This is a genomic window from Paenibacillus mendelii, assembly GCF_024498075.1.
In the GTDB taxonomy this organism is placed as follows: Bacteria; Bacillota; Bacilli; order Paenibacillales; family Paenibacillaceae; genus Paenibacillus_Z; species Paenibacillus_Z mendelii.
This window is the reverse complement of the sequence record NZ_JANHOF010000006.1, coordinates 1-57,671: the sequence shown is the minus strand read 5'-3', so window position 1 is coordinate 57,671 and position 57,671 is coordinate 1. Positions and strand designations below refer to the sequence as shown.

Genomic DNA, 57,671 nt, shown 5'->3' with positions numbered 1-57,671 from the left:
GGATGCTCGGCTTGCATCTGTTTCAGAACATTATAGAATTCATCGGGTGTATTAAACGCCGGGGATCCCATGGCTGTCCACCAGTCATACCGGATATGGCCCGATGCACCCGGGATTGGCAGAATGCCCCAATAGCTTGGGAGCGTATACAGCTTGCCGTCTTTATCGAGGAATGACTTATACAAATCGCCCAGCTGGCTTTTGACATTCGGTGCATATTCATCGATATACTGGCCGAGCTCGACGGCCTTCCCCTGTGCAATCCATTTGGCTGCTTGTTCGTCGCTAAGCATCGTAATGACTTCCGGATAATCGCCAGATGCCAGCATAAGGTTCAATTTTTCATTCATATCCACGTCGTACACGATTTTGTTCAGCTTTACATTGAACTTCTCTTGCAAAAATTGCTGCATTAAGGTGCTGTTCTCTTTTACCGTATCTGGATTGTCCTGACCTGCATAAAAATTAATTTCAAGCGTGTTCTTCGGAACGTTCCAGCCAAATTCATTGGTCACTTCTTCAACACCGGTATCCGCCGGAGTATTGCCGTTGTCCGTATTGCTGTTCTGCTTAACAGGAGCCGGTTCATTGTTATTACTTGAGCATCCGGCCAGCATCGATATAACCATTGTGCACATGAGTGTAAAAGTGAGTAGCTTCTTCAAACTGCACCTCCATGAAGTTTTGTAATTTCCGTTCATACATTCAAGCACGTGTTCTCTACGATGTCCGGTCCGCAAATCACCACCTTGCGATTGATTGGCGCGAAATCTCTCTGCTCTTGTCTACTCTTGTCAAAATGATTGCGTTTTCAAGTAAAATAATTGTACAACGCCGAATTTCACAGCGTATATGGCATTTCTTATCCGGATGTATCATTTCTTGCACAAAAAAAGAACGGATCCCCGTTCCCTATAACACCCGCTCCTCATGCATTTGTCTATACTCGGTTGGCGTAATGCCGGTGAATTTTTTGAATGCCTTGGCAAAATGGTGATAATTCGTATAGCCGACCATCAAGGCCACATCACCTACTTTATGTTCCTGAATAGCCAGCAGTTCTTTCGCCTTGCCGATTCGGAGATTGGTCAGGTATTTCATAAAGCTCGTTCCCGTTTCCTCTTTAAAAAACCGGCTGAAATACGATATCGACATGCTCGCATACTCTGCCATGTGGAGCAGCGATATCTCACTATTCGAGAAGTTTGCTTGAATGTAGTCGATGGTTTTCTTCATATGCTGCGACTGGCCCCAATTGCGAAGATGGACGATCTCTTTGAACAAGCTCATACTCGCCCCTTGGAATTGGTCATGCAGTTCTTTCATTGATGGGGTTGGTCCCGGCTCAGACGCCATCGTATGTGGATAGGACCTTCCGCTTCTTTCCCCCAGCCTATTGGTGGTGTAGATAAGCAAATCCCTATAAATATCTCGGACCAAATCCGTCTCGATACACAGCAGCTCGAGCTCGGTGCGAATTGCCTCCAATTTGCTGCGGAGATGGTTTTCCTGAAGGGTCCAAATCCAATTCACGATTTGTTCTCCGTTATCGACGATTTTCCACATCTGCTCTCTACGGTCGATTGACCGCTGCTCGTTACTTATATGCTGCTCATAAATCTTCTTAAGTACCTGCTTGAATTCCTCCGGATCGATGGGTTTCAGTAAATAATCCGTCACATTGTACCGGAGTGCCTGCTGGGCATAATTGAATTCACTGTAACCGGAAATGACGATAATCTGCGTATGGCTGTAATTTCGCTTAACTTCGGCGATCAACTCCAAACCATCCATAATCGGCATGCAGATATCCGTAATGAGCAGATGGGGCGGATCTCCATGAATGATGTCCATAGCCTCTTGGCCGTTCTTCGCCTCGCCCACGATTCGGAAATCGGGATTCGCGCCTTCAATCATAACTCTCAGACTTCGTTTAATCATTTTTTCATCGTCGACTGTGATGATCTTAAACATAGCCTCACTCCGATTCTCTGCTGTCACAATAAGGGAGCGCTATCCGAATGACCGTCCCTGTGTTGTCCGACCGAACGAACCTAAGTCCGAAGCGGTCTCTGAAGAAAAGCTGAATTCTGTTGTGGACATTCAATAAGCCCAAGCATCCGCTTTCAATTCCCGCATGGGCCTTGCCTTGAAACAGGTCGTTATAGTAGTCCATAATTTGCGGCTCCATACCGCCTCCCCGATCCTCGATATAAATATAAAAGATATCCCCGTTCAACTCACCGCTGACCGATAAATACACGGCCTCCAGCTTATGTTTCTGATAGCCGTGCTTAAAAGCGTTCTCCAATAAAGGCTGAAGCGTCATAGGGACGGCAGTCACATGATCCACAAAGCTTTCGTCGATCCGGATTTCGACCCGCAGATTTTCAAATCGCTCCATTTGGATATCCAGATAATCTCTCATGTAAGCCAATTCCATGGACAGCGGTACCGTTCTTGTGTGATTCTCCACACTGTAGCGGAATATTCTCGCCAATGAATTGATAATTCGGCTGATAACCGGCTTGTTTTCAATAATGGCGTGAGAGTTTACAATCTCCAATGTGTTGTACAAAAAGTGGGGATTGATCTGATATTGCAGCGCCTGCATCTTGGAGTCCAAATGCCGCAGTTCCGACTCCTTCTCCTTCAGTTGAAACTCGCTTACGGTATGGATCAGATTTTTAATTTCGTCGACCATACTATTAAAGCTGCGGTAAAGGTAGCCAATCTCACCCTTTTTCGTTGTCGGAACGCGCGCATCCAGATTTCCGTTTTCTACCCGTTTCATCATTCTCTGCAGCACAAGTATGGAATCCGTCAATGAAAAGGAAACCGATAACACGACGACCAGACTACAAATCAACGCAATAATACCAATTAAAAACGTAACGTTCCTCAATTTGACCAAATCCCGATTTAATTCAGACAGGGGAACCTCGGAGAAGAAGGCAAGATTGGTGACATTCGACCAGCGGTAGTTGACCAGTATTTTTTGACCGTCCTCGAACTCGACATTCCCTCCAGCCGTCTTGGCTTCCAAGCGGTTAATATAAGAAGACGGGATGCGTTCTCCCCATTTCTGGTGATCGGGGTAATACAAGTAGCGTCCCTTAGGGTCCGCAATCCAGGCAAAACCCGTGTCACCGAGCATGACTTCACTCGATACGGCACTAACTTTGTTCAATCGCAGATCCACGATCAAGATGCCCCAATATCGGGTACCAGGACTGTAAAATTTCACTGCCATCGTCAGCAGCTTCACATCCAAGTACTGGTCCATTCCGATGATTTCAAACTTTCCCGAATTGCCCAAATGATCGACGATTCGCTGGAAGCGTTTCTCTGCGAACAGATTACTGTAGCTCGAGCCGGCAATTTGCTCCTGAGACACAATAGAGATGCCATAGATATCAGGACGTCCAACCATAACGTTATAGAACATCTTGTTGAGCTGTTTCGTGTAAAGCAGCCGCTCATAAGGCCCCTTGCCGGAGTGCTCCAAGTACTGCGCCGAAGTCGTGCGCGCAATCATCGGCACTGTCAAATCAACAATTTCCAAAAAATATGAATCCAGTCTGCTGCTCATCTGCTTGATGATCTCGCCGCCGAGCTTCAACGTGTTTTCCTGGATCGTTCGCGTTGACATCTGGTACCAGTAAATACCCAGAGCGCTCACTAACGTAAAAAACAGGACAACCGTAATCATAATTTTATTTCTTATTGAGAAAGGCATCCTCATCGTACACCCCAGTTGTGCAGCTTGGCCTCTATGAAATAATAGGAAGGCCTAGACTATTTCGGTTATAGTTCTACTAGACTTATTCCACGATTCCTTTATATATCCCTTTATCCGACAAACCAAGCACGAAAATCGATATAATTTGCATTCTAACACTGAATCGCCCGCTTATTCCTCCGATTGAACGAAGCGCTGAAGCAAACAACGCAGCAGCCCGCGCCTCCTAGCTGGAAAGACGCGGGCCGCTGTCACAATCCGGCAACGTGCTGCTGCGGCTATGGCCACCCGGTTAAGGCCGGGCAGGACTGCCGTCCGGCAGGCGCGCCAGCGTCCAGGCCGGGAGGTCATTGCTGCACGGATACTTCGCCGCGAGCGTCTCGTCGATGTCGACCCCGAGGCCAGGCGCTTCATGCACATAGGCGTACCCGCCGCGCAGTGCCGGTGCACCGGGGAATACCTCGCGCATGCGGTCGGAGAACGGATACCACTCCTGAATGCCGAAATTAGGGCTGCTCAAATCCAGATGCAGGTTGGCCGCATGTCCGACTGGCGACACGTCGCCTGGGCCGTGCCATGCGGTGCGAACGCCGAACGCTTCGGAGAGCGCAGCGAGCTTCCTCGCGGGCGTAATGCCGCCGATGGCGCTGATGTGGCAGCGGATGAAGTCGATCAGCCCTCCTGATATGAGAGGCACCCATTCCTGCGGATGAACGAACAGCTCCCCCATCGCGATCGGCGTCGCACTCTGGGCACGTATCATGCGGAATCCGTCCAGCTGTTCCGGCGCGAGCGGATCCTCCAGGAAGAAGAGCCGGTACGGCTCCAACTGCTTGGCCAGACGAACCGCCTCGATAGCCGACAACCGTTCATGAACGTCGTGCAGCAGCTCGATGCCGAACCCGAACGTGCTGCGCATCCTCTCGAACAATTGTGGAACGCTGCGCGCATAAGCATCGGGATCGTAATAGGCGCCGGGCTGTGAATGCTCGGGCGATGCGCAAGCGTGACTGCCGCCGTAACCGCCCCATTGGCACCGGATATGGCGAAGTCCCTGCTCCATGAAACGCCGGACGTTCTCCTCGACCTCATCGAGATCCCGGCCGTCGGCATGGCGGTAGACTGCAACGCCCTCCCGGCATTTGCCGCCGAGCAGCTGGTAGACCGGCTGGCCGGCCAGTTTCCCCTTGATATCCCACAGCGCCATGTCCACGCCGGATATCGCGTTGTTAAGCACGGGGCCGTTGCGCCAATACGAGCTGACCATTGCGGTCTGCCAAATATCCTCGATCCGCTGCGGATCCTTGCCAATTAGAAACGGCTTCATATAATCGTCAATAGCCGATGCAACCGTCAAATAACGCTGCGTAAACGTCGCGCACCCCAGACCGTATAATCCGGGCTCGGATGTCTCAATCTTGACTACGACCAGATTGATGCCGTCCGGCGCGGTTAGAATCGTCTTCACATCCCGTATTGTAATGCCGCTCATTCACTTCTCCCCCTCATATTCAGCTTCGCCTTGCTCCCCATCCGCTAACGCCGTCCTCGGGCATGCCCGGCAGAATGAGGCCGCCGTCGGCACGCAGATTAATGCCTGTGATATAGGCCGCTTCATCCGAAACAAGCCAAGCCGCAATTCGCCCCATATCCTCAGGGGTGCCCATTCTTCCGAGCGGAATCTTGCTCCCTACCCCTTCATGGGGCTCTCTCCCTTCCCGGACAAGCGTCGCCCCAGGGGCCAAGCAATTGATCCGGATCCCATACGGGGCTAGGTCGAGTGCCGCAGATTCCGCTGCCCGCTTCATCCCCGCCTTCAGCCCTCCGTAAACCGCGTCCTCCGGATAGGCCCTCTCTGCTCTCGATGACGTGATGTTCAGAATGCTGCCCCTGATGCCTGACGCGATCATATGCGCAGACACTTCCCGCATCAGAATCAGCGGGGAACGGAAGTTGAGCCCGATGAGATGATCCAGATGCTCCACCCGCAGCCGATCGATCGGATCCCTGACCGTTATGCCCGCATTGTTGACGAGTACATCAATACGGCCCATGTAAGCAAGCGCCTCGCCCGCAGTACGCTCCGCCTCGCCCGGCTCGGCCAAATTGCCGTGCAGGACGAGACAGTCCTTCCCGGTCTCGGATCGGATTCGACACGCCGTCTCCGAGGCATTTGCATCATCCTGCCAGTGGGTAATCGTCAGCGCATACCCGGCCCGCGCAAGCGCAAGGGCGATGCCGCGTCCGATACCGCGGCTGCCTCCGGTTACGAGCGCCGTTCTGCCGGGCGGGCCGCCTGCGATTTGGATGACAGTCTCCCCTTCCGCCATCGCCCGTCCCTCGCCCGAATCATAGACGTCTCTCATGCTCTATCCCTCCTTCTAAATACACTTCCTCTTCCACCTTTGGCACCGGAGAACGTAAACCCTTGGCCTATTATATTTCTGGACGAATAGAAACAGAATCGATGGCGTGATGACTGAGAACGTCTGCGCGAAGACATGGATGTAGGAGTCGATTCGCAAGCGCTTACATCAATTCATCTCCTATTCTACGCCTAGTATTAAAATCCAACAATTATGTTTTTGTCCTGATGACCCTCACCTGTCCATGATGTTCAGGAATATCGGCCGTACTGCAGGGACCTTGCGTTTATATCCGCGGATCGCTACCTGAGACGGCCGTTCTGCCGTACAATAGCAGTAGTATGAATTGTTTCACCCGGCAAGCATTGATGACCGGAGGCTCATTATATTCCTTCCGGCCAGCTTACGGATGGATGGATACCGTGAAATTTTTATTGGACTCTTGTTTCAAACCGCCGCATATTGGTTAACAAACAGTATTTGGCCCGGTAAAATATGGAACATTTGGAGTCGCTTGAAGCAGCAGCCCAACTCCTGGTTCCGCGGGTCTCAGCAGCGAGAGGAGGCGTCCGTCACGAGTACGATCTGGCAGCTTCGCAACGGATTCCGCGATATGCTGGAAGCCGCATACCGGTTCATCCTAGGCCTGATTGCGAAATATCCGTTCATCCGAACGGCATATACGATTCTTTCGTGGATTTCACTAATTGTCTTTATCGTCAGTCTTTTTGTTGTCCCAGACTCCCGCAAGATGCTCGTACAATACTTATGGTCCTTCTACGTATTGATTCAGTTCTGGGTGCTGTGCCGGAGCAAGACCCTGCCCTGGAAGCCGGTCGCGCTGTTCGTCCTGTCGGGCGTCCTGTTCGTCGTTCCGTTCACCACGCTGACCATGGCCGGCCTGCATGCGCTCTTCGGCGGAACAACACGCGACACCTGGTCGGTCGCCGTCATGACGCCCATCTTCGAAGAGCTGTGGAAACTGCTTCCGCTGGGGGTTTTCTTGCTGTTCTCCAGGCGCGCGTCCGCCCTCAGCCTGGGCGATTATGCGCTGATCGGAGGCGCGACCGGCGTCGGCTTTCAGCTGATGGAGGAGCTGTCGCGGCGTTGGGTTAGCGGCAGCAGCTATAGCGTGACTTTTCTCGGGGGAGAGACGATTCATTGGGACTTCTTCTCGCTCTTCCCGGGGAGGTTCGAGGAAAGCTTCCTGCCTACGATGATGACCGTCGGCCATCCCGTCATCACCGCCATGGTTACGCTAGCGATCGGGATCGCACACCGGCTGCGGCCGAGGCTGAGCATGGCAGTCTACATATTCCCGACGCTCTTGCTCGCGTGGGGGATTCTGGATCACGCCGCCTATAATGGACAGAATCAGCTGCCGGATTGGATCCTGACGATACACGACTGGACAGGAAGCGGCTACCGGACGCGCTCGGCCTTCCTGCTTATGCTGGTCGCGGCGATCGTTGCGGATTATTGGATGCTCAATAAGGTAAGGCGGAAGCTGCCATCCCTGCCAAGCGAGCTCCCGTTTAATCCATTCTCCGAGATATGGAATATGACGGCGGCTCTCTTCCAAGACCGCGGCCGCTTCCGGCATTGGCTCGGCTTCTATCGCGAGCGCCGGGAGCTTGGATTCATTCTGCTCTACGGCAACGATGAGGCCTCCGGCAGACAGGACCCGGTGCGGGAACGGATGCAGGCCTTCTACCGGATTGTGACCGGTCTGGCTATGCTGCTGCTGGCTGCAGGCCTATTCGCGGGGATGAGCGTCTATGCGGCGGGCGGCCAGGATTCGGCCTGCTTTGCCTGTCTTTTCGACAGTCTGCAAAATTGGTGGGACCGCCTGGAATGGTATGAACAGGGAGCGATTCTGCTCGGCGCTCTGGCGCTGTCCCTTCTCTTCGTCGGATTCTGGCCGGCTCTTGGAATTGCATTAACTGCAGGAGGCATTGCCGGCAGCGGGCATGAAATTGCCGGGTATATCCGAGATCCCAAGAAGCTGTTGACGCCGGAGAATGCCCTCTCCGTCCTCGCCGGCATTGCGCTCAGCAGGGTTCCGTTCGGCCGGTTCTTCTCCTGGGTGGGGAAGAAAGGCAGCCCCTATGTACGCAAGCTGCTTGATCGGATCGGCTTCCGCAAGTTTGAGAAACCGGAAGTGCCCACCCCTGTCAAGCCCAAGCCCGATGCACCGGGACCACATAGCAAGCCGGACGGTCCAGAGAAGCCGCCCGAGAAACCGGATGAGCCCAAACCGGATGATGACAAGCCGGACAGCGACCGCGATGAGGGCACGACCGCTATCGACCGTTCGGCCTACCGCGAGGTCGAAATCGTGGATAGCAAGAACAGCCCGATCGGTGAATTTGATCAGGTGGATATGGAGAAGAAGATCTTCTATGAGGATAAATCTGCGGAGGGTCTGGATCGCGTCAATCCGAAGACCGGACTGCCCGCCCAGACGCCGCAGGAGTTCGCCGACAAGCAGATATTGGGCAAGACGCGGACCCGGATTCACAATCTAATGAACAATGCCGCTACGACCCGGCCGAAAGCAACAGGTACGCCAGAAGTGCCGACACTGGATGAAATCCGTTCCATCCGCGATTTCGTCTTCCGGCTGGACGGCGACACTCCTGTGCTCAGAACTGCGGTTGAGAACAGCATGAATCAGCTGCGCCAAGAGTTTCCGGATTATACATTCAAAGCTATATTTGGAGGGAAGCCATAAATGTCAGTAAGTGCCTATATTCCCCATCCTGAAAATGAAGAGGAGTTCGGCTTCAACGTGCCCGTTGCCTCCGAAGCATTCTTCAAAGCCTATTGGGAGCCTGCCGCGGAGGAACTGAATCTGCAGTGGGTCCCGATCTTCTCGACCGGTATCGACGTCTCCGAGGAGGATCTGCCGGATGTGCTGGACGAATTGAACCGTCTGAAACAGTGGGCAGCCGCCCGCGGCGGTGAGGAGATGGAGCAGATGCTGGGCCGGATCGATCTGCTCATCACTCAGCTGCCCCAAGCCTACCGGCGCGAAGGCGCCGTCGTCTATATCGGGTGATATAGCGGTTAAACAAAAAAGCGTCAGCCCGCCTGCATAACCCAGGCGGGCTGACGCTTTTTTGTGCTCCATTAGTCTTCTTCTGAATGAAAAACGTCCTTAACCGCATCCAGATAACCGTATCCATACAGGTCATCCGGCTGCAGGTAACTGGTTTCCGTCCATTCATTCCAGCTGTTGATGACGATGAGCGGATACTGGTCCGGGTGCGCATCGGCATATTCCTTCGCCTTCTGGAACGCTTTCTTCACATTCTCCGGCGTGTTGTTCTTCACGATGCCCGCACGGAATTCCTGGAATCTAGGATTGTTGTCCCAGCCGATCGAGATATGCGGGAAATAAGGAATGTCATAGGTCTGGTCGATACGCTGCCATTCCTTCAGAACATCCTCCATAATCTCATTATAATCTCTGTCGATATCGACGAAATGTACGTATTGATAGTGCGACATGCTGTCAAATTCAAGGAATTTCACGATTTCACTGGTCGTGGCCGTTCTACCGCTGTCGACGCCGCTTAGATTGAAATTCTGCTCGCTCCAGATGGTTAATTGCAGGTGTAGGCCCGGCAATCCTGCCTGAACCGCACGCTCCCGGAACCATGTGAACGCCTCCTTGGTGGCATCCGCACCGCCCAAGCCCTTCATCAGATTAGCCAGATCGTAAATCATGAAGACCGGTTTGCCATCCAGCGTATAGTAAGACGGATGTTTAAAGTACTTCTCAATCAGCCGGTCGGCGATTTTCTCGAATTCAGGCCGATCCACCGCGGCATCCCATATGATATTTTCTTCATCATGCGAAATCCGGATATCCCATACATTCATGACATTATGATTAGCCCACATCAGGTAAAATTTCACTCTATCGTTGTTCTTGGCTTTCAGGTATCCGTTATTCAGGCACTGCTCCAGGAACGGCCTCTTGTCATACCAATACCAATCATAGATAAACACGTTAACGCCATGGTCGGCCGCCGCATTGATTTGCATCTCCATGACATAAGGATCCGCTTCATTGACATATCCCCACAATGGTTTCCGCGGCCAATTATGCTCGGGAAACTTCTTCACTGCATTTTTGACCGATTGCCACTCCCCCATACCCTCTGGCCAGAACATTTTGGTCCTGGGCTCGTCTCCTGTATAAGACGGCCAGACGAATGCGGCTACATCATACTTATTCATGCATGTCCCCTCCACATATATCGAGTTATTCGATGCAACAGGTTCCTTTGCAGCGCACCATCATTGTATAATGGACACAACCTCTAATTTAATAGGGAAACAGGACATAATCATGGTTTAGATGTCATAATCCACAGGTGAAAGTACAATGCCCCCTAGGCGAACGACGATGCATTATCCGACGAATGAAGTGTTGGAACAGGATCAGTTTCTGGCCATTATGGATGTCTACGAGCATCATTGGCTGCTTGAGCATACCCATGACTTTCCGGAAATGATCTGCGTGTTAAGCGGCAATGGTACGCAATATATCAATGGTTCTGCCATCGCGGCTAAGGAAGGGGAAGTCTATCTGATCCCCATTGGCACCACGCATGTCTTCCGTCCACCCGCGAATGCCGCCACCTCAGCCTCACTGCAAGTAAGAAACGTCATATTCCGGGCGGAGTGGCTCGATGAACTGACCTCAATCATCATGGACACAGAAGTAAAAGAGCTGATCTTCTGGCTGCTGGGCCAACCGGGTTCTGCCCTGCAAGGGAAACCTCCCTGGCTCAAAATCGCCGATACGCAGTCCGAATTCCGCTTGCTAACCGAACGCATGAAATCGCTCGTCGGGCAGCGTCTACCTTTGTCACAGACCCGACTGACAGCGCGTGTTATCGACCTCCTCTCCTTGTTGTGTACGGCAACCGACAACGGTAGACAACAGTATTCAGAGTGGCCTCCCAAGCTGGAGATGCACCCGGTAAAAGCAGAAATTCTAAGCGCAATTCAAGCCATGCCGCTGTCTGTGGTTTCCCTAAAGGAGATCGCACAAAAGATCAATTGGAGCGAGCGCCACCTGTCCAGGGTGTTCCAGCAGCACTTTGAGATCCCCTTCAAAAGCTACATGCAGAATTACCGGCTCCAGGAAGGCATGAAGCTGCTGGTGGAATCCACGCTTACCGTGAAAGAAATCATGAGCCATATTGGCTTCGAGGATACGAATCACTTCTATGAATTGTTCAGGCGTGCGACCGGTACGACACCGGGTCAATATCGAAGACGGGAACGTAACGGCAGCTTGAACTAGCAGCTCCAGCCTCCGGAGAGCTTTCCGATAAGCTTTAGGGCCGTGGAGAAGAGACTCGGCACCGGCTCGGTGCTGAGTCTCCATAGGATGAGGCGTTTCTTAAAACTTAAGCCCCGTTCTCATTTCGCGACAAATGCCTCCGGTGCCAGCCAATCGTCATCTAATCCAAGGCCGCGGAGGTCAGCTACCGTATGATTGCGCTCCGCCTCGTATAGACGCCATATAAGCCGCAGCCCCTGAAGACTGGTCGGCCCGTCTGTAACGGGGCGATTGCCGGTGCGCACGCAGTCCAGGAAATGCTCCAGCTCGTAATGCGTCAGCTTCCCGGCATGCTCCAGCTCCATAAGTACCGCAGCGGCTGATGCGGTATCCATATTCGCTTGTTCCGCTTTCATATTAGTGTGCGCGTACAGCTTCCCTTCCGCCAGATTCATCTCCAGCATCCCTTCGGTGCAATGCGCGTGAATGCTGTAGCCAAGTCGCGAGCCCCTTGCGCCCCATGTGCCAAAATGATACCCTACCGCCCCGCTCTCAAATTCGAGAACTACATTGCTCGTACCTTCCCTCTCCATCCATGGTGTTCCGAAGTTCGTTCCCATATGCAGGCCGCGGACCGGACGGCCAAGGAACCAGAGCATAATGTCTATATAATGGCAGCCATGACTGAATAATTGCCCGCCGCCAAGACGCTCGGCAGAGTGCGCCCAATGAGTCTCATCATATTTGGTAAACTGCTCGGTCCATATGGATAATTGAAAGCATTCGCCGTATGCTTTGGCGGCAATCAGCTCCTTCATCTTGGTCACTAATGGCCAGTGCCTCACCGGATATGCCGTCATGAGCAATCGGTTATTTTCATCAGCCGTACGAATAAGCTCCAGGCATTCCTGTTCCGTATTGCACAGCGGTTTTTCCATCAGTACGTGCTTCCCTGCCTGTAGACACACCATGCCCACCTCGTAATGCAAATCATGAGGCAATACGATCAGCACGGCGTCGACATGCTCAAGCAAGTCGCGGTAATCGGTTACCGCCAGTTCCGCGCCAACAGCCTCCTTAGCTGCCTGTGCCCGCTCAAGCACGACATCGCATACCGCGGTAACCATCAACTGATCGGCAAGCTCTTTATACCCTTGCGCATGCGCACCCGCCATTCCGCCGCAGCCGATAACGCCAAGACGAATTTTATTCATTCTCATTCTCCTCCTTCTATGCTTCAATGGAACTAACAACACTAATCACTTCCAATGATAGGGTCATTACATACGAATTTCTTTATCCGAATGGGCAATCGTTTTGCATATTTAGTCCGAGGAGCGTGACCCTGTGAATTATTCAACATATTCATTGGAGAAGGAGATCGTCGTTAGCAGATTGGTCAGCTTCCATTACTATGAACTGGAAAAATCCTTTTGGGCGAGTGGAGAGAAGCATGATTTTTGGGAGTTTGTCTATGTAGACAAGGGGAAGCTGGACGTGCATATCGATGAACGGCTGATTAGCCTCGAGCAGGGGGATATGATCTTCTATAAGCCTAACGCTTTCCATGCGGGAGGTGCTCGCCAAGAAACGGCACCCAATATTATTATTATTTCGTTTGAGTGCGACAGTGAGGCGATGTCTTTCTTTGAAGACCGTCGCTTTCGATTACGTGATCAAGAACGAGCCATTCTCGCATGCATCGTCGAAGAAGGACTTGACGCATTCGATCCGCCAATCGACGACAGACAGACGAATATATTGTTTCGCAGACCAGGTGCACCCTTCGGCTGCGAGCAGCTGATTCAAAACTATTTGGAAATCTTGCTGGTATGTTTGATCCGCAGTGGCTACGATCTGCATTCCGAAGATAAGCCATCACCCGCAGGTAAGGAGAACAAGGATCAGGAGCTTGTACGTACTGTTATCGCGTATATGAAGACACAGTTGTCGGCAAATCTGACGGTGGATGTCATCTGCGACAAGATCGCAGTTAGTAAAAGCAGGCTGAAAACTGTATTCAAGATGATAACCGGATACGGGATCATGGAATATTACAACAAGCTTAGAATCGATAAAGCAAAGGAACTCATACGTGAGGAAGCGTATAATTATACGGAAATCGCTGCAATGCTGGGTTACTCCAGCATTCACTATTTTTCGCGGCAATTTAAGCAATTGACCGATATGTCACTAACGGAATATTCGCGTACCGTCCATGCCAGAGTTCGGAATCGAGAGAAAGGCGCTAGAGAAAATAATAGCTAGCAGCCGGACTTGAAAGTCAATAATGTGCTTGAGCCTATTTATCCGTCGAAGTTCAGCTAGCTAAACCGTCTTCTCAAAACTTAGCAGATGCTGATACTGCCAAGCTCGTTCATTGGCTATCGCGGCAGCATCCAAGTTCGCCTTTCATAAAGATGGCCTAACCCTATACAACTTGCTGGGATCCCAATTATATCCGAAGAAAGCTGTCCGGTATTATAAAAATATATCTCCGCTTCAACGTTGAAGCCGCCCTAATCATTGTATTAGGACGGCCCATACTACGCTGTTTATGGTTCTAGCGATCATCGAGGACTGACAAATTGAACATCCAGCGGCCCCGCTTCCCGCTCCATCGACCAATCGTAAATCGTTACCGTCCGCGACTCGCCTGGCAGCAGGTCAAAGTAATGGTCACTCAGACGAACGCTGTCCGGCAGGTCAAAGTGGACGGCGTGGACAAACGTATCAGCGGAGACGGTGACGTGCAGATCATCCCCGTCGTTTAGGATTTCCGTGATGCGGACGCGGGCTTCCGGCAGCGCCAATGTCCGGAAATCTCCGGGACGAAGAACCGCGGGCTGCAGCCGATCCGGGTGCTGAACGGGAATAGCCGCATAGAGACCGCCTTCGGCGCCGGCGTCTATCGCAAAGCGGTGAATGACGCCGCGGTAACGGGCCGGAATGACGACATCGACCGAAGCGGTCTTGCGGATGCTGCCGTCGAAGGACAGAAACCCGCATTCAAGCGTCTCCCGGATCGGCGCATCTGTCTCGTTCATGGCTGTGATCTCCACCATGCCCTCCTGCTCCCGCAAGATCAGCTTCTGGGGTGCGAAGGCGCGTTTGACGCCATAGTAGGACAGCTTTCTCTTTAGATAGTAGTCGATGATGGTCCAGCCGACCTCTCCCCAGCAATCGTTGTACATCCAGAACAACGCGCCGGAGCAGAACGTTTTGCTGCGGATCGATTCCAGCGAATAGGCGTACATCAGACTTTGGCACAGGCCCGCGTACAGCAGATATTCGTCCAGGGTCAGGTCATCCCGTTCCACATAGTGCTTGCGGATTCCGGCAAGCACGGTATCCTTTTCGAATGTGTTCGTATGGAGGGCCCAAGTACGGCTGTTCGTGTCAATTTCGGCGCCGCCGAAGTAGGTTTCGATGCTGGAGAGGCGGCATGGTCCGATATAGCCATACTCAGAGACGAATTTGGCCTGCACCTCGTCATAGATCTCGGGCGTAATCCGCCGCTGCATATCCGGACTCATCGTCCCGTCATTCCAATGATGCCTGTCGCCGGAAGCATTCCCGTTCGGCTGCTGGCCGCCATATGGCGAGCTGTTCCAATACGGAATATGCGGGCAGTTTTTGCGAATGAGCTCGGGTGCGATCTCGTTATAGATAACGGCTCCCCCGTAGAACCTTGGATGGCGCGATCCGTTCCACCACTCGTCGAAGCCCCAGTGATTCTCGTTGTTGCCGCACCAGAGCGCAAGCGAAGCGTGGTTGCGGAGCCTCCGGGTCTGGTAGTCGATTTCGCGCGCCGTCTCCTCCCGGAACCAAGGCAGATGATCCGGATATTTGCCGCAGGAGAACATGAAATCATGCCAGATTAGAATGCCGTACTCGTCGCATTTCTCATAGAAAATGTCCCTCTCATATATCCCGCCGCCCCATATTCGCAGCATGTTGAAGTTCGCTTCCCGGGCTTCGCGAACAAGCGTAGCATATTTATCGTCGCTGACACGAGAGACGACCGAGTCGGCTGGAATCCAGTTGCCCCCTTTGGCAAATACCTGTACGCCGTTCACCTCGAACGTGAACTGCCGCTCCTGTTCGCCTGCCGGACTGCCGTCAATTGCCGCAATCGGCTCCGTGTTAAGAGCAATCGTACGGATACCGAATTTGAACTCGGGGTATGCCATGATTTCTCCGCTTGCGCGGATTGACGCTCGAACCGTGTACAGCGGCTGATCCCCCATACCGTTCGGCCACCAAAGCGCAGCATCGGGAATATTCGCTTCAAGATCCAGATAATTAAAGCCTGAGCGAAGGCATACTTGCTTCGAAAGCTTGGCAGCAACCTGACTGTCTGGTCCCAGCAGCTCCACGATCAGCTCCGCTTCCCTGGTTTGAAAAGGATGAGCGTTGTCCGCCTCCACCTCAAACCGGACGAATGCGCTTGGCTGCACGGACACCGTTACCGCGCTAATGCTCCGGATGCGAACCTCGCTCTGCGCATCCAGCCATACGCCGCCCGCGATTCCGCATGTCGCCACGCGCGGCCCCCAGTCCCAGCCATAGACGAATTGTGCTTTTCTGACGTTGGCGCGCCGTTCGTCTCCCCGCTTGCCGATCGCCTCGTTCTCCATCTTCGCCAATGTGCCTTCCGTCATGACGATATCCTGTTCGGACACGTGCTCAAGCCCTGAGGTTAGGCGGATTAACAGATCGTTATCCCCTTCGGTCAGCAGCTCTCGGACATCTGCTGTAAACGGGTAAAAGGCGCTGCGATGGTGGCCGAGATGAATGCCGTTCAGCCAAATATCGGCCTCGGAATCAAGCGATTCGATATGAAGTGTGACTCGTTCCCGCTGAAGAACGTCGGTCGTGACCTGAAAATCTTTGGCGAACCACCAAGATTTCTTCTCCGTCCATTCGCTCTCGAAGCAATTGTCCGCGACAAGCGGCTCCTTAATCAGCCCATGCTCGATCAAAGGCATATGAATATCGCATGGCAGTGATGGTACAGTCAACCAATCCGCGCGCTTAACTCTTACGATCTGAGCTTTCGCAGGACCGCATGATAGATCTTCCCCGGTAAGCCGCCAATCCAAGTTCAACTCCATTCTCATGAGTCAGCCTCTCCCTTGTTCGATGATTACTTTATATTGATAAGCTATCACGAGATCACACAACATTTCTCCGTTTAGATTGATTCAGATTTGCTCTCTATTGATATAATAGAGCCAGCGAGGAGGAGAGAGAATGCTAAATTTGAAGGCGGATGATTTAATCGATTCGGAGCTGGAGACGGCGTTTTTTTATCACCGTAAACTGAAATATTGGACCATTACCCACGATCACGATTTTTATGAATGCTTCCTGGTGACGGAAGGGACGGTATATCACGTTGTGAATGGCGTCCGCCAAACGCTCCGCGCAGGAACGCTTGTATTCATACGCCCGCATGACGTTCACAGCTATGAACGGTTTGAAGATGAGGAGGTCGAGCTCCTTAACATCAACTTTCGCGTATCCATGATGCATTCCGCTTTTGCCTACCTAGGCGAAGGTATCGATTCAGCCGGCTTGAATGAAGCTGCATTGCCCCCTTCCCGGATGCTTGGCACGGAGGATATGAGGGCGATCATTCGTTATTATGAAAGGATTGGCGGAACGCACGCCGGTAACCAAGCGGCGACTCGTGCACTTGCAAGGAGCATGCTGGCGGCTATTCTGCAGCTCCTCGTTCCTTCCCGCCAGGAGTCCGGACCGGATGCGCCGGGATGGTTGAACGAGCTGCTCGCCGATATGCGCAAGAGGGAGTGTTTCGCGGAAGGAACCGCCGCCTTTTACCGGCTTGCCCCGTATACGGCCGAACATGTCTGCCGGGAGATGAAGAAGCATTTCGGGATGACGCCGACGGAATGGATTAACGAGCAGCGGCTGTCTTACGCCGCTCTGTCGCTTGCACATGACGAAGCCGGCATTCTCGATATCTGCATGGATTGCGGCTTCGCCAGCCTCAGCTACTTTTATAAAACTTTCTCCAAGCGCTTCGGCTCGACGCCGGCCCAATACCGGGCGAAGCAGCGAACGGCGATTCCTTGATTGTCGGACTATGACAAACTTGCCCGACCAAAGAAAAGCCGACGAACATCAAGCAGCGGGCACCTGATTTTCATCGGCTTAGTATGCCGTGTATGGCAGACGGTCCCTTGTTAAGGGACACTTTACTCAGCAGCACCTACCCGCTTCACGCTTTGTTCCTCGTGCAGTTCATGCTATACAAGCAATAAATATTGCTTAGAACCCACATATTCACGGAAGGATTGGATACGGTCATGCTCAAATTCGAAGACAATCGTGAGTTCATTGCTGTAAGGCACTTGATCCAAATTCCCTTCTGCTTTGAACACGACGATGCCATGATACGCATCCTCAAGTTTAACTAGAGGAGTTAACCGGACATCAAGATGTTGGCAGGATGGTTCGCCAGTATTCAAAGAGGAGCGCGGGAACCGCGTCCCACACTCCTCTTCGTTCGACAAATATTACAACTAGCTCCTTCACAAAAGCACGGTAACTCAGGCGTCGCGTCAGCGATCAACGCTGCAGCCGGTTCACTCCAGTTTAAGCATGTTCAGTGTGAACCAAACCGATATTGACTGCCTCCCAGAGGTATAGGGATGCGATAGAAGAATAAGGCTTCCATTCAACATGTTTCCGCTGCAATTGAGATTTGCTGTCGTTCTCTTCAGATGCATATAGCCACTCCGCAGCACGATTAAGTCCCCTGTCCCCAAAAGACAAAACATCCTGCCTTCCCAAATAGAAAATGAGAAACATCTCTGCAGTCCATCGGCCAATACCATTTATGGAGACCAATAAATGAATGACTTCCTCATCGTCCATGTCTCGAAACGCAGAAAAATCGATTGAACCTTCTCTCACCCACTCTGCGATGTTCCTGACATAGCTGAGCTTATTCTTAGATAATCCCGCTGAACGCAGGCTCTCCTCAGATGCGGCTAGGAGGGTATCCGGCGTTATAGTCCCGCATAGCTGTTCAACTCGGCGGAAGATCGTCCCAGCGGCTTTAGAAGAGAGTTGTTGGCCGATTAACGATCTTACCAGGTAAATAAATCCATCCTGCTGAACGGGGATGCGGATGTTTCCGATCCGATTTATCAGCTTGTCCAGCAGAGGGTCGTTGTTGCATAGATTACGTACACCATGGCTGTATGGATGAATATCGAAAATATATTGCAAGTTAATCATCCTTTCTTGATACAGTCCAGCTGAACAAGTGGGAATCAACGAGCGTGTGAGCCGTTGCTGAGAAAAGATCAGGGTTGAAATCATGCTTTTTCATGTAAGAGAGCATAATTGCCCCATTACATAACATACGCAATAATTCTGCCAGCTCCAATGGGCGGGCAGCGCCAGCTTTTTCTGCTAATATCGCGATGCGATTCCAATTTTCATCCGTGCCTTTGACCGCCTTTATATGATTGTCATGGGAGGAGTCCGGAAATTCGACTGTTGTATTTGCGAAAGGACAACCCCGATATCCGGGTGTTTTCATCTTCTCCACAAATTTGTCTATAAGAGCGTGTAACTGCATGGCGTTTGAATTCGGATGTTGACGTTGCACTTCATCCAAATCCTTTGCATTCAAATCTTGGTGATATTCCAAATAAGCTGCAACCAAATCGTCTTTAGACGCAAAATTTCGATAGAAGCTCGATTTGGCAACACCCGATTCAAGTATAATACGGTCAATTCCGATAGCTCGGATACCCTCTCTGTAAAACAAATCCGATGCCACACGAAGAATTCGATTTTTCGCTGTCTCTTTTGGCATGAAATCACCTGTCATTTCAATAGATTAGATCTGCCGTACAAAAGGTACAGATATGTCCCTTTTAAGAATACCCAACAGGGTGTGTATTGTCAATTTTATTAGGTATTTAAACAAAAGATCAGATTTGACAAGATTTTCATATGAATGTATGATCGTCATTAACGGTACAGATCTGTACCATTTTTTCACCGTGCTTAACATAGTCTGTCTTATCTTTTTAAAAAATGGAGGTAGATCAAATGATGACAACAGAGAAACTAGTAAGTAAGTGGGATGCCTGCTTTGACAAGGAAAGCGGCTGGTATCCCCCGCTTGAACGTGGACTGCAAGGGTTAACTGCTGTACAGGCATGCTGGAGAGCGGATGGGAAAGAGATGAATACAATCAAGGAACTGGTCAACCACATCATTTTCTATAAGGTTCAGTTGCTGTCCAGCCTGGCGAGCACAACAGACGCTCCATCAATAGACACAAGTTTTAATACGGACACCGGTGTTATTACCGAGGAAGAGTGGCAGGAAACCATAGCAAATTTGAAGCATATACATACGCGCATTCGTGAGAAGCTTTCAATGATGAGCGACCAAGAACTACTGAGCGAACTAGACGGGGTTACGATTTACCAATGGGTATCGGACCTTGTCCTCCACGATATCTACCATACAGGTCAGATCATCTTCATCCGTAAAATGCAAGGTTCATGGACTGTTTGACTTTCATCAAATAATGAAGCTTAGCAGCGTCCAACTTAAGCTTGTCCTAAAGTTCGAGTCGGTGCTGTTTCTAATTTTCGCCGAGCGCCTATGTCGAACAGCCAAGGCAGCGCTCCGCATGACCGACGCCGGCAGCTAGAAAATACAAAGAAGCCCCTTGGATTCGTGTAAAAGATTCGCCGTCAGCTTGACCCCTGATGGGGTTAGAAAGCTGGAGCCTAAGGGCAGGTTCAACCGTCACATCGATGTTAACGAAGATGGAAGCGGAATGATTCGTATGTCAGTTCCCCAGAAGGATCTGGCATTCTATGCGGAGATGATCTGGGTTTTATTCTATTATTATGCTTCGTTTCCCCTAACCTATGGGATTCGTCAACGATAGCATGTCAAAAACCTCCCCGCAGCGCAAGCTGGGGGAGGTTCCCGGTTTTCGGCCGTCAATCGCCTTGAATACCGCTAATCGCTATATACTTCGATCTCGTTAATTCGGATATACTCCGGCTGGATGGCGGGGCCGCTCGTGCCAACAATTCTCAGCTTCGAGCCGGTTACCGACGAGAAGGTATGGGTACGGTGATCGAACGTATTCCCCGTAATCGCCGGAAGGCAATCCACCCATGCCGAGCCGTTCCAGTATTGGATCTGGTAATCCTTAATGGCATAGCCCGTCGTCGTGTACAGCTCGACACGGCTGAACGTCTTCGCCGAGCCGAAGTCGAGCTGTACCCACTGCGGAAGCGGTGTTCCGTCGGTGGCCCACCCGCTCCAATCCGTCGTTGCGGCGCCATCGTTAATTTTGTCGGCGGCATAACCGTTCGCCGTGTCCGTATTCGATGCAGATGCAGCCGCATCCCTTGCAAAGTTAACCAAGGAAGCCGTATTGAGCTTCACTTGACTGAGCTGCGGGCTGTACGTCAACGCTCCTCCCGTCGGAAATTCCACCTTCACGAATTGTGTACCGATCGGAAGCTTGCCGAGCGTATAGACGCGCTTGGTCCAAGCACCGTCGTTAATCGGCGAATCCGTGTACTGCCACCCTTGCTGCTGCTCCCAGGTGACGCCGTCCGGAGCGGTATAGAATTTAAAGTTATGGATGCCCGGCTCCTGATCCGTCGCGAACAACCCGGTCAGTTGAATATCGGACGCTTCGCTGCGATACACCACATATTCAGGGACGCTGGCGTTCGTAGTGCTTCTTGTTACGCGGCTGGGATCTCCCAACGCAGCGCCGTGCGCCGTATCGAAATATAGGCCCGAGCTATGCATGCTTGTTTTCGTCCAATCATTCATATCATCAATGATCGTCGCCGAGTTCCACGGAACGTCAGAGATTTGTACCTGACCGACTTGCGGGTTGTACGCAGCCTTGCCTTGGGTTGGAAACTCGACCTTCATAAAGTTGGTCCCGGCCGGAAGCTGGGTCAGCGTATAGATTCGTTTGGTCCAGTAACCGCCATTGATCGGCGTATCCGCGTAGCCCCATCCGTCATGCGGTGTCCACGTCGTACCGTTCGGCGAGGTATAGAACTTAAAGTTGCTAATAACCGGCTCTTCATCGGTAGCGAACAATCCGGTCAGCTTGAACCGGGTTGCACCGTCGAAGCGGTATATGATCGATTGCGCCGAATTGGCCGTGTTTGTCCGCATCGCACGGCTGGTATCGCCCAATGCGGATGCATTGGATTTATCGAGCGCAAGCCCCGAACTGTGCGCATGGGTTTTGCTCCAATCATCCATGTCATCAGTCATCGTCGTACCTACGCTGCGGGCATTCGTAATCTCGTAGAATACGACACCGTGGTGATCGAGCGCCGGAGTCAGCGTCAGCATATTGCCTTTGACTTCCACCGTTGTCGTCGTCGGAGTCAACGCTGCCAGCGCTTTATAGGCTGCTTCCCGGGAATACCAGTAGTCCCTGTCCGCCTGCTGCTTCAAGCTCTTCGGCACTTCCATCGTATACTTCGACCAGGAATAGGATGCGTCCGTCAACCCACGGTTGGCCTTGTCGCTCCACCAGGTCGGCCAGAAGTTGCCGTGCGTGTCGTCCACAATCCACTGCTTGACCGTCACGGAATTGCCGGTGATCGGCGCGATATTGCGAATCGTAATGGCAGGCGTCTCGCCGGTCGTGCTGTTCATATCGTTATTATGGTTATACGCCATGAAGTGAACGGTACCTGTCGCCCCGTTATAACCGCCGATGCCGTCTACCTCATTAGATGGATCGTTCGTTGTGCCCGAGAAGCTGCCGTCCAGCTGATTGTCGCCGACCATGCGGTAGCCTAGGTTAGCGATATGCGTGCTGACAGCCGGAACGCCGCCCCATATCGCTTCCGTACTCAGCCCCCATGCCGCAAACCAGTCGATATCCCAGTCGTTCATCAGTTTGAATTGCTTGGCATCCGAAGAAGCCTGGAAGCTGTGTGCCACGATGCGCGAATAGAGCGCTTTGGAATCGGGGCCGGAGTTGATGCGCCCTTCATCGATGCCATATTTCAAATTCGTCAGGCCGTTTGCAACCGCGCGGTTGCGGAGCGTGCCGATCGTATCGATCAGGCTCTTCCCGCCACCCATCTTAACGCCGGGCTTGAAGTCGTAGAAGGACGCGGTCAGAAAATCGATTTGCGTTCCACGCTTGCCCGTCTTGTAATTCACACCGCTTGGTCCCACTCCCGCGACGTGATCGATAAATTCGAGCTCATCCCAGAGTCCCTCCGTCACGGTCATGCTGTGGGCGCCTACGGTCAGGTTATCTTTGCCGATCGCCGCCTCCAGCGCCGCAACCGTATAATCATAGATTTTGAAGAAGGCGGTTTTCGTCGAAGCGGCACTTATGCCGTCGTCGAACCATTCGGGATTCTCGTATTCGGTAAAGACGCCCCATGTCCACGTCTTCACCTCGTTTATACCGAATTCGGTGATGAGCGCGTCCGCGAGTGCTTTAATGTAGTTGTAGTACTGATTGTAGTCGCTCGGCGGCCTCAGATTGGCCTCCATCACGCCGATTGTCGGATCGTTCGAATATTTAATCGGAATATTGCCGGTTTTAATATGCGGCTTCAGCCCCTGATCGACTACGTTATGCAGCGCACCGATCAGTCTCGAAAAATCGTAATCCGTCAAATTCGTCCGGTCGGCGGGGTTGACGAACAGGTCGCGGTCGGTGTAACAGCCGGGAAAGCCGTTATAGCAGCCACCTGTCGCCGTCATGAACTGCACGTTCTTCACGAACGGATAGTTCGTCGCAAAGTAGTCGGACGGTTTGCCCGCGGCTTTCGTCGTCCAGTCGATTTCGTAATCCCATGCGTTCATGTCGGAAAATGTGTTCGTAATCGTTTGTCCCTGGGCCGACAGATCGAACGACAATGCTGCGCCGTTCGCCTCTGCGTAAGCCTTGTTGGACGGGGGAACCTCAATAAGCATCGTAGCGGATATAAAGAGTGAGCAGCACAAGCAGGCCAGCCATTTTCTCATCATCCATTTCCCCTTTCGAATTGAACCTCGCCTATAACATGCAGCCGGAAGGATCGATCATCCGATCAAGGAAGTCCGATCCATCCGAGGGCTGCTTACTGCTCCGATTATTTCTTCAATAGGTTAAAGATCGGTTCAAGCTCCTTCTGCTGCTCTTTGGCCTTGGACTGCCAGTAGTCGAAGATTTCGTCGATTTTGAAATCATCCAGCCCTTTAATGAATTCATCCTGCTTAGCCGCGAATTCGGCATCGTTCTCCGCAAGCACGAGCTTGAATATATTTTTGAACGTGTAGTTCTGCAGGTTCGTGCCAAGGGTCTTCAGATTCTCCGGCAGCACCCCGAGCTGATAGAGAGGGGTCTCCTCATACGCTTTCACTTTCGATGTGTACAGCTCGAACAGGCTCTTCGCCCCATAATGCTCCAGCATATCTTTATGGACATCCTTTAATTGACGATTAATCGCCTTATCCGACCATTCGAACAGATTGACCGGAACACCCGTCGCCGGGTCGACGACCGCACTGCCAAAGCCGACAAAGTGGTAGTACATCTGAGCCCCTGTACGCTTCGAGAAGGCCAGATCGCTGGCACTCTGCTGCAGGTATTCATCGGTAGGCACAGGCTTGCCCTCTTCCATCTTCCAGTTCTCGCCTTCCGGCCCGTTCCAGACCGTGCGGGCATTCTCATAGGAAGACAGCCAGTTGAGCAATTGCATCGCCTTCTCCGGGTTTTTCGCGTTTTTCGAAATGGCGAACGTCCGTCCCCCGCCCGTCAAATTGCTCACGAGCATGTACGCGTCCGTATTCATAGGCGGCAGCGCCACCATCCCCTTCTCCGGCGTACCCGCTTTCTCGTAATTGCTGTTGATATCGGTGACGAGCCAGCCTGGAACATTGTACAAATACCGGCCCGATTTCACTTTCTCTTCGTACTTATCCGATTTCTGCGTGAATGATTCCGGGTCCAGAATGCCCATCTGATTCGCTTTATTATAGAACTTCACCGTTCGCCAGAACATGCCGTTCTTGTCCTTCAAGTCATTGTTCGGTGAGACCTCGTTCGTCGCAATGTCATAGTACACGGTCCGGTCGCCCGTCAAATAGCCTTTGCCCTCCGTGAACGTGAGGGTATAGGTCATCGGCCAATCACCCCAGCCTTGACCATCCGCAAACCAGCCGCCAATGGCGTATACCTTCTGTCCATCCTTGTTCTTCGGCTCCAGCTTCTGCATCTCAGCCAGTACGTTCAGCAAATCCGTGTCGAAGTTCTCCAGCTTCGGATAACCGAGCTGCTTATACAAATCCCACCGGATAAAGTTGCCGCCAAGCGGCTGCGTACCACCGGTCGTCGCACCTCGCAGCATGCCGATCGTGTACAGCTTGCCGTCCGGGCTGATGGTCTTCTTATGCAGCTCGACCATCGCCTGGCCGCTTGGATCAGATGTAATATTGTCACCGTACTTCGCGAGCAATTCATCCAGCTCATAAATTTGGCCTGCCTTGACCATCATCGGAATCGATTTGACCGGGTCCGGAACCCAGAAGAGATCCGGCAGGTCGTTGCTCGCAATCATCGCGTTCAGCTTCTCGCCGAAATCCGCACCGACGGCGGTCATGTCCATCTTGATGCCGAGCTCCTTCTCAATCTCCTTCGCTACCGGGTTCTGCATCACACCGTTAGGCTCTGCCGCCGCTATGCTGGCCGCAATCTTCAGCGTGACCGGCTTGTTCTCCTTCTCGCTTACCACGGAGCCCGAACTGTTCACTGGATCCGGCGTACCCCCATTGCCCTGCGAGCATCCGAACAGCGTCGTCAGTGCCATAACCGCGACTAGTCCTGCCGCCATCTTTCTTTTCATGCTTGATCCCCTCACATTCCTCTTGATTATATAAAAATAACCGGATGGTTCGTTTTACTTTGTTCGTACCTTCGTTCGTTCCGCTTAGCCTTTGATCGCGCCAAGCATGATCCCTTTGACAAAATACTTCTGCATAAACGGATATAGGAGCATGATCGGGAAGACCGTTATGACGGTGATCGCGTACCGGATCGACATTGGCGTCACCTTGCCGGCGCTTGCCAGCGCCGCCCCCTGCGTCGTACCTGAAGCACTTGTCCGCATGATATCGGCCATGTTCGACTTCAAATTCGTATAGAGCAAATATTGAAGCGTGTTCAATCTGCTGTCCGTGACCAGATAGAAGTTATCGGCCCATGAATTCCACTGGCCCACCGCGGTAAAGACGGCGATGCAGGCGATGATCGGCAGCGACAGCGGGAAGATGATTTTGATGAAGATCGTCCAGACACCCGCTCCGTCGATTTGCGCGGATTCCTCCAAGGACGCCGGAAGCGATTCGATGTACGTCTTGACCAGGATGATGAAGAATGCGGATACCGCCCCCGGCAGCACATACAGCAAAAAGTTGTTTTTCAGATACAATGTCTTCATCAGCATGTACCAGGGAATCAAGCCCGGGCTGAAGAACATCGTCACGATAATCAGCCGATAGATCGTGCTCCGGAACGGCAGCTCCTTCTTCGTCACCATATAGCCGACAAACGCGCTGCAGAATACGGTAATGATTGTTCCGACGACGGTTCGCGCCGCGGAGATGAAGACACTCTGGAAGATGGTTGGAATTTGCATCATTTGCTCATAGGATGACAGCGTAAGTCCTTGCGGCCAGAAATAAATGCCTTTGGCGCTTTCCGCCGGATCGCTGAGCGAATTGATGATGATGTAATAGAACGGGTACGCGCACAGGAATGCGAATACGAGCAGCGACCCTGAGTTGAAGGACTGGAACAACAGTCCTTTCCATTGCTTGACCATGCCGGTTGACCTCCTCTCTCTGTGTCAAATGATGCTTTCTTTGCGTACCGCCTTCGACAGCCAGTTGACGGACAGCAGCAGAATGATGCTGACGACGGATTTGAATATACCGATCGCCGTCGAAAAGGCGTATTCCGCTCGCCCGATTCCAATGCTGTAAATATAGGTATCGAGCACTTCCAGCTTGTCGATATTAAGCGGATTCTGGAACACGTAATATTGCTCGAAGCCGTTGCTCAGCATGCCCGAGATGGACAGGAGCAGCAGGACGAAATAGGTCGGCATCAGGCTTGGAACGGTAATATACCAGATCTTCTGAAACCGTCCCGCTCCATCGACATCGGCTGCGTTATACAACTCGGGATCGATACCGGCAATGGCCGCCAAGTAGATGATTGCGCCCCAGCCCGTCCCTTTCCAGATGGAGACCATCAACTGGAAGAACCAGGCGTATCCGTCGCTGCCGAGAATATTGGTGGCGGTTTCGATCAAGCCCAGGCTGATCATCAGCTTATTGACGACGCCGTCCTCCAGCGAGAAGAAGCTGAAGAAGATGGCGTATACAAGGACCCATGAGATAAAGTTCGGGATCGATGTGACCGTCTGAATCCACTTGGATACGACACGATTCCGAATTTCCGACAGCATAATCGCGAAGATGATCGGAAGCGGGGAGGTCAGAATACCTAGGAAGCTCATCACAAGCGTGTTCCGCATGACGATGGAGAAATCGTTCCCGCCATCCAGAATAAGCTTGAAATACTTGAAGCCGACGAACTCCTGCTGAAGCAGCGGGACCCCCGGATTAAAGTCGACGAACGCATACGCCCATCCGAACAAAGGGACATAGTTGAATACGACAACCAAAGCGATAAACGGCAGTACGAGTAAAAACATGTTGATTCGTTGTTTCTTGTTCATCCGCGGCGCTCCTCTCTATGGATCAAATTCTAGAGCATGCGGAAGAACGCTTACAATTGTAAAGATTGCAGTTCCCTTATAAAAATTATAGGTAGGTGCCATCGGGGGCAGGAACCGGGGCCTGCACGTCTAATTTCTTCTCCATGACGGTTTATTCCCGATCAGGAGAGGAAGGTAGGACAATCGTACGATCCATCATCGACAAATATATACAAAACCGGTTCTTCAACAAGCTGCTGCTGCTGTATTCTGCTATTATCATCGTGACAGTCGGCATTCTGATCTATATCATCGTGACCAACATAACCGGCCTGCTCCGGGAACAGGCCATTACGTATAATGAGCAGGTGCTGCAGCTGGTGGGTGATCATTTTCACAACCAGAACAAGAGGCTGAAGAAAATGATGACGGACCTGTATATCAAGAACGGCTTCGATAAAACCGATACGATCTACGATGCCTTCGAGGCATTGAGTGCAGGCGGAACCGCTCCAAATTCCCCGCCGAGCACCATGAGCGATCAGCGTGAGAGAGCCGCGTATATCAACCGCTACATGTTGGATACCGCCCTTCCCAATGACCCTGATATATTGGAGATGGTCATGACGAATCGCGCGTTCGACTATGAGATCAGCACGACCCGCTATACTTCAGGCATCAAGCTGGGTAATTATTTCGAGGATATCCGGCAGTTTCTGAGAAACAAGGACAGCTCGCGAATTAACAGCCGGAAGACGTATTTTTTGCCCGCTTTTACCGCCTCGAATAACGGCAACTCCGTGAACCTGTATGGCATTTACGACTACATCCGGACCCCGGACAACCCCGCGGATTATTCCGGTTATATGATTCTGACGTACGATACCGACTCGTTCCAACGGGCTTATGAGCCATACCGCAAATATTTTATCGGAACCCTGCTCGTCATGACGCCGGAGGGCGATGTCATCTACGATTCATCCGGCCGGTATTACAAGGAGCCGTTCCCTTATTGGGATCAAGTGCAAAACCCCTCGAGCAGCGTCGTTATCGACAGCAAACGGTCCATTGTCAACGTCAACAAGGATGACCAATACGGCTTTATCACCGTCGGAATCATTCCGATCAACGAGCTCAATAAGGGCGTTACGTTCATTAATCGGATGGTGCTCCTCGCCGCATTCGGCTGTATCTTAATCATTATCGTGTTGACTGTGCTCAGCACGAATCGTTTTTCCAACAGGCTCAAAGACGTCCTCCATATGATCAAGGATATACAGAAGGGCAATCTGTCCGCCAAAACGGTAAAGGGGCCTAACGATGAAGTCGGGCTTATCGCCCAGAATCTGAATCTGATGAGCCAGCGGCTGGATGAGTACATCAAACGGGAATTCGTGCTGGAGCTGCGCCGCAAGGATTCGGAATTGAAGCAGAAGACAGCCGAATTGTATGCCCTGCAATCGCAGATCAACCCACATTTTCTATACAACACGTTGGAAGCGATCCGGATGAAGGCGCTGAGCTCCCGGGATACCGAGACCGGCCGAATGATCAAAATATTGGCCAAGCTGTTCCGGAGCAGCATTAAGGACGAGATGATCGTCACCGTCCAAGAGGAGATGAACTATTGCCAATCCTTGCTGGAGCTGTACTATATCCGGTTCCAAGGACGGCTTGACGTCGTCTTCGATGTGGATGGCGACATTCTCGAATTCGCTGTTTTCCGGCATATGCTGCAGCCGATTATCGAGAATTCGATCGCCCATGGCATCGATCTAAGCAAAGAAAACAATGTCATTACGATCCAAGGGCGCAAAGTCGGCGGCTTCATTGTCATTGCGGTATCGGATAACGGACAAGGAATAGACCCGCAACGGTTAGCTGCCATTACGGGGCAATTGAAGCAGCCTCGCACCTATGGATCCGGCCATATTGGCTTACAGAATGTGGAGTCGCGTATCAAGCTGATTTTCGGAGACAACTGTGGAATAGGCATCCGGAGCGAGAAAGGGAAAGGAACCGAGGTTATCGTGACCATTCTGGCCAAATCGAAGGAGGAGCTCAGGGACGATGTACAAGGTTCTGATCGTGGATGACGAGCCGTTAATTCTGGAAGGTATGCGTTATGTAATCGACTGGGAGGAGCATGGCGCGGAAATCGCCGGCAGCGCCAGCAACGGTGCAGAAGCGCTCCGTATACTGGAGCAAAGCACGATCCATATCGTCGTTACCGATATCAAGATGCCGGGCATGGATGGCCTGGAATTGATCGAACGGGCCAAGAGCCAAGGCATGAACGTCAAGTTCATCGTGTTGAGCGGCTATGACGAATTCGAGCTGGTGAAGAAGGCTGTCGTGTACGGAGTCGAGAATTATTTGCTCAAGCCTCTGGAAGAGGATGAGCTGTCGAGCACGCTGCTGAATACGATCGAGAAGCTCGATCATGAGATGCATCTGACGATTCAGAACAAGCAAAACTACAGCATCGTGAAAGAAAACATTCTATACCGCTGGGTTACCGGCCATATCGGGAATGACGAACTGACAAGCCGGGCCGAATTTCTGAATATCGACCTAAGCTGCGACTGTTACCAGGCCGGCCAGATCAGTGCGTCTCCCTCCGCTTCCGGCCCTGATTCGGCATTGGCCGAAGAGCCTCAGTGGGGACCGCTCTCATACGCCATCCTGAATGTTTGTGCAGAGACGATCGGGAATTACGGCAGCTGCATGCTGTTCAGCGGTTTGAACGGCGACCCGATTCTACTATTCGCATGGAATGGCGAAGATACGCTTGATCCGCAGCGGCTGGATGGACTGCTGGGTGCATGCGTGAACAACGTCAAGACGTATTTGAAGCTCGATATTAACATCTCGCTCGGCTCCATCGTACGCGATTACCGCTCGGTTCATGAGAGCTATCGGGAGGCTTGCCGGATGAAAGACTGCGGGCTGCCGCAGTCCTTCGATGCCAGCTTCGATGCCCATCCCGCTATTATCAAGGTGGTCGACTATATCGACCGCCATTACCGGGAGGAAATGTCGCTCAAGACGTTGTCCCAGCAGTTTAATTTCAATGCAGCGTATCTGGGCCAGTTATTCAAGAAGGCGACCGGTGAGATGTTCTCCGCCTATCTCAATCGCGTGCGAATCGAGAAATCCAAGCAGCTGCTCACCGAAACGCATATGAAGGCCGGTGAAATCGCGGTTGCCGTAGGCTTCAGCAACGTCCAATACTTTTCCAACGTCTTTCACAAGCTTACGAGCGTGTACCCGACCGATTATAAGAAAGGAACCGGCGCTGCAGGCGGCAGCGAGCCGGTTGATGGTTCTGGCAGTATTCGCGCTTCGATATCTCGCTGACATTAATCAGGGCTGCCAATGGCAGCCCTGATTGCTATTTATTGCGGATCGTTAATAAGTACCTTCCATTCACGACGAGCAGAATCATACACATGACAATGATCGAGAAAAGCTGAGAATCGTCCGTGATAAGCGAATAAAAGGTTGCAGCCGCAATCCCGATAATTATTGCAGCGCTTAATAGATGATACGATTTGTATAAGCCGTTCAGCATGACGTGCTTCTCGTCTGCAAGTAACCTTCACGAAAATATAACAAACACGTATAACCATTTTCTACACAAACAAGCTCGCCCGCTTCTGCCAGACTATAACCAAATAACTCAAATGAAGACCGTGCAGTCCAGAAAAAAGCTTTCTATACCCTATATTATGGATTTCCATTTGCGTATAATTTAACTAATCGAAACTAAGAGGTGGGTAACGGTCATGAAGCAGCGCTATCACATCGATGAATCGATCTTGATGAAGAAGCTCGATCAAGAATATGGCATCCATACAGCGAGCTTAAGCTTTATCCCGATCGGGGACTCAGCTTACTCCTATCAGGTGAATGGCATGTCTGGAGAACGATACTATCTGAAATTATTTGACCATGCGAATGATAGTCATCGAAGAGGCATCCAGCGATTGAAATATTACTTACCGTTAACCAGGAGTATGTATCAAGAGGGGCTTTTTCGAAATCTGACCTATCCCATTAAAACGCTGAGTGACGAATTCACAGTAACCTTAAGTGAATGCACGGCTGTGCTATTTCATTTCATAGAAGGAGAAACATTAGCAGAGGCGTATCCTTTTTCGAATATAATTCTAGAAGCCATAGGCAGATCGGTAGCGCAGCTTCAGCAGATCACCTCTCACCTGGACTGTTCGATGCTGTCTGAAGAGACCTATGATATTTCCTTCGTACCCGCTCTGATGAAATGCCTCTCTCTTCTTGAAAGCACAGTAACGTGGGATGATCCCATTCGGCAGTCGTTACAAGAACAGGTTCTCCCGAAACAGGATCAAATCCTAGCTATGCTGAATCTTGTTCATGAGCTTCGCCAAGCCGCCGCCGCTGATCCAAAGAAAATGGTTTTGTGTCACGGGGATCTGTGGGGAGGGAACCTCATATTTGCAGACAATGAACTGTATCTCATCGATTGGGAATCCGCGCAGCTTGCGCCTCCTGAGCTTGATTTGGTCGGGTATCTCGGGGAGAAATTCGAAGTCTTCTTTTCCGCTTATGAGCGGCAGCTCGGCCGGTCCGTATCGGTCAATCTCGATATAATCCGATTCTATTGCTACCGGAATCAGCTTCGAAATCTAACCAACTGGTTGATGAATATCCTCTGCAGAAATTTGGACGCCGAACAGAGAGAGAATGATCTGGAAATGATTCTGTACCACTGCATGAACCGGTGGGCGGATATCGAGCCTAATATTAGAATGGTGGAGGCTGTGCTGAGGAAAAGGAAATAGCCCATCTCATAAAATCTACAATTGAAAATTTAAGCATATGACGGGTTTTGATTGTCTCAGCTTCGTACAATAACACATTCAATTACAAACCTTAGCATTTGCACGAATGTTGTACTATAGGAGTGTAAGCTAAATTCACGTATACAATGTAAAGGAGTTGAATGTTTACGAATAAAATCAAGCCTATTTTGCCATGTCCATCCATAAAGGAGCAGGTGGCCTTTTACGAAAATCTGGGGTTTACCACCATTCAAATTTACAATCGACCCAATCCCTATGCCGTTGTAAGGTACGGTACACTCGAGATGCATTTTTATGGAAGCAAGCGAACATTGCCAAGTGAAAATCCATCTATGTGCTATTTAGAAGTGGATGATGTAAATAGGATCTACGAAGAGTTCACTTCTGGGCTGAAGAAACATACCGGAAAAATCCCCCGCTCCGGCATCCCACGAATTTCAAAGTTGAAAGACTTGGCTGATGATAGACGATTTATGATAACAGATGTTGGCGGAAATACGCTTTTTGTTGGGACGCCGAATACGGAGCTGTCCGATCCTGCCTTTTTTAAATCGTGAACTTGAAACCCTTTTCCTTTATCTTCAGCAACATCCAAATCCCTTACAAAGACAATTGGAACATCGGATGCTTTTTCAATCACTAAATTGATATTCCTAATAAGTTGCTCTTTATTAAAAACCGCTCTTTCTTCTCGATTCCCATCAATTAATTTCTGTTGGGCATCAATAATTAACAATGCTTGATTCAAATGATTTTCCCCTTTCAAATGTGGGGAATCGCTATATAATTATTTTATTTAGACGTATTCCCCTTAGTATTTTTCACGCCAATATATTTTTTGTTAGCCATAATATCTACCTCCTAAACAAATTATTGCCTGAAAAACCGGCTAAAATGGATGGCTCACCATTACAATCGAAACAATGAGTGGTACGATATTGCCGATTTCTACAAGCAAATCGGTACCGGTAATGTATGAGCTCTCGCTACTGCACAAAAAGTGAACAGCGGCGGCAATTTCATTTAGCTTCTTGTCTTCAGCATATGTCCTATGTTTAGCCTATAGTGATGGCATCATATACTGCATTTGCAATTGCTTTTGCTCCGTCTGCATTTGGATGGATTCCATCTTTTATAAACCATTGTCGATGGTTCTTCGTTACTTCATTAATATCTATTACTTTTAAATCAAGCTCATCAGCCAATTCCTTGCCAGCTTCAACGACTTCATCTACCTTATCCTTCTGTATGTTGAATTTCATAGGGCCTTCAGTTTTGCCATTTACATAATAGGGAGTAGCGGGTGTACAGAGATAGACAACGGGTTTTGATTCTAACTGAATATAGGATAGCAGAAGTTTCCGATATTGTTCTTTAAACTCCTCTTTACTTTTCCAATTTTGTACTTTTGAATCGTTAGTTCCAAACATAATGACAACAATATTCGGTAAGTAGTTTAAACTCTTCTGATAAATTTTCTCATCAACATATGGATTATCACCTGTGGTCAACGCAGTTCTGCCGCTATAACCGAAATTTTTCACATTATATCCGGTACCAAGCAGGTTCTGTAATGTGATGGGATAATTTTTCTTATACCAGTTAACGACCCCAAATCCATAAGTTATGTTATCCCCAACAGCAGCAACTCGGATGTCATTTCCTTTGACTTTATTATCATACCTGATTGTTGAGGCACCCATAAAAGTAGCCAGAAAGCCTAATGAACTTATTACCATTACCAAAAGGATTATCACAAATAAGAATCTTGTCTTCGTTTTTTGTTTTACCACTACTATCTCCCTACTTTAAACGACTTTGTAATTTCACATCAAACTATTAAAACAAGGCTGCCATGTTGATACCTCGGCAGCCCTATATTTTTTACCCTGATTGTTAGACCGCAGAGACTAACTTGCCTTCTGATCGCCTTTTTTGGAAACCATGCTTTCACCCTCAATATCTACCTTCGGCAGCACGCGGTCCAGCCATTTTGGAATGTACCACGCCGATTTTCCCATTAGAGCCATTACGGCAGGTACGAACGTCATTCTAACGATAAACGCATCAATGAATACCGCAGCCGTAAGGGCTAGACCCAAGGATTGAATGACTGGTTCATCCATAAAGATAAAGCCGCAAAATACAGAAATCATGATAAGTGCCGCAAGCGTTACGACTAGACCATTATGTTCCATACCGGAAATAACCGATTTCTTAGCATCACCGCTGTGACTGTAGTCCTCTCGCATACGAGATACTAAGAAAACTTGGTAATCCATGGCTAATCCGAATACGATCCCTACGACTAGTATAGGAAGGAAATTCAAAAGCGGTCCTACGTTCGTTATCCCAAATAATTCGCTTAGATACCCGTCTTGGAAAACAAGCACAACAGCACCGAGAGAAGAGAATATCGTAAACAGAAAACCAATTATCGCCTTTATGGGAACCAGTATGGAGCGGAACACAAGAGCAAGGATAATCAAGCCTAACCCTACAATAGTTGCGATGAAAATTGGCAAAGCGTTATTTAAACTATCCGTTATATCCATATTCATAACGGCAACACCTGTAAGCATAATGTCTGTTTGGTACTTTTCCTCAATTTCCGAATTGTGTTTTCTTACCGATTTAACGAGCTTTAGAGTTTGATCTGCTAATGGCCCGTCACTTGGCATTAATGTTTGGATCGATACTTTCTCCGATGGATTGAAGAATGGCTGTGATACACTTACAACGCCGTCCAGTTTGCTGATTTCTTCCCCAACGACGGAAGCAACCTGCTTTGTTATTTCGCTGTCGGAAGAATTCACTACGACTGTAATGGGGCCGTTAAAACCTGACCCAAATCCTTCAGCCAAGAGATCATAAGCTCTTCTTTCGGTCGTTTCGATGGATCTTGTCCCATTATCGGGAAGTCCTGTTTTCATGTGCAGCACAGGGTAACACATAGCTGCTATCAATATAAGAGATACCAATATTACGGGTACTGGAAAGCGCGAAACAAAACGTGCCCAAAAGCCAAATACATTCGAAGTTCGCTGCTTTGCTGCCGCTTTTCTTCTTTTCGGAATGATACGCTTACCCATCAAGGAAAGAAGTGCAGGTAAAAGTGTAATGGAAACAGCCATCGCCATAAGGACCGTTAATGCAGCGGCGATACCCATCTCGGTAAGAAACGGAATGTTAACCACAGCCAAGCCTACAAGTGCAATAATGACGGTCAGACCGGCAAATATAACGGCACTTCCTGCAGTAGCAGTAGCAATAGCTATCGCTTCAGTTGTGTCTGATCGTTTGCTCGCTTCCTGCCGAACCCTGGAAATAATGAGCAGTGCATAGTCAATCCCTACAGCAAGACCTAACATCGTCGATAATGCAGTTGAGGAACTACCGATGGAAATGAAACCTGATCCGAAATTTATGAGCATAATTCCTGCAACGACACCAACACCGGCTATTAGTATCGGGATTCCTGCCATAAGCATGGACATAAATGTGATGGCAAGGATCATAAAGGCAACCAACATACCAATTAATTCAACACTAGCACCGCCATGACCGGCGGCAACTTGGACGGTTCCACTTAACTCCGTCTGAATACCTGCATCTTTGGTGATATCAATATTAATCAAGACTTGATCTTTTGATTCTTGAGGAACATCTTCTGCGGCAACACCATAAGTCAAGTTGGCGTAACCGATCCGTTTATCCTGACTTACGGTTCCCAGCGTATAGGGGTCCATGGCTGCAATGATTTCTTGATCTTTTTTGGAGGCATCGATAAACGACATGACAGCCTCTTTTATTTTTTCATCTTCAAGCGTTTTTCCTTCGGGTGCTTTGAAAACGACTTGAACGGTTCCACCCTCTGGTTCATTATTTCCGGATGAAAACTCTTTCGACAACAGATCATTGGCTTTTTGCGATTCCGTTCCCGGTATTGACATTGTTGCCGATTTCTCGCCATTAAAAGACACGCCTAACGTGACGATTATACCCAAGATAAGTACCCAGGATAATATGGTCTTCCCGCGATTATTGACGCACCATCTCCCAAGTTTGTAAAGCTTTTCTGCCATCTAACACTCACTCCTCTTTCATTCATACATCCATCATAAGTTGAGGAGAAAAATAAAAAATCGTACAAAAGGGCATCCCCCTACTGTACGATCGGGCAAATCCATGAAATTTTCGATTATAAATGCAGGATCCCACGCTCTACCGCCACGGCGACGGCCTGCGATCTCGAATCAACTCCCAATTTATTGTAAATATTGGTTAAATGAGCCTTTACTGTCCGTTCGGATATTCCCATATCGAATCCGATCTCTTTGCTTCGAGACCCACGGGCAATCGCTTGAAGCACGATCAATTCTTTGTCTGTAAGAGATGTCTTCGCCGAGGATGACTCTTTCGCCTGTATTGACGTCTTGTTACCGAATACTTTCTCGCTGACTTCCGGAAGAAGCAACGTCTCCCCCCTCATCGCTGCATCAATCGAGCGAAATATCATCTCCCTTCCCGTATCCTTGAGCAAATACCCTTTGGCACCTAACGCCAGTCCTCGGTTCATCATTTCATCCTCGTTATAGGTAGTCAAAATAATGACAGGGATATCGAGTCCTTTAGCTTTGAACGCTGTCATGGTATCTAAGCCGCCCATCTCAGGCATGTTCAAATCCAATAGAATAATGTCCGGCTTGTATGCCTCCACCAGTCGGAGCGCTTCCACACCGTTGGATGCTTCTGCGACTACCTCGTACCTTTGATTGGTTTCCAGGATCAGCTTAAGTCCCTCACGAACGACTAGGTGGTCATCCACGATAAGAATCTTAATTGTCATAAGATGGTGTCCTCCTGTTGTAATGGAATGCGAACAGAAACTTTTGTTCCTTGCTTTCCGCTTTCGATTTTGATATCCCCTCCAATAATTCTGGCTCGTTCATATAGGCCAATTAAACCATAGCTACCGGATTGTTTCCCGATCAGGTTGGTATCGAACCCTATTCCGTCATCCGTAATTCTTAGCTCGATTACGTTTTCTCGTGCTGCAACCACGACTTCTACGTTCGTCGCGTTGGCATATTTAGCTGTATTGGCCAAGCATTCTCGGATGATGTGTAGGCTATGTTCGAAGATCAACTTCGGCACCGAATGGGGTATCGATAACTGTGTGGAAATATGAACCCCTGTCGCATGTGAGAAATGTTCAGCCTCATCCTGCACCGCTTTAGAAATTTCTATGACCTTTGCGGAATACGAACGCAAGTCGTCAATAGCGCTTCTCGCCTCTGAAAGCGTGCGCTTTGCTTGAGCTTTCGACAGCTGAACAATCTCGTGAGCGCGATGCATATTATCGTTCTCTAAATGCGCATCCACGGCATCAAGCTGCATGATGAGACCTGCCAGCCCTTGTGCCAAGGTATCATGTAAATCACGAGCCATCCTTTGACGTTCGTTGGCAATTGTTAGATCCTCCACTTTCCTGTGTGCTCGTTCCAATTCACGTAAAAACAACTGGGTCCGCAATTTAACACGTACCTGTTTATAGAACAAAGTAGCATAGCCGATTACGAAAACCATCACGAAGATGAGCGATGGCAATGTTGCTGGCAAATCCTCGGTCGTCCCGAGCCAAACCAGTGAAAAAGAAAACAAAGTACAATAAAGGGTACAAACCAAAAGCACCTTGAGCCGTTGGGAATACACACCAATACTTTGTCCGACCAAGACCGTCAATAAACTTACAAAGATGACAGAATAAGCCTCAGGCATGAGTAACGCACAACCCCAAACAATGAATCCTTGTGTCACAAAATAGATCCAAGGCCTTTTATCGGCAACGGATCCGGCATACCAGTGCAACAAAATGTGGATCAGAATGAGACCTGTAAAAATAATAAATTCGAGCAATATGGGAAACATGGGTATCTGGAAGGACAATACAGATAAATAAATTAAAATGACCCAGATTAAAACGGGTAGACGAGAGTCGCGCAGAACATTTGGGGTATCAGATCGGAAGCCTTCATAAGGTTTGTTTTTCGAATAATTCTGATCTCTCACGCAGGGTCACCTCTATCATGTACCTATTATAAAACAATGCAAGTTCATATCCCTGTTAAGGGACATGAACTTGCATCCATAAACATGCATTCATATTTTAACTCTTATTCGCCAAGAAGCCAATTTATATCGACACCAAATTGCTAGACCTTTAGAAAACTCGATTTTGTTCATATTACTGGCTTGTCTTAGTTTTTTTATTTTCTGACCCATTGTTTCTGCCATTAGAAAATCATCACCTTTTAAAAAGAGGACAACCATGTAAATACTTGGTTGTCCTCTTCTCGGTTGTATATAAAACAAAACTTTATTGTAATGAATCACTATTGTCAGGTGATAAAAAATTCTGGAACCATTTGGGTTGATTTCACTGGGTTTGCTGCGGCACGTGATAAACACTTAAAATAGAAAGTGTGGAACCGCTAGGAATTTCCATAAAAAGAAAGTTGGAAACCTGTGTCGAGAGCTTCGGCGCAAGGAAGCGGCACTTGCTGAAACTGCTGCTCTGCTAGTGCTCAGAAAAAAGGCCAATGCAATTTTGGGGGACAACGAGGACGACTGATCAGTGCCTCAGATCGCGATACAGCTATTATACTGATTAAAGAAGCAGTTAGTGGAGCAAGAAAACCACTTGCTTGTAAGGAGCTAGGCATTAGCCAGAGAAGCCTGCAACGCTGGAGAAGTGACCTCACTCACACCAAATGAGGATCAGCGGTCGCTAGTGGAACGACCAACGCCCAAAAACAAGCTGAGCAATGAAGAAAGAGAAACGATCGTCCAGACGGTCAATCAAGCAGCGTTCAAGAGTCCTCCACCCAGTCAAATCGTTCCTCGACTTGCTGACGAAGGTGTTTATATCGCATCAGAGTCTATGTTCTACCGAGTCTTAAAGATGCAGATATGCAGCACCATCGCGGAAGGGGTCCCAATCAAGTTTGGATGTGGGATATCAGCTGGCTTCCCGGACCGGCTAAAGGCATCTATTACTATCTCTATCTCATCTTCGATTTATATAGTCGGAAGATTATCGCATGGGATGTATGGCTTGAAGAATCTGCTGAGAATGCTAGTTTACTAGTTAGACGAGGTATGCTTTCCGAACAGCGAAGGCCTTCGCCACAGCCGCTTGTGCTGCACTCAGACAATGGCAGTCCTACGAAGGAGTTATCGCTACTAGAAACCCTATATCAACTCGGCTTCACGCCTTCAAGAAGCCGTCTAAAAGTAAGTAATGACAACCCTTATGCGGAATCCATCTTTAGAACCTGCAAATATCGTCCTAGCTATCCAGCCAAGGGATTCTCGGATCTAACAGATGCAAACTTCAACTATTGGAGACGCATTCCAATGACAACTTGCCCTGTCATCCTTTGGACATTTTGCATTGGTAGTAACACCGATGTACCTCATCCGCTCCTTATACTAAAGTTTGCAGAATATGCGATAACTTCCCCCGAAACGATTTTGTCAGACCTTTACTGTCCACCTTCCCATCCTTCAGGAACACAGAGATGATGCTTATGCAAATCGCACACCCATAATCCCAGTGACCAAACCGATAATAATGCCGAAAATGCATGCCGCCAGCCAGATTTTTCTGCTGCGGGCTTTTTTCAAGAAACAGTACCCTACTATGCCAAATAAAATCCCCTCGATTAAAAACCAAGGTTCAAAGAGCACTAGATCCCACAACACATAGGCATCTTCATGGATGTCAAATGATCCCGACTCCAACCCGACTACCCCTCTGATTTGAAGTATTCTATAAACAATTCCATAAATGCCGTGCGAAGCGGCTAACGAACATCCTGCCCAGGATATAAATAGCAACATATAACTAGAAACTCTGCCCTTACTCCAATAAATAAATGCAAGACCAATAAGTCCGGCAACGGTTAGAAATACGGATGCAATCCAATTAATCAAATCAAAATGGATAGATTGTATTGTATTGGGTTTTAGTATGCTCCCCCCCATCTTGCCGCCTAAAGCCCAATAAAGGTGTGGAAACATATAAACGAAGGACCAAATAAAAACTGCGTAACCTGACCAAACCAGCGATTTTGCTTGCGAATGTTGAGTTTGCGAATGCATATCTATCACGCCTCCCTTGTCATGCCGTCTATCAATCTGCGCCGTGCACGCCACGCGGTTAGACCAAACAAGACCGCTCCAATCAGAGACCATGGACCTGGCCCTAATATGTGAAGGAAAATCGTGAAGTCTTTGCGTTGCACCGCGAGAATCAGATGCCAGACATCGTGTAAGCTCATAATTGCAAACGCGGTCCATGTGAGCGCAAGCGCTACCCGGAACCATCTTCTTCCGCCCCAGAAGCGGACAAGCGCCATTGCAGCCGCTGCGAATATGAAACAGATGAGGCTGGGAAGCATACCCCATGCGAAAAACAGTCCTATCTTCTGTTCCGCAGCAGGAGCATTTATGAAGCCGATGAGGTTGGCGATAAAATGGAGAACGCCAAGCCCGAACGCCGAGGCGCATGCGCTGTATCCCGTCCATTTCTCACCCATTGTTTGCATCCTTTCATTTCGTTCGTTCATAATCGCATCACTCCTCTTTTCCCTGCATCCTATACATCTCCGCGCTTTCGCTGAACGACGCCTTGTTCCCAAGCAAAGACAGCCGCCTGGGTCCGATCCGCCAGTTGCAATTTGCCAAGGATATTGCTGACATGCCCCTTCACTGTTTGCTCGCTGATGCCCAACGCTTGCGCGATAGCCGCATTGGCGTTTCCCTGGGCGATAAGGCGCAATACTTCCAGCTCACGATCGGTAAGATCATTAAAAACGTTCGGAATATCCTTTCGTTCCTCACGAAGTTCCTGCACTACCCGCGCGGCCACGCGCGGATGGAGAAATGCTTCGCCGCCACGCGCTTTTCGGATAATATCAGCAAGATCACCCGCCTGGACATTTTTTAACACGTAAGAAAGAGCTCCCGCCCGCAAAGCGGGAAAAATATAGTCGTCCTCCTGAAAAGAGGTCAACACGACAATCTGGGAATGGGGGCTGCTTTTCTTCACCCTGCGGATCGCTTCAATCCCGCCAATTCCTGGCATCGACAAATCCATCAGGACGACATCGGGCACCAGATCGGCTACAAGATGTTCCGCTTCCTCTCCGGAAGCCGCTTCCCCCACGATGCGCAAATCGGATTGCGTTTCGAGAAATGAACGAACTCCGTGGCGCACCAGGCTATGATCATCAACCAGCAAAATGTGAATGTCATCCTTCATCGGTATTCACGCTCCCTTCACTTATAGGACCCTGCACTTATGCACTATCATGCTTCATTGTCCTGCTGCCTCTGGCCCGGCACTGTTGCCGTCACGACAAAGCCTTGCTCCGGCTTGCTCTGGTAGCGAACCTCTCCTGCGAATGGAAGAAGCCGCTCAGACATGGAAAGGAGACCGATCCCTTTTCCTATTTTGCTTGAGACACGACACCCTCGGCCATTATCGGCAATCTCCAGTGTCGTCCTATCCGGTTCGAATATGAGTTGAATACGAACGGTACGCGCCTCGCTGTGGCGGGCAACATTCGACAACGCTTCTTGCGTTAGACGGTATAAGGCTTCTTCCAGCTGCAACGGGATTGGATTCATCCCTTGGACTTGAAAAACAGCATCGATCCCTGTTCTCTCTGCCCATTGCTCGATTTGCTCACGCAGCGCTTGAGGAAACCTTTTGCCTTCCAGCATGGCGGGACGCAGCTCATGGATCAGATTCGTGAGATCATCCTGTACCTGCCCCAGTAAATCCTCTGCTTGTTCCAGACGGGGGAGCGCACCTTCTTTTCCCTGCAGCAGAAGTGCTTTCGCTCCGCTGATTTGCATGAAAAGCGCGAACAACTGCTGCTTGATGCTGTCATGCAAATCGCGCGCCATTCTACCCCTCTCATCCAAAGCGGCTTGCTCCTGGCGCACCTGAACAAGGTGCTGAAGCTGTTCGGCCATATGATTCAAGCGGCGTGTCAGCCGTCCGATTTCGTCTCCGCCGGGATCTTGCACCAAGACGGAGAAATCGCCGTGGCTCCAATGGTCGGCGGCATCCGCCAAAGTGCCGAACCGCCGGATGAGTGGCCGGGAGGTGACTGCGCCAAACACGGCGCCTGCCGCTCCGACACACAGAACAATGACAACTGAGGCTGGAAGCAAGAAGGTCCCGCCGATTCCAAGCCATAATGAGGTGTGAATCTTGAGGTTTTTCGCTTGCAAAACGAGAAGTCCGTCTGCCTGCTTATCCGTTGCCTCGAGTGGTACGAGTGCGACGACCCCTGTTGATGCGCTCTCATGCGTTATCAGCCCGACATCGCCCTGGCTGTCGAGATAAGTTTGCAAAAGATTCGCTGCCTGATTTGAGAGCTGAGCCGACAGCAACGTTCCTTGTGAAGGAGGGCGGATGCCGGCCCCTGTCGAGGCGATAACCCGCCCTTGCCGGTCAACGACAGCAAGTATGCCGGTGTAAGAAAAGACTTTGTCAACGACTCGCTGCTGTTGCTGGAGCCAAAGAGTCAAGCCTGCACGATAGGGTCCGCGATCGCCTGCCAGCAAAGAACCAGCCACATTCGTATTGCTTTTCAAGGCACTCGTCAGCAAAAATGAGCGCGACATATGCATTCCCCACCCGAGCGCCAAGAGGAGCATAAGCTCTACAAGGAGCCAGGCCAAAATGCTAATCAGCATATAGGATCGCGTCAGTCGCCAATGCAGCGATCGAAATGACTTGAAAAAACGTTTCCGCGCACTTCTCTCTTCTCTAGCTGACATTTATTTTAAAGCCCAGGAGCACGCCGCGTAACCGCTCCCCATCCACCACGGATTAACGGTGCTTTTTGCTAAAGCCCAGAATGTTGTTTGGTCCACCATGATTTCTCCTTTCGTAAATGCAATCATTCATGCCATTATGAATTCCGTTATGGCATGGTACGAAGTTATCACTTCTACAAAAAATATATACTATAACCAACGATATGGGATGCCTCTATAGGAGTGTTTCAGACGATACTTCGGATGCATAACGGACTGCCACTTAGCCGCGGCAGTCCGTTCTTGTTCATATTACAACCATCGATCAAGGCTGGTATTCGGTCGATTTAACGCCGTTGTCAGTCTAATGCTTTATTTTTTAGGAACAATATTAGATTTTGTGATGTACTGAATTCCTTTAAAAGTTATGTACGGTGAGGTTATCTTTAATGATATTGATGCTGAGTTAACGAATTTCTCAAGATCAGATCCGTATGGAACCTTTTGAATAGAAATGCTCATTTAACCCTCCAGCCAACCGAGATATGACGCTTTATTTTTCGTTCACTTTATCCATACACAAGTCAATCAACGCAATCAAGCGATAGAACAATAATCGATTTGTTTGTCGCTAGTTGTTTTCTTTTAAATTTGGCAAAACGAGTGATTTTCTGAATTATTGAATAAACTTATGGATACACCTTCTAGATAACTTCTCAAGTATATTTAACCATTTGTCCGTCAGTTCAGATGATAATGGTCCCGGTAATATGAATTCATTCCGAGTTTCTTTTTTTGAATGAACAATACTATTTCTAAATTTATATAAATGTGCCGAAAAGTCATGCAAAGTATTGAATCGAATGAGACCGTTGTGAAACGCGTACTCCACAAGGTCATGGGTTTTTATTATTTCCAAAAGGATACTTAGTAAGTTGTCTTCCTGAATTTTGAAAATCTTTGTTATTTCGAGAATCATCGCGTCTAAGTCTTTAGTAGCAACATATGACTCGCTGATTGTTTCAAATTCACTCTTTCTGTTTGAAATAAAAAATACTGTAACACCCTGTATAATGATAACGGATCTTTCATCTTTCGTCCTTCGTTATAAAACATAAACACTTCATCATATTTATGCTTCTGATAAGTTAATTCATTATTTTCATTAGCATCAAAATGATTAGCACCATTCCAATCATCACTATCCCCAATACAATATCACTGAAAGAAATTTTTCATAAATTTGATCTTAATCTTGTCTTCAGTTGCATTATCTCTATAATTTCATTTTTATCGTAATCATTAAGGTTCCTATATACCTCAATTAACCTATCTTTATCATAGTCCTCATATGTAATCCCATCTTCAGAATCTACGCCTGTTAACAACCAGTTTATATTAACTTTATATTGGATCCTAATTGATATTAATGTATCCGCTGAAGGATTACGATTCCTATACTTTTTGCAAACTGAGATTGATTTAGATTTTTTTCTTTACGAATACATTTTATCCTATATCCAATATCACTCATTTATTTCCCCCCTTTCATCAAGTTCCATGCAAATTGAATGTTACATTTATTAAAAAGAGGGCAACCCGAAATTATTATCTCAGGCTACCCTCTAGATGCATTAATTTAATTACATATTGGTTCCACACTTTTTTTACTGGTTCCACAGTTTTTCTACTGGTTCCAGACATTTTTTACTGTTTCCACACTTTTTTATCACTGGACACTACTTTGTTATAAAATCCCCAACCTACTCCACCGTCACGCTCTTCGCCAAATTCCGCGGCTTATCCACATCATTCCCGCGCGCGAGCGACGCATAATACGCGATCAGCTGCAGAGGGACGACGGACAAGGCCGGCGTAAGCAGCGGTAGCGTCTTCGGAATGGCGAACAGCTCGTCGACGGATTTGCCGACCTCGATTTCGCTTCCGCCGTTGACGATCCCCAGCACATGGGCGCCGCGGGCTTTCACTTCTTTGATATTGCTTAGCGTCTTCTCGTAGAGGTCTTCCTGCGTAATGAGCGCAATGACCGGAATACCTTCTTCGATAAGCGCCAGCGTACCATGCTTCAGCTCGCCTGCTGCATATGCTTCGGAGTGGATGTAAGAAATTTCCTTTAGCTTAAGCGATCCTTCCTGAGCCACTGCAAAGTCCGTGCCGCGGCCAATGAAGAACAGATTGTCATGCTTCGCCAGCGACTCGGCAACCTGCTTCAGTACATTCGACTGAGACAAGAGGCTCTCCACCTGCTCTGGAAGCTGCTGCATCGCTTCAAGCACTTCCGCAATCCATTCGCTATCTCGTGTACCGAGCGAATCGGCCAAATATAATCCGAGTAGATAGAATGCGATCAACTGGGACGTGTAGGCCTTCGTCGACGCAACTGCGATCTCTGGACCAGCTTGCGTAATCATCACATCGTCTGCTTCGCGCGAGACGGAGCTGCCCACGACATTCGTAATCGCCAGGACACGCGCGCCACAGCGCTTCGCTTCCCGAAGTGCTGCTAATGTGTCGGCTGTCTCGCCTGATTGACTAACGACGATGACCAACGTTTCCGGCGTAATAATTGGCGAACGATAACGATATTCGGAAGCGACATCCGTCTCAACCGGTATGCGCGTAAGGTTCTCGATGACCGACTTGCCGACTAAACCTGCATGATACGCCGTACCGCATGCCACAATATGCACATTGCGGATCGACTTGATTTGATCCGGTGTCATGCCGATTTCCTTCAACTGTACGGAACGGCCGTCATCGGACAAGCGACCCATCATCGTGTCGCGGTATGCCTTAGGCTGTTCATAAATTTCTTTCAGCATAAAATGTTCGAATCCGGCTTTTTCTGCGGTCACGAGATCCCAATCGACATGAAATATTTCCTTGGAAATAATTTCGCCGTCAATCGTCATCAATTCGACGCTATTCTTAGTTAGAATGGCCATTTCGCCATCGTTCAGAATGTAGACGTCGCGCGTATGCTCGAGAATGGCGGGAATATCCGATCCGATAAAATTCTCCCCGTTCCCGATTCCGATCACGAGCGGGCTTGCAAAACGTACCGCAACCAGACGATCTGGCTCATACTCCGTTAACACACCAAGAGCGAATGCCCCGCGCATCCGCTTCACTGCACACTGCACCGCTTTGACGATATCTCCGTCGTACTCTTCCGCAACCAGATGCGAGATGACCTCCGTATCCGTCTCCGATACGAAACGGCGGCCTTTCGCGATCAATTCTTCTTTGAGTTCGATATAATTCTCAATAATGCCGTTATGAACGACAGAAAATTTAGCCGAGTTATCGGTATGCGGATGGGAATTCACATCCGATGGCTTGCCGTGCGTTGCCCAACGGGTGTGGCCAATTCCTACAGAACCGCGCAGCGGCTCACCTTCAAGCTTCTCCTCGAGAATGGCCAAGCGGCCCTTCGATTTGCGAACTTCGAGCTCTTGACCGGTGAACACAGCGATTCCTGCGGAGTCATACCCGCGGTATTCCAGCTTCTTCAATCCTTCAAGCAAAATGTCCTGCGAGTCGCGCTTTCCGATATATCCTACAATTCCACACATAAATGAATAGACCTCCGTTAACGGTTATAGTTCCCGAAGCTAACGGATGCCATACCATCATGTGACGGCACAGGGCACTTTATGTGGTTATCTGACGTTAACGAAACAGTCTGTCTTCGCGAGAAACCGTTCTACCCGAGCCGTCCCAACAGTTACGGCATCGTAAGCAAACGGAATAATGGCAATAAGAAACTACACGTCCTCTACTGCAGCTAGCCCAACCGACTCTCTGTACCACAGAAGAAAACGACGTTGTTAAAACCAGCACGCTCCATACGGCCTCACATGCCGTAGTCTCGTGTTGAACTTTCTATGAAGCATTCCTGCCGACTCATTGTAGGACTGGTTGCCCAGGTCTTTTTAGAAATCGGCTTACGGCTTGAATGCATAACCGGGAGGTCCCCGCCGAACAATCCGAACACCTCCACCTCGTCAGCTTGCCGTCCCCTCATCCGTGTATGACGTTTAATCAATCCGTCATCAACGTTCTAGACGATGAAGCAGTACGCGCAAGCTCTGGCGCTTGAGTTGCTTATAATAACCTCGATCCTCGCTTTCCTTCCGAAATCATACTTCTTATCATATTCATTTTATTCTCTTGACGCAACTGCAAATTTTTCATAAGCGTTTTCATAAAAAAGATTTCCCGCTCCTATGTCCTTCCAAAGACACACTGTCCAATACCTGAAGGGCGGCGATAGACTCATATTTCTAACAAGCGGCCCAGGGATCCATCCTTACCTAAACATACCAGGCCGCTTGTTCCCTGTCTTTATGTTCATTTTGCAGTTCAACTGCCCTGCATAGAGCCCTAAGTTACGCGCCGCCTAGCTCTGCTCTAACCGTTGCTGCAATGCGGGCCACATAGGCTTCGACTTGATCCTTCTCCGGACCCTCTGCCATAACCCGGATCAGGGACTCTGTACCGGATGCACGAACCAGCACGCGGCCGTTGTCGCCAAGCTCCTGCTCGACCTCCGCGATAGCTGCTGCAATCGCTGCATTGTCCTTGTACATGCTCTTATCCGCCACGCGAACATTAACAAGCACCTGTGGAAATTGACGCATTAATTTCTTAAGCTCACTCAGCTTGCTGCCAGAGCTAACAAGTGTATTAACGAGCTGCATAGCGGTCAAGATGCCGTCTCCGGTCGTATTATAGTCGAGGAAAATAACGTGTCCCGACTGCTCGCCGCCCAAATTGAAACCGCCGCGGCGCATTTCTTCCATCACATAACGGTCACCAACTGCTGTTTGAGCGGTTTGCAGCTCAAGGCGCTGCGCTGCTTTGAAGAACCCGATATTGCTCATCACAGTTGTCACGACCGTGTCATTATTCAGCTTGCCTGCGCGCTTCATCGCATCGCCGCAAATACAAAGAATAAAGTCCCCATCGACTTCCTCGCCGGTTTCATCGATCGCTATAAGCCGATCGGCGTCGCCGTCGAAGGATAAGCCGAGATCGGCTCCATGCTTCAGCACTTCTTCACGAACAAATTGCGGATGGGTCGAGCCCACGCCGTCGTTTATGTTGAGTCCGTTCGGCTCTGCACCGACCGTGATGACTTCCGCCCCAAGCTCGCGAAATACGGAAGGAGCCAGCGAGTAAGCCGCACCATTCGCGCAATCGAGCACGATTTTTAGTCCACTGAATGAATGAGTCACTGTTGTTTTCAAGAAATCAATATATTTCCGGCCTGCTTGCTCGTCGAACGTAACGCTGCCGATTTGTCCGCCTTCAGGACGAGGAAGCTCATCCTTCTCGGCATCCATTAAGCGCTCGATCTCTAGCTCGGTCTCATCGGACAGCTTAAATCCATCTCCGCCGAAAAATTTAATGCCGTTATCTTCAACGGGATTGTGCGAGGCGGAAATCATAACCCCAGCGTCTGCACCCATAGTGCGCGTCAAATAAGCGACAGCCGGTGTCGAAACGACCCCCAGACGGATGACGCTTGCACCGATCGACAGCAACCCTGCCGTTAGTGCGGCCTCTAGCATTGGACCGGATATCCGCGTATCTAGACCGATAATCACCTTCGGTTTATCCACCTTGCCTGCAAGCACATAGCCGCCACAGCGGCCAATTCGATAAGCTAGCTCAGGCGTCAATTCACGGTTAGCGACCCCACGGACACCATCTGTACCAAAATATTTCCCCATATTTATGTCCAATCCCTTCGACCTGTTCTGTGTTCATTCATCATACGCCGCAGCAGCAAAGGAAGTCAGTTGTCTATGGCTGTCCGCTGCAAATATTGCCGTGTGCGGTCACAGCCCTTATCCGTCTGGCTCTGTTCCGCTACCCGTTCCCGCATCCTCCGGGGTAATCGGCTCGGCGTTGCCGCTATCAGAGCTATTCATCCCCGTGCCCCCGGGTTCTTTATTGCCGGTCCCGCCGCTTTCTCCATTCGTACTCTCGCCAGGAGGATCGGCATCACCGCCGCTGCCGCTGCCGCTGTTGTTCCCGCTGCTTCCACTGCTCCCACTGCTCCCGCTATTGCCACTGCCGCTATTGGTTTCTCCCGTATTCCCAGGTTCAGCAGGAGGTGTGTCTGTAGGTATGCTTATAGGCGGACCCATAGCTTCTGTCCCATCCGTAACCACAATGGTAACGTAGATCGGACTGCTGGCAAACGATTCGACAAACAAAGGAAGCTGAATATCGAGCGCTACACTATGAGTGCCCGGGCCCAGTTCGCTTAGCTTAGCAATCAGCTGCACGTCCTTTGATCCAACACCGGCTAAGATATTGGCAGCACCTCTTACGGCAAGATCCATCATGCCATCCGCTGGCTGCGTCAGCTTGGCCTTCAATCCTTCGGATAACCCCGTGATTTTGATCGGCAGTTCGGGCAGCACCTTCGTCTCCGCCGGAACGACAGAGACGCTAACCGACATCTTCGGCGGATCAACCGTCTCGATCCCACCGACCGTGTCGATATTAAGCTCCATCGTACCCGATTGTTTCAGCTTCGACAAGTCGACATTGATGCCATCGTAAAAATCATACTTATTGAGCACATCTTGCGGCCCATATATCGTCACATTCTCCACACTAGGCTTGAAGGACGCGACTGCAAGCCCATCTGGCAGCCTGCCCGTAAACCCAATCTGCAGCGGAACCTTCTTGAATGGCATGGTGATCGGTACTTCCACCTCGACCACGCTCGGGTTAACGACGGCTTCGGGCATCTCATCGCCCACTTTATCCAGCACGACGACCTTCACTTTCTTGGCCGTCACGGTCTTCTCTTCATCCTGGACGGAGACAACAGCCCCGACAAAACCAACCTCATCCATCTTGTCTTCCGGTAAGGTTACATGTACGCGATTGTTCGGCTTAATGATCGGAGCCCCGATTTTGTACCCGTTGGCCGGGGTTCCCTCTGTTTTAATATTCACTTCATATTCTTTGGTCAGCATCGCCTCCAGCAGAACCTTTACAGTTCGCGGTGTCACGCTAACCAGCTCCACGTCCGTCGGAAGACGGCTAACGGTAACGGGAAGCTCCCTTGTTCCTTCCTCGATGCCCGTGACGTCGACAACCACCTTATAATCATCCGGCGAAGCCGAGATGAGATCCGACCGGGAGCCGCGAACCTTGAGCATAACTGAAGAAGGCTCCATCAGACGCAGCGAAAAATTTCGCTCGTCCAGCCCAGTCGCTTCAACCTTCACCGCATCGATAATCCGTGTTTCCGTTAAGGAAGCAACCGTGTTCGGCGATCGCTCCGAATCAAAGTGGACGACAGCCCACAACAGAATGCCCATGACCAGCGAGATGATTTTTAGAGCAGTAGGGTGACTCAGCCATTTATCCATTATCGCTGTTCTCCCCCTTCCATCTACGCCAGAAAGGAACACGCGAGCTGCCAGCCTCTCCGGATTTCGCGTTAGGATTCAATTCCTCGAACAGCTTGGAGATGAGCGATTCTTCTTTTATATCACGTACAATCATACCGCCAACTGCAAGCGATACCTGTCCTGTTTCCTCGGAGACAATGATCGATACCGCATCGCAAACCTCGGTAACGCCGATCCCTGCGCGATGGCGTGTTCCTAGCTCCTTGCTGATGAAGGGATTCTCCGACAAGGGCAGATAGCAGCCTGCAGCCATGATCTGATTCCCCCGAACGATAACCGCACCGTCATGCAGTGGCGTATTCGGAATAAAAATATTAATAAGCAGCTCTGAGCTCACAATCGATTCCATCTGGATGCCGGACTCAATATAATCCGATAATCCGGTATCCCGTTCAAATACGATCAATGCGCCGATTTTCCGCTTCGCCATGTAGTTGATGGACTTAATGATTTCGCTTATGCGATCACTGACGTCCCGCTCCACGACGGATGAACGGCTAAACAGCTTCCCTCGGCCGAGCTGTTCCAGCGCACGCCGAAGCTCCGGTTGAAAAATAATGAGCACCGTTACGACACCGAAGGTGAACATTTGATTCATGAGCCATTTGAGCGTATATAGGTTAAACCAAGTACTGATCGCCCAGGTCCCCACGAGCACAAAGATCCCTTTAAGCAGCTGAACCGCCCGGGTTCCGCGCACGAGCTCAAACAATTTATAAATAATGTAGCTTACAACGGCGATATCGATGATATCTTTGATCCATTCTTTCCATGTTAAATCAGCAAAATAATTCATGCGAAGTCAACCCCCAACGAGACCGATTGCCCAGGTATCTCTAAATCCTTATATCGGATTCTCAACCTTATTATTTTCTAGAACCGGGGTTGTAAATCCTTTATTTTTACAAAAAAACCTCCCACTTCTGGGAGGCAGCCGGATCAGTAGGCCAAACTGCTGATCGATTGTGTCACTTTATACCAAAACCAATCCAGTGCTTGATCAATCTTCTTCACTTGTCCGGAGATATGTGCAGTAGACGCCTGATATAATTGGCCGTCTATAACAGTTACATTACCCTCTACATCACCTAATACGTTCGCCTTGCCATTCTCGATCGTAAGATCGCCTTGGATGTGAACACCCTCGGGAACCGTCACCGTATCCCCGTCGATAACCAATTGAGCCAGATCTGCTCCACTGATCGACAGCTGGGTATCTTGCTGCCACATGGTAACGAAGCTCGAGAACATCACGATAGCAAATAACGCCGCAACACTGACAGCCGGATGTTTACGAATCCAACGTGTCCAACCTGTTGCTCTACGGCGCTTGGCAGGAAACTGGCTGACGATTCGCTGAGTCAGTCGAGCGGATTGCTCGCTGTCCATGATTGCCGGTGAATCCATCTTGCTTCGCATAAGAGCCTCTGTCCGTTCGAGCTGTTCGTACCGGACCCGGCAAGCCGTACAGGAGAGCAAGTGGTTCTTCAGCTGCAGCACATCGTCTCGGGGCAGTTCACTATCCAAATAATCGTGCATCCATACGATGGCGACGTTGCAGTTCATACCAGCCATTCCTTTCTTCGTCTTGGATGAAGCCCGCGTCTCTCACGGGTTTTGCCGACATAATCATAACCGTGCTTGTATACGATACGTGCCTTAGCTGTATAAGTTTCAGTTCTTTCGAAATTCTCGCGAACCTTCTATTCTTCTTCTACAGCTTATGTTCCAGCTTCTTGCGAAGAAACTCACGCCCGCGATGAACACGCGTCTTTACGGTCGTAACCGGAACCTCGAGCACATCGCCGATTTCTTGCAGCGACATATCCTGCAGATAGCGAAGCACCATGACCGACTTATATTTGGCAGGCAACGTTTCAATTGCCTGATGAATAATATGCTGTGTTTCCGATAACAGCAGCTCACTCTCCGGTGTCCGGTTATCGCTCGGAATCATGGAATAGCCGTCTAGGCCCTCATGATCGTTCGACTCCGCGTCGAGCGAATAGCTAGGCTTGCGCTTACGCAGCCGATCGATGCACAAATTAGTGGCAATCCGGTAGATCCATGTCGAGAATTTCAACGAATCGTCATACCGCTCCAAATTTTTGTACACACGCAAAAAGGTATCCTGTACAACGTCCTCGGCTTCCTGCCGGTTATATAGCATGCGATACGCCATATGGTATAACTTGTCCTGATACAGCCCGACGAGCTCAGCGAATGCGCTTTGATCGCCTTTTAGAGCCAAACGCGCTAATCGCGCCTCTAATGATTTCACCGTTTCTCCCCCAGATCCGCTGCCCGCTCCTTGGTTTTGCCGTACGGTAGCCCGGCAATGCAAATCCTATTCAAGATGGCCGCGTCATCCCGTCCTAAAGCAAGCCCACTGCCAGATGATCCCGGCCATTGCATCCATGACTCGGCCATAGTAGATGGACCCTTTCACGGTGCTGCAGGCTGTATGAATAAATGGTAATCCAAGTAAAATAAAAAAGCAATAAGACGGCATTCGAGTCCCCAATAGGTCTCCCATACCCTCTTTTCATGAAAAAAAGGCCAAGCAACGCGGACGGACCACAGCCGCCCGGTTGCCCAGCCCTTCGTCAATTGTATCAGCCCGTGTTCCGAAGTCCACCGGCAATGCCGTTGATGGTAAGCAGCACTTCCCGCAGCAGCCCCGGCTCATCTTCTCCCCGGTCACGCAGCTCGCGGAGTTCCATTAGCAGCTGAACCTGCATATAGCTTAGCGGATCAACATATGGATTACGCAATCGGATGGATTCTTGAATGACCGGTACGTTATCCAATATTTCCGCTTGCCCCGTTATTTCGAGAATGAGCGAAGACGTTCTGGCGTATTCTTCCTCAATCAAGGTGAAGATCCGCTCGCGAATCGTATCATCGGCGATCATGCCCGCATATTCCTTAGCGATAATTAAGTCCGCTTTGGCAAGCGCCATCTGCAGATTATCGATCAACGTCGTGAAGAACGGGAACTTCGCATACATGGCGCGAAGCGTCTCCATCCTTCCCTTGTCGCCCTTGACGTAGTCCTCCAGTGCGGTACCCGCAGCATACCAAGCCGGCAGGAGATAGCGGCTTTGCGTCCACGCGAATACCCACGGAATGGCGCGTAAGTCCTCAAATCGATCGCTGTTTTTACGTTTAGATGGACGGGAACCGATATTCAGCTCGCCAACCTCAGGGAGCGGTGTCGATTCTTTGAAGAAGGTCATGAAATCCGGGTCGCGGAAAATCAAGTCCTGATACTTCTCCAGAGCGACTTCCGAGATCCCTTTCGAGATCTCTTCCCATTCGGCTTGAACAGCCTCTTCCTGTTCCGGATAGTTCGCAAGCCGCGCGGCCGTAATAAGCGCCCATGTGGCTTGTTCCAGGCTGCGGTAAGCAATCCCTTGCATCGAGTAACGGGAAGAGAGTACTTCGCCTTGCTCTGTAATCTTAATGCCACCGCCGACGGTATGCGGCGGTTGAGCAAGAATACTCCGGTTCAGCGGCATACCGCCCCTTCCGAGCGCTCCACCTCTTCCGTGGAAGAATTTCAGCTTAACGTCGAATTTCTTCGCGGCATTCGTAATGTCATTAAGGGCAACCCGCAGCTCCCAGTTCGCCGTCACGACGCCGCCATCCTTGTTGCTGTCGGAGTAGCCAAGCATAATTTCATGCAGGTTTCCTTGCGCTTCTACAGCTGCACGGTATACAGGCAGTGCAAACAGCTGCTCCATAATAGCAGGTGCTGCGTGCAGATCATCGATCGTTTCGAAGAGCGGTACAGATTGCAGCGTGCAGTATACCGTACCGTTCGACTCTACGCGGAACAAGCCGACCTCCTTGGCGAATACCATAACCTCAAGCATGTCGCTTGCGCCTTCGGTCATACTGATGAGGTAGCTGTTAATGCAGTTCCGGCCGAATTCCTGCTGGGCCTTGTAGATGGTATGGTACACATCCAGACATTCGCGAGTGCTCTCGCTGTAATCCAGATGCTGCGATGTTAATGGACGCGGATCATTCAGCAGGCTATGCAGCAGCTCAATTTTCTCCGCTTCAGGCAATGCCGAATAATCATCCGTAATGTTCATATATTTCAAAATTTCCGTCATGGCATTCTCATGCTCTTGGCTGTGCTGGCGAACGTCCAGAGCGGCCAGGTGGAAACCAAACAATTCAACTTGACGAATCATCTTGCAAATATGGGTATCCGCTACGTAATCCGCATAATGATGGCGTAAGCTGCGGTCGATCACAAGCAGGTCTTCCTTCAGCTCATCCGGATTGTTGTAGTGTTTGGCAGTACCTTTGCGGGATTCGTTCAGCGTGTTATTGAGCTTCTGCAGCATGTAGCTCAATTTGATCCGGTACGTCTCTTTCTCATTGCGCCAAATTTCGACGTTCTGCAGCTCAATCTCTTCACGGTCACGCTTGATCGATTGCTGCAGCTCTTCGGAAACCTCGACAATGTTTGTGCTGAAGCTCAGCAGCCCCATCAATTTCTTCAGCTGCTCTTCATATTTCTCCAGAGCAAGAGCGCGGTGCATGGTCAGCGTTTCCCACGTGATGTTTGCTTTGACGGACGGATTCCCGTCACGGTCGCCGCCGATCCACGAGCCGAAACGCAAATAAGTTGGAACATGCCACCGCTCCTCAGGATAATATTTGCCCAAGCAGCGTTCAAGCTCTTCATACACATCCGGAAGCACCTCGAAGAGCGTCTCGTCAAAGAAATATAAACCGTTGCGCACTTCGTCGATAACGGTTGGTTTGCGATCGCGAAGCTCGTCGGTTTGCCACAGAGTCAGTACTTCGTTGAGCAGCTTCTCACGCAGCTTCTCGCGCTCGCGATAGGTCAACGTCGGGTTCTCAAGCTCGATGACATCGTTGGCAATCCGTTGATGGATATCGAGAATGGCACGGCGCATCGCTTCCGTTGGGTGCGCAGTCATAACCAGCTCAAGCGAGATGCCTTCGATCATCGATTTCACTTCATCAACTGCGATTCCTTGCTCCTTCAATACCTGCACGGCGCTCTCAATAGAGCCGCGCTGAACCGTCTCCCCAGCGGAGCGTTCGTAATCGCGCTTACGGCGAATCCGGTGGTTCTGTTCGGCAATGTTAACCAATTGAAAATAGATGGCGAATGCTCGGATCACCTGATGGCGAATTTCTGGACTTAGCCCACTGATGACCTGTTTAAATTCTTCGTACAGCTCGGGAATGAATTCCGCGCGCAGCGCTTTGCTCATTTCACGAATTTTCTCGACAATATCAAGCAGTTCTCGTCCACCTTGATGCACGAGCACGTCACCCAATATATTCCCCAAAAAACGAACATCCCGGCGCAACATATGATTGTTTAATTGCGGGCGACTTGTCGTCAGTACTGATTCGGCCTGTTCCGACATCATGAATCCTCCTCAGGTTTTGCTTCAGCAATGCCATTCCATAGCACGGAAAATGATCCTTGCATCCACAAACCACTTCGTATGCGATAACATCGTTGTCCCAATAGACGTTTTTTCACTTTCTCCATCATACTACAAATGGTTGTACGGTTGAAGCTTTTTCGGGTGATTGGGATATGTTTACCTATCCCCTCATCACATCCTGCCATTAATCAAATCAACACAAGCCATGAGGTTCACGGCTTGTGCTGATGAAGAAATTCGATCAATCATCTTTGAAAATAGTCTTCAAGCCCTTCGGCAATCGCTTTCGCGGCCTTCTTCTGGTAGGCTTTCGTCCGAACAAGATCTTCATCCTTCGCATTGGACAGAAAACCGAGCTCGATCAAGGCGGAAGGAACATTATTCTCGCGCAGGACATGATAATCGCCGAATGAAATGCCATTGCTCTTCAAGCCAATCCCCTGTGAGGAAAGCTCGCCCTCCACCGCCCGCGCCAACGGAGCATCCTTCGACTCGGAATAATAAAAAGAGAGCGTGCCGGAGGTCTTCTTCGGCGAAGAATTATAATGAATGCTGACAAAAACATCCGTGCCGGCGGATTTGCTGATGCTGACACGACCAGCTAACGATGGCTTCTCGCTGTCCTTCGTTCGGGTCATGACAACCTGGGCACCGCGGCTTCTAAGCTCATCAGCCAGATAGAGGGAGGTTTGCAGATTAAGGTCCTTCTCCTCCGTCTTGAAGGTCGTGCCGATCATACCCGCATCATTGCCGCCATGCCCAGGATCGACTGTAATCACTTTACCTTTAAGCCCACCCGACTTCTTACCGCCAGAATCGCTAGCGGATGTTACAGTCCGCCCGGTATCCTTGACATATTGCCCGGATACCCAGCCGGTCTCACCTGCGGCCGTCTTCACCCGAAGCCAGCCTGAGCGGCTCTCGCTGACGGTTAACAGATCGCCCCGCACCGCCCCGGTTACAACGCTGTATGTAGTTCCTGGTCCTTCTCGAAGACGCAGTGAATCCACATCTACGGACACTTGCGAGCTAGAGGACGCTGAGGACGAAGACGTTTTTGCCCCAGTCGAGCTGGCCGTCTTCACCACACCCCCGCTCTCTGCTGCAACCTGCTTCAAGTAATAGCCGGCTACCCAACCAGAGATGCCATTCGAATTAATCTTCAACCAACCATGCTCTTCTTTCGAAACGGAAACAAGCTCACCCGTTTCCATCTTGCCTACGATCGAAGCTTTCAGGCTTGGCTCACTGCGCACATTCAAGGAGTCGGCCATAACTTTTGCCGTGTAGGAATTGCTATTGCGCGCCACTACTGTCGTGGATAAGGATATGACCAGCATTACGCAGACGATGAGCGCCAGCCAACCTGTTCTATTCATAATCTACCCCGCTATCATAATTAAATTTAGTTTATCAGGGTACCATTATACCAAAATCTGAGGGAAACTGGCAGATTATAATAGAATTTCTGTTAGAAAATTTCGAACTTGTCGAAATTAAGAACTAGAACAATCAAAAAACTCCTTGCCAAAGGGCAAGGAGTTGAGCTTATGAGTTTGGAGCGGGTGATGGGAATCGAACCCACGCTATTAGCTTGGAAGGCTAAAGTTCTACCATTGAACTACACCCGCATGAAAAGATGGTCGGGATGACACGATTTGAACATGCGACCCCCTGGTCCCAAACCAGGTGCTCTACCAAGCTGAGCTACATCCCGTCAAGCATATGGAATTTAAAATGGCGTGCCCTGAGAGATTCGAACTCCCGACCTTTTGATTCGTAGTCAAATGCTCTATCCAGCTGAGCTAAGGGCACATATCATGGAGCGGAAGACGGGAATCGAACCCGCGACCCTCGCCTTGGCAAGGCGATGCTCTACCGCT

General features: G+C 49.8%; 43 protein-coding genes, 3 tRNA genes and 1 pseudogene (1 of these 47 running past the window's edge). 11 read left to right on the top strand and 36 right to left on the bottom strand.

Annotated features, from left to right (window positions below):
• The 5 genes from NNL21_RS19840 to NNL21_RS19820 all read right to left on the bottom strand — a co-directional run.
• A protein-coding gene (locus tag NNL21_RS19840) for a type 2 periplasmic-binding domain-containing protein (protein WP_204819704.1) crosses the window boundary here: on the bottom strand, positions 1-665 show its beginning. It extends 1,021 nt beyond the left edge of the window; only the first 665 of its 1,686 coding nucleotides appear in the window; it begins with the start codon at positions 663-665; its stop codon lies off the left edge, out of view.
• A gap of 247 nt (positions 666-912) precedes the next feature.
• Positions 913-1,974, bottom strand: a complete 1,062-nt coding sequence (locus NNL21_RS19835; RefSeq protein WP_204819703.1) for a response regulator transcription factor — start codon at positions 1,972-1,974, stop codon at positions 913-915.
• Positions 1,975-1,978: 4 nt separating this feature from the next.
• Positions 1,979-3,712, bottom strand: a complete 1,734-nt coding sequence (locus NNL21_RS19830) for a sensor histidine kinase (RefSeq protein WP_204819702.1) — start codon at positions 3,710-3,712, stop codon at positions 1,979-1,981.
• A gap of 322 nt (positions 3,713-4,034) precedes the next feature.
• On the bottom strand, positions 4,035-5,234 hold the full coding sequence (locus NNL21_RS19825) for an enolase C-terminal domain-like protein (protein WP_204819701.1): 1,200 nt from the start codon (positions 5,232-5,234) through the stop codon (positions 4,035-4,037).
• 19 nt (positions 5,235-5,253) lie between these two features.
• The gene (locus NNL21_RS19820; protein ID WP_256555349.1) at positions 5,254-6,108 is read right to left on the bottom strand and encodes an SDR family NAD(P)-dependent oxidoreductase; all 855 of its coding nucleotides are present in this window, start codon (positions 6,106-6,108) and stop codon (positions 5,254-5,256) included.
• Between the two features lie 346 nt (positions 6,109-6,454).
• Between NNL21_RS19820 and NNL21_RS19815 the strand changes: the two genes are divergently transcribed.
• Together NNL21_RS19815 and NNL21_RS19810 are read left to right on the top strand one after the other, a co-directional pair.
• Positions 6,455-8,842 carry a PrsW family glutamic-type intramembrane protease gene (locus tag NNL21_RS19815; RefSeq protein ID WP_256555348.1) on the top strand — a complete coding sequence of 796 codons (2,388 nt, stop codon included), beginning with the start codon at positions 6,455-6,457 and terminating at the stop codon, positions 8,840-8,842.
• Positions 8,843-9,169 (top strand): hypothetical protein, encoded by a 327-nt coding sequence (locus tag NNL21_RS19810; protein WP_204819700.1) that lies wholly within the window; start codon positions 8,843-8,845, stop codon positions 9,167-9,169.
• A 71-nt stretch (positions 9,170-9,240) separates the two neighbouring features.
• On the opposite strand, the gene NNL21_RS19805 is transcribed toward NNL21_RS19810, so the two are convergent.
• Positions 9,241-10,356 (bottom strand): glycosyltransferase WbsX family protein, encoded by a 1,116-nt coding sequence (locus NNL21_RS19805; RefSeq protein ID WP_204819699.1) that lies wholly within the window; start codon positions 10,354-10,356, stop codon positions 9,241-9,243.
• 148 nt (positions 10,357-10,504) lie between these two features.
• On the opposite strand from NNL21_RS19805, the gene NNL21_RS19800 reads away from it, so the two are divergent.
• A complete protein-coding gene (locus tag NNL21_RS19800) occupies positions 10,505-11,431 on the top strand; it encodes an AraC family transcriptional regulator (protein WP_204819698.1) in 927 nt (308 codons plus the stop codon).
• Positions 11,432-11,550: 119 nt separating this feature from the next.
• On the opposite strand, the gene NNL21_RS19795 is transcribed toward NNL21_RS19800, so the two are convergent.
• Positions 11,551-12,624, bottom strand: coding sequence for a Gfo/Idh/MocA family protein (locus NNL21_RS19795; RefSeq protein ID WP_204819697.1), 1,074 nt, complete (start codon positions 12,622-12,624; stop codon positions 11,551-11,553).
• 133 nt (positions 12,625-12,757) lie between these two features.
• Here NNL21_RS19795 and NNL21_RS19790 point away from each other — a divergent pair, with 133 nt between their 5' ends.
• Positions 12,758-13,678 (top strand): helix-turn-helix transcriptional regulator, encoded by a 921-nt coding sequence (locus NNL21_RS19790; RefSeq protein ID WP_204819696.1) that lies wholly within the window; start codon positions 12,758-12,760, stop codon positions 13,676-13,678.
• Positions 13,679-13,980: 302 nt separating this feature from the next.
• Here the strand turns inward: NNL21_RS19790 and NNL21_RS19785 are convergent, their stop codons facing one another.
• Positions 13,981-16,533 (bottom strand): beta-mannosidase, encoded by a 2,553-nt coding sequence (locus tag NNL21_RS19785; RefSeq protein ID WP_204819695.1) that lies wholly within the window; start codon positions 16,531-16,533, stop codon positions 13,981-13,983.
• 133 nt (positions 16,534-16,666) lie between these two features.
• Between NNL21_RS19785 and NNL21_RS19780 the strand changes: the two genes are divergently transcribed.
• Positions 16,667-17,512, top strand: coding sequence for a helix-turn-helix domain-containing protein (locus NNL21_RS19780; protein WP_204819694.1), 846 nt, complete (start codon positions 16,667-16,669; stop codon positions 17,510-17,512).
• Between the two features lie 173 nt (positions 17,513-17,685).
• Here NNL21_RS19780 and NNL21_RS19775 read toward each other — a convergent pair whose 3' ends face one another.
• The 3 genes from NNL21_RS19775 to NNL21_RS19765 form a co-directional block, all read right to left on the bottom strand.
• Entirely contained in the window at positions 17,686-17,952 is a 267-nt protein-coding gene (locus NNL21_RS19775) for a nuclear transport factor 2-like protein (protein ID WP_204819693.1), read from the bottom strand.
• A gap of 82 nt (positions 17,953-18,034) precedes the next feature.
• On the bottom strand, positions 18,035-18,673 hold the full coding sequence (locus NNL21_RS19770) for a DNA-3-methyladenine glycosylase family protein (RefSeq protein ID WP_204819692.1): 639 nt from the start codon (positions 18,671-18,673) through the stop codon (positions 18,035-18,037).
• Between the two features lies 1 nt (position 18,674).
• The gene (locus tag NNL21_RS19765) at positions 18,675-19,268 is read right to left on the bottom strand and encodes a TetR/AcrR family transcriptional regulator (RefSeq protein ID WP_204819691.1); all 594 of its coding nucleotides are present in this window, start codon (positions 19,266-19,268) and stop codon (positions 18,675-18,677) included.
• Positions 19,269-19,507: 239 nt separating this feature from the next.
• On the opposite strand from NNL21_RS19765, the gene NNL21_RS19760 reads away from it, so the two are divergent.
• Entirely contained in the window at positions 19,508-19,981 is a 474-nt protein-coding gene (locus tag NNL21_RS19760) for a DinB family protein (protein WP_204819690.1), read from the top strand.
• Between the two features lie 456 nt (positions 19,982-20,437).
• On the opposite strand, the gene NNL21_RS19755 is transcribed toward NNL21_RS19760, so the two are convergent.
• The 4 genes from NNL21_RS19755 to NNL21_RS19740 form a co-directional block, all read right to left on the bottom strand.
• Positions 20,438-23,458, bottom strand: a complete 3,021-nt coding sequence (locus tag NNL21_RS19755; protein WP_204819689.1) for a discoidin domain-containing protein — start codon at positions 23,456-23,458, stop codon at positions 20,438-20,440.
• Between the two features lie 104 nt (positions 23,459-23,562).
• Positions 23,563-25,314: an extracellular solute-binding protein gene (locus NNL21_RS19750; protein WP_204819688.1), complete on the bottom strand. Its 1,752-nt coding sequence runs from the start codon at positions 25,312-25,314 to the stop codon at positions 23,563-23,565.
• A gap of 84 nt (positions 25,315-25,398) precedes the next feature.
• Positions 25,399-26,292 (bottom strand): carbohydrate ABC transporter permease, encoded by an 894-nt coding sequence (locus NNL21_RS19745; RefSeq protein ID WP_204819687.1) that lies wholly within the window; start codon positions 26,290-26,292, stop codon positions 25,399-25,401.
• Positions 26,293-26,316: 24 nt separating this feature from the next.
• Positions 26,317-27,213, bottom strand: a complete 897-nt coding sequence (locus NNL21_RS19740) for an ABC transporter permease (RefSeq protein WP_204819686.1) — start codon at positions 27,211-27,213, stop codon at positions 26,317-26,319.
• A gap of 95 nt (positions 27,214-27,308) precedes the next feature.
• Between NNL21_RS19740 and NNL21_RS36570 the strand changes: the two genes are divergently transcribed.
• Together NNL21_RS36570 and NNL21_RS19730 are read left to right on the top strand one after the other, a co-directional pair.
• Complete coding sequence (locus NNL21_RS36570) at positions 27,309-29,288, top strand: sensor histidine kinase (protein WP_204819685.1); 1,980 nt, start codon at positions 27,309-27,311, stop codon at positions 29,286-29,288.
• A complete protein-coding gene (locus NNL21_RS19730) occupies positions 29,263-30,552 on the top strand; it encodes a response regulator transcription factor (protein ID WP_204819684.1) in 1,290 nt (429 codons plus the stop codon). Before NNL21_RS36570 ends, NNL21_RS19730 begins: the two co-directional genes overlap by 26 nt.
• A gap of 34 nt (positions 30,553-30,586) precedes the next feature.
• Here NNL21_RS19730 and NNL21_RS19725 read toward each other — a convergent pair whose 3' ends face one another.
• The gene (locus NNL21_RS19725; RefSeq protein WP_204819683.1) at positions 30,587-30,766 is read right to left on the bottom strand and encodes a hypothetical protein; all 180 of its coding nucleotides are present in this window, start codon (positions 30,764-30,766) and stop codon (positions 30,587-30,589) included.
• Positions 30,767-30,980: 214 nt separating this feature from the next.
• Here NNL21_RS19725 and NNL21_RS19720 point away from each other — a divergent pair, with 214 nt between their 5' ends.
• Both NNL21_RS19720 and NNL21_RS37040 read left to right on the top strand, forming a co-directional pair.
• Positions 30,981-32,018 (top strand): phosphotransferase, encoded by a 1,038-nt coding sequence (locus NNL21_RS19720; RefSeq protein ID WP_204819682.1) that lies wholly within the window; start codon positions 30,981-30,983, stop codon positions 32,016-32,018.
• 161 nt (positions 32,019-32,179) lie between these two features.
• Positions 32,180-32,596 carry a DUF8817 family protein gene (locus NNL21_RS37040; protein ID WP_507176565.1) on the top strand — a complete coding sequence of 139 codons (417 nt, stop codon included), beginning with the start codon at positions 32,180-32,182 and terminating at the stop codon, positions 32,594-32,596.
• On the opposite strand, the pseudogene NNL21_RS19715 reads toward NNL21_RS37040, so the two are convergent.
• The 5 genes and pseudogenes from NNL21_RS19715 to NNL21_RS36565 all read right to left on the bottom strand — a co-directional run.
• Positions 32,590-32,787, bottom strand: a pseudogene (locus NNL21_RS19715) (isochorismatase family protein); the annotation flags it as partial. The gene NNL21_RS37040 and the pseudogene NNL21_RS19715 sit on opposite strands and share 7 nt — an antisense overlap.
• A gap of 307 nt (positions 32,788-33,094) precedes the next feature.
• On the bottom strand, positions 33,095-33,832 hold the full coding sequence (locus tag NNL21_RS19710) for a GDSL-type esterase/lipase family protein (RefSeq protein ID WP_204819681.1): 738 nt from the start codon (positions 33,830-33,832) through the stop codon (positions 33,095-33,097).
• Positions 33,833-33,949: 117 nt separating this feature from the next.
• Positions 33,950-36,124 carry an MMPL family transporter gene (locus NNL21_RS19705; protein ID WP_204819680.1) on the bottom strand — a complete coding sequence of 725 codons (2,175 nt, stop codon included), beginning with the start codon at positions 36,122-36,124 and terminating at the stop codon, positions 33,950-33,952.
• A 116-nt stretch (positions 36,125-36,240) separates the two neighbouring features.
• Positions 36,241-36,888, bottom strand: a complete 648-nt coding sequence (locus tag NNL21_RS19700; protein ID WP_204819679.1) for a response regulator — start codon at positions 36,886-36,888, stop codon at positions 36,241-36,243.
• Positions 36,885-38,111, bottom strand: coding sequence for a sensor histidine kinase (locus NNL21_RS36565; RefSeq protein WP_204819678.1), 1,227 nt, complete (start codon positions 38,109-38,111; stop codon positions 36,885-36,887). Before NNL21_RS36565 ends, NNL21_RS19700 begins: the two co-directional genes overlap by 4 nt.
• Positions 38,112-39,011: 900 nt before the next feature.
• Between NNL21_RS36565 and NNL21_RS36810 the strand changes: the two genes are divergently transcribed.
• Entirely contained in the window at positions 39,012-39,626 is a 615-nt protein-coding gene (locus NNL21_RS36810; RefSeq protein ID WP_204819677.1) for a DDE-type integrase/transposase/recombinase, read from the top strand.
• Between the two features lie 3 nt (positions 39,627-39,629).
• Here NNL21_RS36810 and NNL21_RS19690 read toward each other — a convergent pair whose 3' ends face one another.
• The 15 genes from NNL21_RS19690 to NNL21_RS19620 all read right to left on the bottom strand — a co-directional run bounded on the left by NNL21_RS19690 (position 39,630) and on the right by NNL21_RS19620 (position 57,603).
• Complete coding sequence (locus NNL21_RS19690; protein WP_204819676.1) at positions 39,630-40,205, bottom strand: DUF3995 domain-containing protein; 576 nt, start codon at positions 40,203-40,205, stop codon at positions 39,630-39,632.
• Positions 40,206-40,210: 5 nt separating this feature from the next.
• On the bottom strand, positions 40,211-40,672 hold the full coding sequence (locus NNL21_RS19685) for a hypothetical protein (RefSeq protein ID WP_204819675.1): 462 nt from the start codon (positions 40,670-40,672) through the stop codon (positions 40,211-40,213).
• A 29-nt stretch (positions 40,673-40,701) separates the two neighbouring features.
• The gene (locus NNL21_RS19680; RefSeq protein WP_204819674.1) at positions 40,702-41,367 is read right to left on the bottom strand and encodes a response regulator; all 666 of its coding nucleotides are present in this window, start codon (positions 41,365-41,367) and stop codon (positions 40,702-40,704) included.
• 47 nt (positions 41,368-41,414) lie between these two features.
• A complete protein-coding gene (locus NNL21_RS19675; protein ID WP_204819673.1) occupies positions 41,415-42,743 on the bottom strand; it encodes a HAMP domain-containing sensor histidine kinase in 1,329 nt (442 codons plus the stop codon).
• 1,898 nt (positions 42,744-44,641) lie between these two features.
• Complete coding sequence (gene glmS / locus NNL21_RS19670) at positions 44,642-46,474, bottom strand: glutamine--fructose-6-phosphate transaminase (isomerizing) (protein ID WP_204819672.1); 1,833 nt, start codon at positions 46,472-46,474, stop codon at positions 44,642-44,644.
• 816 nt (positions 46,475-47,290) lie between these two features.
• The gene (glmM, locus tag NNL21_RS19665; protein WP_204819671.1) at positions 47,291-48,637 is read right to left on the bottom strand and encodes a phosphoglucosamine mutase; all 1,347 of its coding nucleotides are present in this window, start codon (positions 48,635-48,637) and stop codon (positions 47,291-47,293) included.
• Between the two features lie 117 nt (positions 48,638-48,754).
• Positions 48,755-50,299: a CdaR family protein gene (locus NNL21_RS19660; RefSeq protein WP_204819670.1), complete on the bottom strand. Its 1,545-nt coding sequence runs from the start codon at positions 50,297-50,299 to the stop codon at positions 48,755-48,757.
• Positions 50,292-51,137, bottom strand: coding sequence for a diadenylate cyclase CdaA (gene cdaA, locus NNL21_RS19655; protein WP_204819669.1), 846 nt, complete (start codon positions 51,135-51,137; stop codon positions 50,292-50,294). Before cdaA ends, NNL21_RS19660 begins: the two co-directional genes overlap by 8 nt.
• Positions 51,138-51,280: 143 nt before the next feature.
• Positions 51,281-51,907 (bottom strand): zf-HC2 domain-containing protein, encoded by a 627-nt coding sequence (locus NNL21_RS19650; protein ID WP_204819668.1) that lies wholly within the window; start codon positions 51,905-51,907, stop codon positions 51,281-51,283.
• Between the two features lie 148 nt (positions 51,908-52,055).
• A complete protein-coding gene (sigW, locus tag NNL21_RS19645) occupies positions 52,056-52,622 on the bottom strand; it encodes an RNA polymerase sigma factor SigW (protein WP_204819667.1) in 567 nt (188 codons plus the stop codon).
• 334 nt (positions 52,623-52,956) lie between these two features.
• A complete protein-coding gene (ppc, locus tag NNL21_RS19640; RefSeq protein ID WP_204819972.1) occupies positions 52,957-55,764 on the bottom strand; it encodes a phosphoenolpyruvate carboxylase in 2,808 nt (935 codons plus the stop codon).
• 269 nt (positions 55,765-56,033) lie between these two features.
• Positions 56,034-57,167, bottom strand: coding sequence for an N-acetylmuramoyl-L-alanine amidase family protein (locus NNL21_RS19635; protein WP_204819666.1), 1,134 nt, complete (start codon positions 57,165-57,167; stop codon positions 56,034-56,036).
• 178 nt (positions 57,168-57,345) lie between these two features.
• Positions 57,346-57,419 (bottom strand) — tRNA-Gly (locus NNL21_RS19630).
• 9 nt (positions 57,420-57,428) lie between these two features.
• Positions 57,429-57,505: transfer RNA gene (locus NNL21_RS19625), tRNA-Pro, on the bottom strand.
• 21 nt (positions 57,506-57,526) lie between these two features.
• Positions 57,527-57,603 (bottom strand) — tRNA-Arg (locus NNL21_RS19620).
• Between the last annotated feature and the right edge of the window lie 68 nt (positions 57,604-57,671).

Excerpts from the sequence above, each read along its gene's own strand:
- NNL21_RS19835 (WP_204819703.1), bottom strand. The coding sequence starts at position 1,974 with ATGTTTAAGATCATCACAGTCGACGATGAAAAAATGATTAAACGAAGT.
- NNL21_RS19830 (WP_204819702.1), bottom strand. The coding sequence starts at position 3,712 with ATGATTACGGTTGTCCTGTTTTTTACGTTAGTGAGCGCTCTGGGTATT.
- NNL21_RS19825 (WP_204819701.1), bottom strand. The coding sequence starts at position 5,234 with ATGAGCGGCATTACAATACGGGATGTGAAGACGATTCTAACCGCGCCG.
- NNL21_RS19820 (WP_256555349.1), bottom strand. The coding sequence starts at position 6,108 with ATGAGAGACGTCTATGATTCGGGCGAGGGACGGGCGATGGCGGAAGGG.
- NNL21_RS19810 (WP_204819700.1), top strand. The coding sequence starts at position 8,843 with ATGTCAGTAAGTGCCTATATTCCCCATCCTGAAAATGAAGAGGAGTTC.
- NNL21_RS19805 (WP_204819699.1), bottom strand. The coding sequence starts at position 10,356 with ATGAATAAGTATGATGTAGCCGCATTCGTCTGGCCGTCTTATACAGGA.
- NNL21_RS19800 (WP_204819698.1), top strand. The coding sequence starts at position 10,505 with ATGCCCCCTAGGCGAACGACGATGCATTATCCGACGAATGAAGTGTTG.
- NNL21_RS19795 (WP_204819697.1), bottom strand. The coding sequence starts at position 12,624 with ATGAATAAAATTCGTCTTGGCGTTATCGGCTGCGGCGGAATGGCGGGT.
- NNL21_RS19785 (WP_204819695.1), bottom strand. The coding sequence starts at position 16,533 with ATGAGAATGGAGTTGAACTTGGATTGGCGGCTTACCGGGGAAGATCTA.
- NNL21_RS19780 (WP_204819694.1), top strand. The coding sequence starts at position 16,667 with ATGCTAAATTTGAAGGCGGATGATTTAATCGATTCGGAGCTGGAGACG.
- NNL21_RS19765 (WP_204819691.1), bottom strand. The coding sequence starts at position 19,268 with ATGCCAAAAGAGACAGCGAAAAATCGAATTCTTCGTGTGGCATCGGAT.
- NNL21_RS19760 (WP_204819690.1), top strand. The coding sequence starts at position 19,508 with ATGATGACAACAGAGAAACTAGTAAGTAAGTGGGATGCCTGCTTTGAC.
- NNL21_RS19755 (WP_204819689.1), bottom strand. The coding sequence starts at position 23,458 with ATGATGAGAAAATGGCTGGCCTGCTTGTGCTGCTCACTCTTTATATCC.
- NNL21_RS19750 (WP_204819688.1), bottom strand. The coding sequence starts at position 25,314 with ATGAAAAGAAAGATGGCGGCAGGACTAGTCGCGGTTATGGCACTGACG.
- NNL21_RS19745 (WP_204819687.1), bottom strand. The coding sequence starts at position 26,292 with ATGGTCAAGCAATGGAAAGGACTGTTGTTCCAGTCCTTCAACTCAGGG.
- NNL21_RS19740 (WP_204819686.1), bottom strand. The coding sequence starts at position 27,213 with ATGAACAAGAAACAACGAATCAACATGTTTTTACTCGTACTGCCGTTT.
- NNL21_RS19730 (WP_204819684.1), top strand. The coding sequence starts at position 29,263 with ATGTACAAGGTTCTGATCGTGGATGACGAGCCGTTAATTCTGGAAGGT.
- NNL21_RS19725 (WP_204819683.1), bottom strand. The coding sequence starts at position 30,766 with ATGCTGAACGGCTTATACAAATCGTATCATCTATTAAGCGCTGCAATA.
- NNL21_RS19720 (WP_204819682.1), top strand. The coding sequence starts at position 30,981 with ATGAAGCAGCGCTATCACATCGATGAATCGATCTTGATGAAGAAGCTC.
- NNL21_RS37040 (WP_507176565.1), top strand. The coding sequence starts at position 32,180 with ATGTTTACGAATAAAATCAAGCCTATTTTGCCATGTCCATCCATAAAG.
- NNL21_RS19705 (WP_204819680.1), bottom strand. The coding sequence starts at position 36,124 with ATGGCAGAAAAGCTTTACAAACTTGGGAGATGGTGCGTCAATAATCGC.
- NNL21_RS19700 (WP_204819679.1), bottom strand. The coding sequence starts at position 36,888 with ATGACAATTAAGATTCTTATCGTGGATGACCACCTAGTCGTTCGTGAG.
- NNL21_RS36810 (WP_204819677.1), top strand. The coding sequence starts at position 39,012 with ATGCAGCACCATCGCGGAAGGGGTCCCAATCAAGTTTGGATGTGGGAT.
- NNL21_RS19690 (WP_204819676.1), bottom strand. The coding sequence starts at position 40,205 with ATGCATTCGCAAACTCAACATTCGCAAGCAAAATCGCTGGTTTGGTCA.
- NNL21_RS19685 (WP_204819675.1), bottom strand. The coding sequence starts at position 40,672 with ATGAACGAACGAAATGAAAGGATGCAAACAATGGGTGAGAAATGGACG.
- NNL21_RS19680 (WP_204819674.1), bottom strand. The coding sequence starts at position 41,367 with ATGAAGGATGACATTCACATTTTGCTGGTTGATGATCATAGCCTGGTG.
- NNL21_RS19675 (WP_204819673.1), bottom strand. The coding sequence starts at position 42,743 with ATGTCGCGCTCATTTTTGCTGACGAGTGCCTTGAAAAGCAATACGAAT.
- glmS (WP_204819672.1), bottom strand. The coding sequence starts at position 46,474 with ATGTGTGGAATTGTAGGATATATCGGAAAGCGCGACTCGCAGGACATT.
- glmM (WP_204819671.1), bottom strand. The coding sequence starts at position 48,637 with ATGGGGAAATATTTTGGTACAGATGGTGTCCGTGGGGTCGCTAACCGT.
- NNL21_RS19660 (WP_204819670.1), bottom strand. The coding sequence starts at position 50,299 with ATGGATAAATGGCTGAGTCACCCTACTGCTCTAAAAATCATCTCGCTG.
- cdaA (WP_204819669.1), bottom strand. The coding sequence starts at position 51,137 with ATGAATTATTTTGCTGATTTAACATGGAAAGAATGGATCAAAGATATC.
- NNL21_RS19650 (WP_204819668.1), bottom strand. The coding sequence starts at position 51,907 with ATGAACTGCAACGTCGCCATCGTATGGATGCACGATTATTTGGATAGT.
- ppc (WP_204819972.1), bottom strand. The coding sequence starts at position 55,764 with ATGTCGGAACAGGCCGAATCAGTACTGACGACAAGTCGCCCGCAATTA.
- NNL21_RS19635 (WP_204819666.1), bottom strand. The coding sequence starts at position 57,167 with ATGAATAGAACAGGTTGGCTGGCGCTCATCGTCTGCGTAATGCTGGTC.